Annotated in this window: 54 protein-coding genes and 2 pseudogenes (1 of these 56 running past the window's edge); 26 read left to right on the forward strand and 30 right to left on the reverse strand. The window is 69.9% G+C overall.

The genetic code is table 11. From position 1 onward, the window contains the following. Positions 1-190, forward strand: a 190-nt coding sequence (locus ACFYXF_RS16730; protein ID WP_389350286.1) for a hypothetical protein, incomplete at its 5' end; no start/stop codon positions are given. A 160-nt stretch (positions 191-350) separates the two neighbouring features. Here ACFYXF_RS16730 and ACFYXF_RS16735 read toward each other — a convergent pair. Continuing rightward, entirely contained in the window at positions 351-1,487 is a 1,137-nt protein-coding gene (locus tag ACFYXF_RS16735) for a helix-turn-helix domain-containing protein (protein ID WP_389350287.1), read from the reverse strand. Between the two features lie 622 nt (positions 1,488-2,109). On the opposite strand from ACFYXF_RS16735, the gene ACFYXF_RS16740 reads away from it, so the two are divergent. Further along, positions 2,110-2,304, forward strand: a complete 195-nt coding sequence (locus tag ACFYXF_RS16740; RefSeq protein WP_389350288.1) for a hypothetical protein — start codon at positions 2,110-2,112, stop codon at positions 2,302-2,304. Between the two features lie 440 nt (positions 2,305-2,744). Here ACFYXF_RS16740 and ACFYXF_RS16745 read toward each other — a convergent pair whose 3' ends face one another. The 6 genes from ACFYXF_RS16745 to ACFYXF_RS16770 form a co-directional block, all read right to left on the reverse strand. Beyond that, complete coding sequence (locus tag ACFYXF_RS16745; RefSeq protein WP_389350289.1) at positions 2,745-3,317, reverse strand: dihydrofolate reductase family protein; 573 nt, start codon at positions 3,315-3,317, stop codon at positions 2,745-2,747. Between the two features lie 93 nt (positions 3,318-3,410). Next, positions 3,411-3,731, reverse strand: coding sequence for an ankyrin repeat domain-containing protein (locus ACFYXF_RS16750; RefSeq protein ID WP_389350290.1), 321 nt, complete (start codon positions 3,729-3,731; stop codon positions 3,411-3,413). Positions 3,732-3,856: 125 nt separating this feature from the next. Beyond that, complete coding sequence (locus ACFYXF_RS16755) at positions 3,857-5,092, reverse strand: MFS transporter (protein ID WP_389350291.1); 1,236 nt, start codon at positions 5,090-5,092, stop codon at positions 3,857-3,859. Between the two features lie 108 nt (positions 5,093-5,200). Continuing rightward, positions 5,201-6,181, reverse strand: a complete 981-nt coding sequence (locus ACFYXF_RS16760) for an endonuclease/exonuclease/phosphatase family protein (RefSeq protein WP_389350373.1) — start codon at positions 6,179-6,181, stop codon at positions 5,201-5,203. 299 nt (positions 6,182-6,480) lie between these two features. Then, positions 6,481-7,035 (reverse strand): TetR/AcrR family transcriptional regulator, encoded by a 555-nt coding sequence (locus tag ACFYXF_RS16765; protein ID WP_389350292.1) that lies wholly within the window; start codon positions 7,033-7,035, stop codon positions 6,481-6,483. Between the two features lie 315 nt (positions 7,036-7,350). After that, positions 7,351-8,949 (reverse strand): MFS transporter, encoded by a 1,599-nt coding sequence (locus ACFYXF_RS16770; RefSeq protein ID WP_389350293.1) that lies wholly within the window; start codon positions 8,947-8,949, stop codon positions 7,351-7,353. 231 nt (positions 8,950-9,180) lie between these two features. On the opposite strand from ACFYXF_RS16770, the gene panB reads away from it, so the two are divergent. Then, on the forward strand, positions 9,181-10,047 hold the full coding sequence (gene panB, locus ACFYXF_RS16775; RefSeq protein WP_389350294.1) for a 3-methyl-2-oxobutanoate hydroxymethyltransferase: 867 nt from the start codon (positions 9,181-9,183) through the stop codon (positions 10,045-10,047). 145 nt (positions 10,048-10,192) lie between these two features. Here panB and ACFYXF_RS16780 read toward each other — a convergent pair whose 3' ends face one another. After that, complete coding sequence (locus tag ACFYXF_RS16780; protein WP_389350295.1) at positions 10,193-11,095, reverse strand: hypothetical protein; 903 nt, start codon at positions 11,093-11,095, stop codon at positions 10,193-10,195. A 155-nt stretch (positions 11,096-11,250) separates the two neighbouring features. On the opposite strand from ACFYXF_RS16780, the gene ACFYXF_RS16785 reads away from it, so the two are divergent. Next, positions 11,251-12,285 carry an ATP-binding cassette domain-containing protein gene (locus ACFYXF_RS16785; RefSeq protein WP_389350296.1) on the forward strand — a complete coding sequence of 345 codons (1,035 nt, stop codon included), beginning with the start codon at positions 11,251-11,253 and terminating at the stop codon, positions 12,283-12,285. After that, a complete protein-coding gene (locus tag ACFYXF_RS16790) occupies positions 12,282-13,127 on the forward strand; it encodes an ABC transporter permease (RefSeq protein ID WP_389350297.1) in 846 nt (281 codons plus the stop codon). Before ACFYXF_RS16785 ends, ACFYXF_RS16790 begins: the two co-directional genes overlap by 4 nt. A gap of 43 nt (positions 13,128-13,170) precedes the next feature. Here the strand turns inward: ACFYXF_RS16790 and ACFYXF_RS16795 are convergent, their stop codons facing one another. Next, positions 13,171-16,962 carry a BTAD domain-containing putative transcriptional regulator gene (locus tag ACFYXF_RS16795; RefSeq protein WP_389350298.1) on the reverse strand — a complete coding sequence of 1,264 codons (3,792 nt, stop codon included), beginning with the start codon at positions 16,960-16,962 and terminating at the stop codon, positions 13,171-13,173. Between the two features lie 212 nt (positions 16,963-17,174). On the opposite strand from ACFYXF_RS16795, the gene ACFYXF_RS16800 reads away from it, so the two are divergent. Continuing rightward, a complete protein-coding gene (locus tag ACFYXF_RS16800; RefSeq protein WP_389350299.1) occupies positions 17,175-17,987 on the forward strand; it encodes a site-2 protease family protein in 813 nt (270 codons plus the stop codon). Between the two features lie 78 nt (positions 17,988-18,065). On the opposite strand, the gene ACFYXF_RS16805 is transcribed toward ACFYXF_RS16800, so the two are convergent. The 6 genes from ACFYXF_RS16805 to ACFYXF_RS16830 all read right to left on the reverse strand — a co-directional run bounded on the left by ACFYXF_RS16805 (position 18,066) and on the right by ACFYXF_RS16830 (position 23,998). Then, positions 18,066-18,908, reverse strand: a complete 843-nt coding sequence (locus ACFYXF_RS16805; protein ID WP_389350374.1) for a geranyl diphosphate 2-C-methyltransferase — start codon at positions 18,906-18,908, stop codon at positions 18,066-18,068. Between the two features lie 57 nt (positions 18,909-18,965). Beyond that, positions 18,966-20,279: a family 2 encapsulin nanocompartment cargo protein terpene cyclase gene (locus tag ACFYXF_RS16810; RefSeq protein WP_389350301.1), complete on the reverse strand. Its 1,314-nt coding sequence runs from the start codon at positions 20,277-20,279 to the stop codon at positions 18,966-18,968. A 61-nt stretch (positions 20,280-20,340) separates the two neighbouring features. After that, positions 20,341-21,756, reverse strand: a complete 1,416-nt coding sequence (locus ACFYXF_RS16815; RefSeq protein ID WP_389350375.1) for a family 2B encapsulin nanocompartment shell protein — start codon at positions 21,754-21,756, stop codon at positions 20,341-20,343. A gap of 140 nt (positions 21,757-21,896) precedes the next feature. Continuing rightward, on the reverse strand, positions 21,897-22,142 hold the full coding sequence (locus ACFYXF_RS16820) for a hypothetical protein (protein WP_389350302.1): 246 nt from the start codon (positions 22,140-22,142) through the stop codon (positions 21,897-21,899). A 4-nt stretch (positions 22,143-22,146) separates the two neighbouring features. Then, positions 22,147-22,884, reverse strand: a complete 738-nt coding sequence (npdG, locus tag ACFYXF_RS16825; protein ID WP_389350303.1) for an NADPH-dependent F420 reductase — start codon at positions 22,882-22,884, stop codon at positions 22,147-22,149. Between the two features lie 37 nt (positions 22,885-22,921). Continuing rightward, complete coding sequence (locus ACFYXF_RS16830; RefSeq protein ID WP_389350304.1) at positions 22,922-23,998, reverse strand: exo-alpha-sialidase; 1,077 nt, start codon at positions 23,996-23,998, stop codon at positions 22,922-22,924. Between the two features lie 155 nt (positions 23,999-24,153). Between ACFYXF_RS16830 and ACFYXF_RS16835 the strand changes: the two genes are divergently transcribed. Together ACFYXF_RS16835 and ACFYXF_RS16840 are read left to right on the forward strand one after the other, a co-directional pair. Continuing rightward, complete coding sequence (locus ACFYXF_RS16835) at positions 24,154-24,723, forward strand: hypothetical protein (protein ID WP_389350305.1); 570 nt, start codon at positions 24,154-24,156, stop codon at positions 24,721-24,723. A 91-nt stretch (positions 24,724-24,814) separates the two neighbouring features. Then, on the forward strand, positions 24,815-26,113 hold the full coding sequence (locus ACFYXF_RS16840) for an MFS transporter (protein ID WP_389350306.1): 1,299 nt from the start codon (positions 24,815-24,817) through the stop codon (positions 26,111-26,113). Positions 26,114-26,185: 72 nt separating this feature from the next. On the opposite strand, the gene ACFYXF_RS16845 is transcribed toward ACFYXF_RS16840, so the two are convergent. Continuing rightward, a complete protein-coding gene (locus ACFYXF_RS16845) occupies positions 26,186-26,416 on the reverse strand; it encodes a hypothetical protein (protein WP_389350307.1) in 231 nt (76 codons plus the stop codon). Positions 26,417-26,476: 60 nt separating this feature from the next. Between ACFYXF_RS16845 and map the strand changes: the two genes are divergently transcribed. Further along, positions 26,477-27,334: a type I methionyl aminopeptidase gene (gene map, locus ACFYXF_RS16850; protein WP_369030813.1), complete on the forward strand. Its 858-nt coding sequence runs from the start codon at positions 26,477-26,479 to the stop codon at positions 27,332-27,334. A 152-nt stretch (positions 27,335-27,486) separates the two neighbouring features. Then, a complete protein-coding gene (locus tag ACFYXF_RS16855; RefSeq protein ID WP_389350308.1) occupies positions 27,487-28,140 on the forward strand; it encodes a heme oxygenase (biliverdin-producing) in 654 nt (217 codons plus the stop codon). A gap of 270 nt (positions 28,141-28,410) precedes the next feature. Here ACFYXF_RS16855 and ACFYXF_RS16860 read toward each other — a convergent pair whose 3' ends face one another. Both ACFYXF_RS16860 and ACFYXF_RS16865 read right to left on the reverse strand, forming a co-directional pair. Continuing rightward, a complete protein-coding gene (locus ACFYXF_RS16860; protein WP_389350309.1) occupies positions 28,411-29,055 on the reverse strand; it encodes a PhzF family phenazine biosynthesis protein in 645 nt (214 codons plus the stop codon). A 37-nt stretch (positions 29,056-29,092) separates the two neighbouring features. Next, positions 29,093-29,860, reverse strand: coding sequence for an HtaA domain-containing protein (locus ACFYXF_RS16865; protein ID WP_389350376.1), 768 nt, complete (start codon positions 29,858-29,860; stop codon positions 29,093-29,095). Here ACFYXF_RS16865 and ACFYXF_RS16870 point away from each other — a divergent pair. Beyond that, positions 29,835-30,104: a hypothetical protein gene (locus ACFYXF_RS16870; protein WP_389350377.1), complete on the forward strand. Its 270-nt coding sequence runs from the start codon at positions 29,835-29,837 to the stop codon at positions 30,102-30,104. The two genes, ACFYXF_RS16865 and ACFYXF_RS16870, sit on opposite strands and share 26 nt — an antisense overlap. Here the strand turns inward: ACFYXF_RS16870 and ACFYXF_RS16875 are convergent. Together ACFYXF_RS16875 and ACFYXF_RS16880 are read right to left on the reverse strand one after the other, a co-directional pair. Further along, positions 30,083-30,703: pseudogene (locus tag ACFYXF_RS16875) on the reverse strand (HtaA domain-containing protein); the annotation flags it as partial. The gene ACFYXF_RS16870 and the pseudogene ACFYXF_RS16875 overlap by 22 nt on opposite strands. Next, positions 30,684-32,138, reverse strand: a complete 1,455-nt coding sequence (locus ACFYXF_RS16880; protein WP_389350310.1) for an HtaA domain-containing protein — start codon at positions 32,136-32,138, stop codon at positions 30,684-30,686. The gene ACFYXF_RS16880 and the pseudogene ACFYXF_RS16875, both read right to left, overlap by 20 nt. Positions 32,139-32,290: 152 nt before the next feature. Here ACFYXF_RS16880 and ACFYXF_RS16885 point away from each other — a divergent pair, with 152 nt between their 5' ends. From ACFYXF_RS16885 to ACFYXF_RS16915, 7 genes are all read left to right on the forward strand, one after another. Beyond that, a complete protein-coding gene (locus ACFYXF_RS16885) occupies positions 32,291-33,331 on the forward strand; it encodes a hemin ABC transporter substrate-binding protein (protein ID WP_389350311.1) in 1,041 nt (346 codons plus the stop codon). Beyond that, positions 33,328-34,413, forward strand: coding sequence for a FecCD family ABC transporter permease (locus ACFYXF_RS16890; protein ID WP_389350312.1), 1,086 nt, complete (start codon positions 33,328-33,330; stop codon positions 34,411-34,413). The genes ACFYXF_RS16885 and ACFYXF_RS16890 overlap by 4 nt, the downstream gene beginning before the upstream one ends. A gap of 70 nt (positions 34,414-34,483) precedes the next feature. Then, positions 34,484-35,362, forward strand: a complete 879-nt coding sequence (locus ACFYXF_RS16895; RefSeq protein ID WP_389350313.1) for a heme ABC transporter ATP-binding protein — start codon at positions 34,484-34,486, stop codon at positions 35,360-35,362. Positions 35,363-35,582: 220 nt separating this feature from the next. Continuing rightward, positions 35,583-36,725, forward strand: coding sequence for an iron uptake system protein EfeO (gene efeO / locus ACFYXF_RS16900; RefSeq protein WP_389350314.1), 1,143 nt, complete (start codon positions 35,583-35,585; stop codon positions 36,723-36,725). A gap of 27 nt (positions 36,726-36,752) precedes the next feature. Continuing rightward, positions 36,753-38,018: an iron uptake transporter deferrochelatase/peroxidase subunit gene (gene efeB / locus ACFYXF_RS16905; protein WP_389350315.1), complete on the forward strand. Its 1,266-nt coding sequence runs from the start codon at positions 36,753-36,755 to the stop codon at positions 38,016-38,018. Positions 38,019-38,023: 5 nt separating this feature from the next. Next, positions 38,024-38,932, forward strand: a complete 909-nt coding sequence (efeU, locus tag ACFYXF_RS16910) for an iron uptake transporter permease EfeU (RefSeq protein ID WP_389350316.1) — start codon at positions 38,024-38,026, stop codon at positions 38,930-38,932. Continuing rightward, positions 38,856-39,896: a hypothetical protein gene (locus ACFYXF_RS16915; RefSeq protein ID WP_389350317.1), complete on the forward strand. Its 1,041-nt coding sequence runs from the start codon at positions 38,856-38,858 to the stop codon at positions 39,894-39,896. Before efeU ends, ACFYXF_RS16915 begins: the two co-directional genes overlap by 77 nt. Before the next feature lie 22 nt (positions 39,897-39,918). On the opposite strand, the gene ACFYXF_RS16920 is transcribed toward ACFYXF_RS16915, so the two are convergent. Both ACFYXF_RS16920 and ACFYXF_RS16925 read right to left on the reverse strand, forming a co-directional pair. Beyond that, the gene (locus ACFYXF_RS16920; protein WP_389350318.1) at positions 39,919-40,665 is read right to left on the reverse strand and encodes a bifunctional DNA primase/polymerase; all 747 of its coding nucleotides are present in this window, start codon (positions 40,663-40,665) and stop codon (positions 39,919-39,921) included. Positions 40,666-40,827: 162 nt separating this feature from the next. Then, positions 40,828-41,496, reverse strand: coding sequence for a TetR/AcrR family transcriptional regulator (locus ACFYXF_RS16925; protein WP_389350319.1), 669 nt, complete (start codon positions 41,494-41,496; stop codon positions 40,828-40,830). Positions 41,497-41,606: 110 nt separating this feature from the next. Here ACFYXF_RS16925 and ACFYXF_RS16930 point away from each other — a divergent pair, with 110 nt between their 5' ends. Beyond that, positions 41,607-41,810, forward strand: coding sequence for a DUF6243 family protein (locus ACFYXF_RS16930; protein ID WP_389350321.1), 204 nt, complete (start codon positions 41,607-41,609; stop codon positions 41,808-41,810). A 9-nt stretch (positions 41,811-41,819) separates the two neighbouring features. On the opposite strand, the gene ACFYXF_RS16935 is transcribed toward ACFYXF_RS16930, so the two are convergent. Further along, the gene (locus tag ACFYXF_RS16935; protein WP_389350322.1) at positions 41,820-42,917 is read right to left on the reverse strand and encodes a DUF5937 family protein; all 1,098 of its coding nucleotides are present in this window, start codon (positions 42,915-42,917) and stop codon (positions 41,820-41,822) included. Between the two features lie 9 nt (positions 42,918-42,926). Between ACFYXF_RS16935 and ACFYXF_RS16940 the strand changes: the two are divergent. From ACFYXF_RS16940 to ACFYXF_RS16950, 3 genes and pseudogenes are all read left to right on the forward strand, one after another. Continuing rightward, positions 42,927-43,487: pseudogene (locus ACFYXF_RS16940) on the forward strand (MFS transporter); the annotation flags it as partial. Beyond that, a complete protein-coding gene (locus tag ACFYXF_RS16945) occupies positions 43,484-43,903 on the forward strand; it encodes a cytidine deaminase (RefSeq protein ID WP_389350323.1) in 420 nt (139 codons plus the stop codon). The pseudogene ACFYXF_RS16940 and the gene ACFYXF_RS16945, both read left to right, overlap by 4 nt. 78 nt (positions 43,904-43,981) lie before the next feature. Beyond that, entirely contained in the window at positions 43,982-45,439 is a 1,458-nt protein-coding gene (locus ACFYXF_RS16950; RefSeq protein WP_389350324.1) for a Mucin-2, read from the forward strand. On the opposite strand, the gene ACFYXF_RS16955 is transcribed toward ACFYXF_RS16950, so the two are convergent. Genes ACFYXF_RS16955 through ACFYXF_RS16970 form a run of 4 tightly spaced genes read right to left on the reverse strand, consistent with a single transcriptional unit; the run spans position 45,427 to position 49,750 of the window. Next, complete coding sequence (locus ACFYXF_RS16955) at positions 45,427-46,104, reverse strand: hypothetical protein (protein WP_389350325.1); 678 nt, start codon at positions 46,102-46,104, stop codon at positions 45,427-45,429. The genes ACFYXF_RS16950 and ACFYXF_RS16955 overlap by 13 nt on opposite strands. An 11-nt stretch (positions 46,105-46,115) precedes the next feature. Continuing rightward, complete coding sequence (locus ACFYXF_RS16960) at positions 46,116-48,263, reverse strand: glycoside hydrolase domain-containing protein (RefSeq protein ID WP_389350326.1); 2,148 nt, start codon at positions 48,261-48,263, stop codon at positions 46,116-46,118. A 15-nt stretch (positions 48,264-48,278) separates the two neighbouring features. Beyond that, positions 48,279-48,800: a hypothetical protein gene (locus tag ACFYXF_RS16965; RefSeq protein WP_389350327.1), complete on the reverse strand. Its 522-nt coding sequence runs from the start codon at positions 48,798-48,800 to the stop codon at positions 48,279-48,281. Between the two features lie 29 nt (positions 48,801-48,829). Beyond that, positions 48,830-49,750: a hypothetical protein gene (locus ACFYXF_RS16970; RefSeq protein WP_389350328.1), complete on the reverse strand. Its 921-nt coding sequence runs from the start codon at positions 49,748-49,750 to the stop codon at positions 48,830-48,832. 234 nt (positions 49,751-49,984) lie between these two features. On the opposite strand from ACFYXF_RS16970, the gene ACFYXF_RS16975 reads away from it, so the two are divergent. Continuing rightward, the gene (locus ACFYXF_RS16975) at positions 49,985-51,016 is read left to right on the forward strand and encodes an ArsR/SmtB family transcription factor (protein ID WP_389350329.1); all 1,032 of its coding nucleotides are present in this window, start codon (positions 49,985-49,987) and stop codon (positions 51,014-51,016) included. 157 nt (positions 51,017-51,173) lie between these two features. Here the strand turns inward: ACFYXF_RS16975 and ACFYXF_RS16980 are convergent, their stop codons facing one another. After that, the gene (locus tag ACFYXF_RS16980; protein WP_389350330.1) at positions 51,174-51,620 is read right to left on the reverse strand and encodes a Scr1 family TA system antitoxin-like transcriptional regulator; all 447 of its coding nucleotides are present in this window, start codon (positions 51,618-51,620) and stop codon (positions 51,174-51,176) included. Between the two features lie 122 nt (positions 51,621-51,742). On the opposite strand from ACFYXF_RS16980, the gene ACFYXF_RS16985 reads away from it, so the two are divergent. Both ACFYXF_RS16985 and ACFYXF_RS16990 read left to right on the forward strand, forming a co-directional pair. Then, positions 51,743-52,408, forward strand: coding sequence for a DinB family protein (locus ACFYXF_RS16985; protein WP_389350331.1), 666 nt, complete (start codon positions 51,743-51,745; stop codon positions 52,406-52,408). A 260-nt stretch (positions 52,409-52,668) separates the two neighbouring features. After that, on the forward strand, positions 52,669-53,196 hold the full coding sequence (locus tag ACFYXF_RS16990; RefSeq protein ID WP_389350332.1) for a DUF1062 domain-containing protein: 528 nt from the start codon (positions 52,669-52,671) through the stop codon (positions 53,194-53,196). A 54-nt stretch (positions 53,197-53,250) separates the two neighbouring features. Here ACFYXF_RS16990 and ACFYXF_RS16995 read toward each other — a convergent pair whose 3' ends face one another. After that, entirely contained in the window at positions 53,251-53,628 is a 378-nt protein-coding gene (locus ACFYXF_RS16995) for a DUF4267 domain-containing protein (RefSeq protein WP_389350333.1), read from the reverse strand. A gap of 113 nt (positions 53,629-53,741) precedes the next feature. Here ACFYXF_RS16995 and ACFYXF_RS17000 point away from each other — a divergent pair, with 113 nt between their 5' ends. Beyond that, positions 53,742-54,323 carry a TetR/AcrR family transcriptional regulator gene (locus ACFYXF_RS17000; RefSeq protein ID WP_389350334.1) on the forward strand — a complete coding sequence of 194 codons (582 nt, stop codon included), beginning with the start codon at positions 53,742-53,744 and terminating at the stop codon, positions 54,321-54,323. A 47-nt stretch (positions 54,324-54,370) separates the two neighbouring features. Here the strand turns inward: ACFYXF_RS17000 and ACFYXF_RS17005 are convergent, their stop codons facing one another. Continuing rightward, positions 54,371-55,207, reverse strand: partial view of a small ribosomal subunit Rsm22 family protein gene (locus ACFYXF_RS17005; RefSeq protein WP_389350335.1) — the 3' portion only. Its footprint extends 162 nt past the window's final position; only the last 837 of its 999 coding nucleotides appear in the window; its start codon lies beyond the right edge, outside the window; its stop codon occupies positions 54,371-54,373.

The raw sequence follows: 55,207 nt of genomic DNA on the forward strand, positions 1-55,207 counted from the left end.
GGCAGCAGCGGAACCCGAATACCGGGCAGCACTCGACGGCCAGATCCGGCTTCTCGGTGAGCAGCACCCGGATACCCGAAGTACATCCCGCGCTCTTGGCGATCTGCTGCGTCGCATCGAATCCCAGCCAGCCACTGGAGCCGGCGACGAAAACCTGTACTGGCGGGGCTTCAGCGGGGGCGCCAGTTAGTACTGTGGTGCCCCGTCGGCCAAGGTCTGGCCCTGCTGCTCTGTCGATGCCGAGCGGCTACACCACTTTGCGGGACGCCATCTGCTCTTCCAGTATCCGCTGCCTCATAATTCGTACACGAAATCACTCCCAACCGTATAAGTGGGGGCGCTTCCCCGCTCTATGCCGCTTCGAATGCCCGCAGTTTATTTCCCGTCTCGTCGGCCAAATTCGCGAGAAACGATGGGACGCCCGACTCTCGATAGATGGCCTTCAGCGACTGGTGCACCATCCTCCGATTTCTTCCCGAGTTGATCGTATCCACTAGCGCAGAGATCTCTTCAAGCTCGGCTTCCGCGTTACGCCACGCCTTGACCGCGGCATAGCATCGCAGGAGTTCAGCCCGATAGAGCATGACGCCTCGAGGAGTCGCATATTGGAGGATCGATTGGAAATCTGAAACAGCTGCATCGGAATTGCCCAGGCTCAGAAGAGCCTGACCTGAATGACCAGTCACTTCACAGCTGTTCACCCACCACGCCCATTCAGGATCACATGCGGTGAGGGACTCCTCGAGCCCGCCTCTCGCTGCGTCGAAGTCAGAAAGCGCACGTTCGCGGTCGCCCATTTGAGCGAGAGCCCTGCCGCGCCTCACCCGCGCCAAGAGTGCGACTCGCGGCGGGGTGCGTCGCTGCGACAGGATTTCTTCAGCCACTCTCCGTGTTTCGCCAGGGCGGCAGCACTCGATATCCACCATGGCAAGCATATCGAGCGCGAACCACTCCATTTTTCGATCCCGGGCATGCCGGGCAAGCATGTGCGATTCAAGGAATGCGGCACGCGCCGAGTCAAACTTACCGGCGTCGAAGAGCAGCCATCCCGCTACTTCAGCTGCTTCTGAGACGGCCGAGAGATAGCGAATCTGGTCCTTTTCGGGGATCTCTCCTGAGTCGAGCTTTCGCTGCGCCGACTGCCATACTTGGACGGCCACGGGAGCGACGGTATCCCCTCCGTGCCGGTCGGCATGATCCAACAGACAGGCCGCGCTGGTTCTCATGCGCGCGATCTCCGAGTCCGGCCCGGGAAGGTGCTCGGGGGCGGGAGATGGCACGCCGGGTACTGCCAGTGACAGCAACTCCCCATCGGTGCCAAGTAGTTCGTCTAACGCCATGGCCAACTGTCCTGAAGGTTGCTGCCTGCCGTTGATGACACGGGACAGATAGGCCACGTCGTAGTTGAGGGAGCGTGCGGCGGCGCGCATGCTCACACCCTTGTCGGCCAGGAGCGCCCGAAGGCGGGGCCCGAACTCGGCGGCCATGAGGTCCCCTTCACGTGATCCTGGGTGTTGACCTGTGCTCCCAGAGTAACTGTCAACACTGGTCAACTCCCGAAGAACGATCAGAGGGCCAACGCTGGTCAGGTGAACGGCAAGTACCCCCGCGACGCGCGAACGTCCGGGGGCGCGGCCCACCAACTGAACTGGAGTTGATGAACATGGCCGAGCGTAGCGCTGCTGCGCTGCACTGGCTCGTGCTGGTCCTGGCCCTTTGGGTCCTCACCCGACTGCTGCCCGCGACCGGTGCGCGTCGGAAGACACTGACGACAACTCGGAGGCCCATGAACAGAACAGACGCACACGATCACGTGCGCCTGGTGGTGCGAATTCCTGCTCAGCGCAGGTCGCCGTACAGCACCGATCGAGAGCCGCTGGACGGTTCCCAGTCCCGCCTTTCCCGGCCGTACCTGCCTGCGCTCCTCGATTCGGTACCGGAGACAGACACGACTCCCCGTACGGCCCGTGTACGGCCCTACTGGACGGTCCAGGAACTCGCGATGCGGTGGAGGAGGCAGCGCATGCCAATGCCGGCGGCCTACTCCCGCCTCGACCTCGGCACCCAAAACCTCCAAACGGTCCCGGCCGGGGCCGGAGGTGGCGTCCGATGACCGGCGCGAGGGTCAGTGCAGCCGTGCGGCAGGCAGAGTTGCCCATGCTGCGCGCCTACCGCCTGTGGCACGAGCACACCCGCAAGTGCGTCGACGGCTGCAAGAGCGTGCGCAAGGCACAGGATGGCTGCGAGAGCGGGCGGGAACTCTGGGCGAGCTACCGTCATGCCTACGCCGGAGGCGACCGATGACGCAGCCGACAACGAACACAGCCCGGTGCGGGAAGGTCCGCGCTTCCCTGTTGTACGGCGCCCCGATCCTCAGCGAGGTGGGCGCATGCGTCCTCCCCCACGGGCACGACGGGGATCACCGGGACCCCTGGGGCGGCACATGGAACGTCATCCCGCTCTACCCCATGACCAACACTGGCAGAGGGATGGACGAATGACCCACGCCCCCGAGCCGGCGTGGCCTCCGGAACCCCCGTACGTGTCCAGCCTCTGCACCATCGGCACCCACGGCCAGTGCCAGGACGCGAAGCCCCGGGAGAGCGGTGTTCCTGGACTGCGTTATCTGGTGTGCACGTGCTGTTGCCACCGCCTGAGTCCGGTCCCGGTGAACGGAGCGAGTGAAAGCTGAGGACAGGTACACGCGTACGGCACTCTCACCGGGCGACAAGGCGGAGACGGCGTCAGCGGACGACGTCGAACACGTTCTTCTGCAGGCCGTTGGCGTACACCTCGGACTCGACGAGCCTCAGCTTCTGGGCATCCTTGTCCGTATCGCTGAACAGGCGCTTGCCCGCGCCGAGCAGCAGCGGGAACACCAGCAGGTGGTACCGGTCGATGAGGCCGGCGTCCGAGAGGTCGCGGGTGAGGGTGGCACTGCCGTGGATGATGATCGGGCCGCCCTCTGTCTCCTTCAGGGCGGCCACGTCGTCCAGCGAGCGCAGGATCGTGGTCTCGCCCCAGTTCGGGACCAGGTCGGCCTCGGTGAGGGTCGTGGAGACGACGTACTTCGGCATCACCTTGTAGTCCGCGAAGTCCTCCATGGCAGGCCAGACCGGGCTGAACGCCTCGTAGCTGACGCGGCCCAGCATCATCGCGGCGGCTTCCTTCTGCTCCCGGCCCTTGAGTTCGTACGCCTCCGGCAGGAACTCGATGTCCTTGAAGGTCCAGCCGGAGTTCCGGTAGCCGGGCTCGCCGCCCGGGGCCTCCACGACTCCGTCGAGCGAGACGAAGGCGGTGCTGATCAGGGTGCGCATCTCGGGTCTCCTGGGTACGTGTCGGGGGTGTCCCCGTGGCTGGTTCTCAGCTGGTTCGGTTCTACCTTGATTGACTCCGGGGCGCGGGGAAACTCATCGGCCGCCGATGTGGGCCCGCAGCAACTTCACCGCCAGGGCGTGGCCGTAGTGCTCGGCCATGTCCAGGGGGCTGCGACCGGCTGGATCGGTCAGCTTCGAATCGGCTCCGAAGGCCAGCAGGACTGCGGTCGTATGCACAGTCAGCGGCCGGCCGCTCTGCAGGGAACCGTCGCCCTCGACGTCGATCGCATGCGTCAGCAGAGTCATGTCGCCGAAGACCTCGTCCGGGTCGGAGCCGTCGGCCAGCAACCGCGCCAGGGTCTCCGCGTCCTCGTGCTCGACTGCGTGATGGGCGGGTGTCCAGTAATCGCTCACAGCGGCATCCAACCGCTTCCACGCCTCGATACGCCGGGCGAGCTCAAAATGCCGGGCGCCGTCGAGGGGTTCGACGGCGCCCGGCAGACAGACTGGAAACGGGTGGGCGGGTGGGAAAGACCCCCTCAGTGGTGCACCTTCTCCGCCCGCGAAGGCACATGCGACGCCACCAGCCGCTCCCGCCCTACCGACGGAGTCGTCCCGCGCCGGTCCACCACGTACGCCACCCCCGCCACGCCCAGCCCCAGCACAGCCAGCCCCGCACCGACCAGCGCCGGCGATGTCACCCCGAAGCCCGCCGCAAGCGCCAAGCCCCCGACCCACGCCCCGCCCGCGTTCGCCAGGTTGAACGCCGCCTGGTTCGCCGAGGAGGCCAGGGACGGGGCCGTCGAGGCCCGTTCCATGACCATCAGGTTGAGGGGTGTGCCCGTGACGAATGCCGCCGCGCCCAGCAGGACGACCGCCAGGGCCGCGGTCCACGTCGTGGTCATCAGGAGGGGGAACGCGGCCAGGACCGCGATCAGGGAGACCAGGCCGCCGAAGAGGGTGCGTCGCATCGCGTGGTCCGCCAGGCGGCCGCCGAGCAGGTTGCCTATCGTCGCGCCGACCCCGAAGAGGGCCAGCAGCACCGTCACGCTGGAGTCCTTGTAGCCCGCGGAGTCCGTCAGCATAGGCGTGATGTAGCTGTACGCCGAGAACAGTGCGCCGAAGCCCGCCACCGTCGTGCCCAGGGCCAGCCACACCGGGAGCGATCGCAGGGCGGCCAGTTCGCCGCGCAGGCCCGCCACCGGTGCTTCCGTCCGGGTCTGCGGGATCAGCAGCGCCAGTGCTGCGATCGCCGCCACGCCGATCACGCTCACGCCGAGGAAGGTCGCCCGCCAGCCCAGCTGCTGGCCCATCGCCGTCGCCACGGGGACGCCGACCACGTTCGCGACCGTCAGGCCCAGGAACATCAGGGAGACCGAGCGGGCCTTGCGTTCGGGGGCCACCATCGTCGTGGCCACCACCGCGCCCACGCCGAAGAACGCGCCGTGCGGCAGTCCGCTCAGGAAACGGGCCGCCAGCAAGTAGTCGTAGGTCGGGGCGAACGCCGACAGCGCGTTGCCTGCTACGAACAGCGCCATCAGGCCTATCAGGAGCTTGCGGCGGGACATGCGGGCCGTTGCCGCCGCCAGCAGCGGGGCGCCTATCACCACGCCCAGCGCGTACGCCGAGACCAGGTGGCCGGCGGACGGGATCGAGATACCCAGGTCGTCGGCGACGTCGGGCAGCAGGCCCATCATCACGAACTCGGTCGTACCGATGCCGAATGCGCCTACGGCGAGGGCTAGCAGGGCCAGGGTCGGCGTGCGCCGGGACATAGAGAGAGCGGCCTTTCGGGGGGTGGGGCGGGCTGAGGTCCGTACAGCTTATGTTCAAGTACGGAACAAAGGCTGCCACGCCCAGTATTCCCCGGGGGTTCCTGCTGGTTACGAGCCCGTTGCCGAATCCGGAATCTTCACCCTCGCCGCGATCGGCAGATGATCGCTCGCCGTGCGCGGCAGCGACCAGGAGCTGACCGGTTCCACGCCCTGCACCATGATCTGGTCGATCCGCGCCATCGGGAACGACGCCGGCCAGCTGAACCCGAAGCCGCTGCCCGACGCGCCCTGCGTCGAGCGCATCTGCGCCGTGACGGCGTTCAGCGCGCGGTCGTTCATCGTGCCGTTGAGGTCGCCGAGCAGGATCTTGCGGGTCAGCTTCTCGTCGGAGAGCGCCTCGCCGAGCGCGTTCGCGCTCCGGTCGCGCTGGCGGGCCGTGAAGCCGGCCTCCATCTTCACGCGTACCGACGGGAGATGGGCGACGTACACCGCGACCGGCCCCTCCGGTGTCGCCACGGTGGCGCGCATCGCACGCGTCCAGCCCAGCTTGATGTCCACGGGCCGGGAGGCGCTGATCGGGTACTTGCTCCACAGGCCGACCGTGCCCTGCACCGAGTGGTACTTGTACGTCGACGCGAGGGCCTTCTCGTACGTCGGGACCGCCGTCTCCGTCAGTTCCTCCAGGGCGACGACGTCGGCGCCGGAGCCCGCCACCTCGCGGGCCGTGCCGGACGGGTCCGGGTTCTCCGCGTTGACGTTGTGGGTGGCCACCGTCAGATTGCCGCCCGTACCGGCGTTGCTGCCGAGCAGCCCGCCGAAGAGGTTGAACCACACCGCCGTCGGCACCAGCACCGCGATCAGCGCGGTCGCCGAGCGCCGGATCAGCCCGACGATCAGCAGCAGCGGTACGAGGACGATGCCGAACCAGGGCAGGAACGTCTCGGAGAGGCTGCCCAGGTTGCCGATCCGGTTGGGGATCTGCGCGTGCAGCACCATCACGAGGGCCAGCAGCAGGGCCACCACGGCCGTGACGATGCCCCGGCGCCAGATTCTCGGATCGCCCCGCCAGCCGGCCGTCAGACGGCTCATCAGGCGCCGAAGCCGGGGTCCCCGGCGCTCGGGTCCCGAGCCTCCGTTGTCCGTCTCCGTCATGTACGCCTGCTGGGCCATACCGTCGCCTCACAACCTGCCGTGCATCCCGTCCGTCCCCGCGACTAAGACCCTAGGGGATGATCGGTTCCGTTCTCGCCGTCCCATGACGGCCGTACGGGGACGATGACGAACAAGTCGGCGCGACCAGTTCCGGTCACTGTGCCGGATAGCGCTCTCTGTGACGAAACACGCACAGTCGTCCGCCTGGCACCCCGACAGACGTACGAATTCCCCGGTTACGGGGCGGCTGGCCGCAGACCTTCCAGCAGCGTGTCGACGATCTGCTCCGCCAGGCCCTCCGGCAGGTCCGCGTCGAGGCGCAGTACGGCGCGCAGGAGCATGGGGCCGACGAAGAGGTCGTTCAGCAGGGTGACGTCGAGGTCCGCGCGCAGCTCGCCGTTGCGCTGGCCGCGGCGCAGGAGTTCGTCGCCGAGGCGGCGGCGCGGTTCGACGACCGTGGCGTGGTAGGCGGCCCAGAGCTTGGGGCTGCTCTTCATCTGGGCGTGGACGTTGTGCAGGAACGCCGAGGACCGGTTGGCCAGTCCGCGCCGACGCAGCGCCTCCAGCAGGACGACCAGGTCGTCGCGCATCGACGTGCCGGGCAGGATCGGGTCCGGGGGCTCCATGGCGCGCATGACGTCGACGAACAGCTCCTCCTTGCCCGGCCAGCGGCGGTAGATGGTGGCCTTGCCGACACCGGCGGTACGGGCCACCCGCTCGATGGAGATGTCCGCGAGCGGCACGCCCTCCTCCAGGAGCTGCATCACGCCCTCGATGATGGAGCGTTCCACGGCTTCGCTCCGGGGGCGGCCACGGGTGCCTCCGGCGGTGGGGCGGGGGGTGGTTCCGCCCGTCGGGGGGCGGCCGGCGGGGGTGCCACCCGTGGGGGGCGTACCCGTGCGGGGCCTCCCGGTGGGGAGGCTGCCCGTAGGGGCCCTCCCGGCAGGAGAGCTGCCCGCAGGGGTCCCCCCGGCAGGGGGACTGCCCGTGGGGGGTCGGTCGGCCGAGCCGTCCGCGAGGTTCACGCGCCCTCTTCCCTTCCTCGTCGTGCGTCATGCGTCGTACGTCGTACGTCCTGCGTTCGATTCTCTCCGGTGATCGGCTTCTCAGTGATCTGTGGACACCAACTGCGCCTTCTCCTCGCCCTCTTGGGGCGCAGCCGGGCGGCCCGGCAGGCACAGGGCGACGACCAGGGCGCCCAGGACGGCGACGCCCGCGCCGCACAGCGCGGTGATGTGCATCGCGTGCAGGAACGCGTCGTTGGCGGGGCCGACGAGCGCCTCGCCCTTCGGGCCGAGCTTCGCGGCGACGCCGAGGGTGGCCTCGATGGACTCGCCCGCGGTGTGCCGTACGCCGGCGGGCAGCGCGCCGAGCTTGTCCTCGATGCCGCTGCGGTAGGCCGCCGAGAGGACCGAGCCCAGTACGGCGATCCCGAGCGCGCCGCCGACCTGGCGGAACGTGTTGCTGAGCGCGGAGGCGGAGCCGGCCTTCTCGCGGGGCAGGGACTGCATGATGACGACGCTGGTCGGCGTCATGATGTGCGCCATGCCGGTGCCCATGAGGAAGAAGACGACCTCAAGGACCCAGATCGGCGTGTCGGCCTCGAAGGAGGCGAACGCGGCCAGGGTCGCGGCGATCAAGAGCATCGCGGCGGTGGTCGTGGCCCGGTTGCCGAAGCGGTCGACGGCGAGCCGGGCGCGCGGCGCGAAGATCAGCTGCGCGGCGGCCAGCGGCAGCATCAGCAGGCCGGTCTGGAGGGGCGAGTAGCCGCGCACGCTCTGGGTGTAGAAGACCGAGAAGAAGGTCACGCCCATCAGCGCGAAGAACACGAGCGCGATGACGGACATCGCGGCCGAGAAGGTCTTGTCGCGGAAGTACGTCACGTCGATCGACGGATGGTCGCTGCGCTTCTCGAACAGCACGAAGCCGACGAGTACGGCGAGACCGGCGCCGATGGTCGCCAGCACCTGCGGGTCGGTGAAGTCGGCGAGCTGGCCGCCCTTGATGATGCCGTAGACCAGGAGGACCAGACCCACGACGGACAGCACGACCCCGACGGGGTCGATCCGGCCCGGCTTCGGGTCGCGGGAGTCGGGCACCAGGACGGTCATCAGCACCAGCGCGATGATCACGATCGGTACGTTGATGAGGAAGACGGACCCCCACCAGAAGTGGTCGAGGAGTAGGCCCCCGGTGATCGGCCCGATGGCGATGGCGAGTCCGACACCGCCGGCCCAGATGCCGATGGCCTTGGGCTGTTCCTCGCGCTCGAAGACGTTCATGAGGACGGCGAGGGTGGCGGGCATCACGAAGGCCGCGCCGAGGCCCATCACGGCCCGGAAGGCGATGAGCTGGGTGGGCGAGCCGGCGAAGGCGGCGAGGGCGGAGCCGAGGCCGAAGACGGCGAGTCCGCCGAGGAGCACCTTCTTGCGGCCGAGGCGGTCGCCGAGGATGCCGGCGGAGAACAGGAGCCCCGCGAAGACGAGGGTGTAGGCGTTGATCGCCCACTCCAGCTCGCTCTGGGTGGCGCCCAGACCGGTCGGGGCGGGGGTGGAGATGGTCTTGATCGCGACGTTGAGGATGGAGTTGTCGAGGACCACGATCAACAGGCTGAGCATGAGCACGCCGAGGATGACCCAGCGTCTGCGGTGCACGGTCTCGGGAATCCGTGGGCCGAGGGCGGACGGGCCGGCAGAAGTCGTCATGGCTGCCACCCTAGGCTCATTTCGATACGAGACCGTCTCGTATCGAAAGTCTTTACCGAGACCTTAAGCATGGGGAGCGTGCGGTGCAAGGCGGGGGTGGGTGGCGCGAGATTTTCCGCACAGGGGGCCCTGTCGGCGACCACTAGCCGATCCCCGACGCGAGGTGCCACCATGGGTGGTGATCCGGGGACGCCGTCAGGGCGCCTCGAGATGATTGAAGGAGCCGTTGCCATGACGCAGCTTCAGGCTGCCCACCAGACCTCCGCCGGCAGCACCAACGCGCTGTACGGAGGCAAGGGCACACGCCGCATCACGGTCCGCGACATCAGCGCCGCCAAGGAGCGCGGCGAGAAGTGGCCCATGCTCACCGCGTACGACGCGATGACCGCGTCCGTCTTCGACGAGGCCGGGATCCCGGTCATGCTGGTCGGCGACTCGGCGGGCAACTGTCACCTCGGGTACGAGACGACCGTGCCCGTCACCCTCGACGAGATGACCATGCTGTCCGCCGCCGTCGTACGGGGCACGAGTCGGGCCCTGATCGTCGGCGACCTGCCCTTCGGGTCCTACCAGGAGGGGCCGGTGCAGGCGCTGCGCTCGGCGACCCGGCTGGTGAAGGAGGCGGGGGTCGGGGCCGTCAAGCTGGAGGGCGGCGAGCGCTCGCACCGCCAGATCGAGCTGCTGGTCGAGTCCGGGATTCCGGTGATGGCCCACATCGGGCTGACGCCCCAGTCGGTGAACTCCATGGGGTATCGGGTGCAGGGGCGTGGTGAGGAGGCGGCCCAGCAGTTGCTGCGGGACGCGAAGGCGGTCCAGGACGCGGGGGCGTTCGCGGTGGTCCTTGAGCTGGTGCCGGCGGAGTTGGCCGCGGAGGTGACGCGGACTCTGCACATCCCTACGGTCGGTATCGGGGCGGGGGCCGAGACGGACGCGCAGGTGTTGGTCTGGACGGACATGCTCGGGTTGACCGGGGGGCGGGTGCCGAAGTTCGTCAAGCAGTACGCGAATCTGCGTGAGGTGATGGGGAACGCGGCGAAGGCGTTCGCGGAGGATGTGACGGGCGGAACGTTCCCGCTGGAGGAGCACTCCGTCCACTGACCGTCCGCTGACCGACCACCGGGTTCACGGACCCACAGAGCCACTGCGGCACGAATGCAGCCCGCCGACTTCCCCCATCGGCGGGCTGCGCCTTTTGTTTCTCGCCACCTCAGAGCCGGCGGCTCGTCGTCCGGACCCCGACCGCTCAGTCATCGGTCGCGTCGGAACCGGTCACGGCGTCGCCGCTGGACGGTACGGACGACACCGAACCGCCGGTACCGGAGCTCGGGTCGGTGGTGGAAGCGGAGCTGGGGACGGGATCAGAACTGGTCTCCGGCGCCTCGCTCGCGTCCGGCGTCTCACTCGCGTCCGGCGCCTCGCTCGCGTCCGGTGCGGACGAACTGTCCGTCGCCGGTGCCGTACCGCTGGACGCGTCCGTGGTGGGTGTCCGGCTACCGGCGGGAGCGGGGGTACCGGCCGTGCCACCGCCCACCGAGGTTCCCCTGCCCGGCTCGCCCTTGACCACGGCCGCCACCGGCTTGCCCGCGATCAGCTCCACCGTGGTCACCGTGATCATCGCCAGGGCGAACACCAGGCCCGTGGCCAAGGCGTATCTCTTCCAACCGATGGAGCCGCGGAGGGAACCCCCGCGGTAGGTGGTGACCGACTCGCCTTCAGAGGGCGCGGAGACGGCCGTTGTCCCGCCGGGCCCGCCACCCGGGCTGTCGGGCCCGGAGGGCGGCATCGCGTCAGCAGCCGTGGCACTTCCCGGTGGCCCGAACGCCGCCCGGGCGTCCGCGCGCTGTGCCGCCCGCTCCTCCAGCGGCGTCCGCGGCGGCACCCGGCTACGGATCCCCTCGCCCGTCCTCCGGAAGGCGTGTGAGAAGACCGCCGCGCCGGTGGTCGCGCTGGTGCTGACCACAGCGGCGCCGATGATCGTCCCGGTCACCCCCAGCAGGGACGCGAGCACCGCGCCCACCACGGTCGCGAGAGCACTCGCCACCACCTGCACAACAGTCAGGTCGAGCACCTTGCGCTTGGGCGCCCGCCCTTCTTGTTCTCCTTCTTGTTCTCCTTCTTGTTCCCGCTCTTCTCTGCGACTCTCCATCGATCTCCCTTCGCGGTTCTGGGGCCGGTACTTCGGGACGACTGCCCAGTCGGCGGTGATTCATCTGTGCACGTGGCCGACAGCCCGGTGGCGCCACTGGGTGGCTGTCGGTGGTCTGTAGGTGGTTTGTCGGTGGGGGGTGTCAGGTTGAGGGCATGACGCGAATCGACAATCACCCCGCCGACGGGGCCGAGCATGCCGTTTCCGTGCGGGGGCTGGTCAAGCACTACGGCGAGACCAAGGCTCTGGACGGTGTCGACCTGGACGTCCGGGAGGGCACCGTGCTCGGGGTGCTCGGGCCCAACGGCGCCGGCAAGACCACCCTCGTACGCATCCTGTCCACCCTGCTGCAGCCGACCTCGGGACACGCGACCGTCGCCGGGTACGACGTCCTGCGCCAGCCCCGGCAGCTGCGGCGGGTCATCGGACTCACCGGACAGTACGCCTCCGTGGACGAGAAGCTCCCGGGCTGGGAGAACCTGTACATGATCGGGCGGCTGCTTGATCTGTCACGGAAGGACGCCCGTACCCGGGCCGACGAACTCCTGGAGCGGTTCTCGCTCACCGACGCCGCCAAGCGGCCCGCGAGCACCTACTCCGGCGGTATGCGGCGGCGGCTGGATCTGGCCGCCTCGATGATCGGTCGGCCCGTCGTCCTGTTCCTCGACGAACCCACCACCGGACTCGATCCCCGGACCCGCAACGAGGTCTGGGCCGAGGTCAAGCGCATGGTCGGCGACGGCGTGACCGTGCTGCTCACCACCCAGTACATGGAGGAGGCCGAACAGCTCGCCTCCGAACTGGCCGTCATCGACCGGGGGAAGGTCGTCGCCGGCGGTGCCATCGACGAGCTGAAGGCGAAGGTCGGCGGCCGTACCCTGCGGATCCGGCCCGCCGACCCGCTGCAACTGCGCCCGCTCGCCCGCGACCTCGACGACCTCGGCATCACCGGCCTCGCCACCACCGCCGTGGACACCGCGAGCGGCAGCGTCCTGGTGCCGATCCTGAGCGACGAGCAGCTGACCGCGGTGACCGGCGCGGTCGTCGCGCGCGGTATCACCATCTCCTCGATCAGCACCGAACTGCCCAGCCTGGACGAGGTGTTCCTGTCCCTCACCGGCCACCGTGCCACCGCCCCGCTGGACGACGACGCCACGCCCGCCGACACCCGAGAGGAGGTCGCCGTATGAGCGCCGCGACCGCGACCGTCAATGAGCATGAGATCGACATGGATTCCCGCAGCAAGGCCGACGGGCGTATTCCGCTGCGGGCCCATCTGCGGCACACCGGCGCCCTCGTCCGCCGCAATCTGCTGTGGATCCGGCAGGACCCGGAGTCCATGGCCGACGCCGTGCTGATGCCGATCATCTTCACCCTGCTGTTCGTGTTCGTCTTCGGCGGCTCGATCGGGCAGGCCCTGGGCGGCGGGCAGGACGGGTATGTGCAGTACGTGATACCCGGCATGATCGCGATGATGAGCATGACGCTGTCGCAGGGCGTCGGCACCGGGTTCTGCCAGGACTTCAACTCCGGTGTCATGGACCGCTTCCGGTCCCTGCCGATCGGGCGCGGCTCGGTGCTGTTCGCGAAGATCTCGGTCGAGCTGATCCGGATGCTGTTCGCGACCGCCGTGCTGATGATCGTGGCCGTCCTGGTCGGCTTCGACATCAACCACTGGCCGGGGCTGTTCGCGGCCGTGGCCCTGTCCACGCTGTTCGCCTCGTCGATCATGTGGGTGTTCCTCACCCTGGGCGTGGTCATGAAGAGCGCACAGTCCGTACAGGCGATGGGGTTCCTGGTGCTGTTCCCGCTGCAGTTCGGTTCGTCGATCTTCGCGCCGACGCAGTCGATGCCGGGCTGGCTCCAGGCGTTCACCGACTACAACCCGCTGTCCACGCTCGCGGACGCGGCGCGCGGACTGATGGTGGGCGGCCCGGTGGCGCACGACCTGTGGGTGACCATCGCCTGGTCGGTGGCGATCACGGCGGTGATGGCACCGGTCGCGATCCACAAGTTCCGCACGAAGAGCTGAGAGATATGAAGATACGAAGAGCTGACAGCGCCTGATACGTGCCTCAGATGAGGGCGGTCGCCTCCTCCGCGGAGAGTCGGCCGCCCTCCTCGTACGCCGCCTCGTACTCCTCGTCGGTGAGCAGGCCACGGACCGCGCGGACGGCGCGGGTGCGGACCTCGCGCTCCATGTGCCCGGGGATGTGGCCGGGCGGCAGCAGGGCGTCGGCGGCGCCCAGGCAGCGGGCGGCGTCGTGGGCGTGGCTGCCTCCGTCGAGACCCGCGAGGGCCACGGCGCCGGTGGTCAGGAAGGAGGCCTGCAGTTGGGGGGCGATGTTGCGGGACAGCGCGTCGTCGGCCCGGGCCAGCGCCTCCCTGGTCTTGGCGAGGGACTCCTCGTGCCGCCCCTCCGCCTCGTCCAGCCAGGCCTCCGAGCCGAGGATGAACGCGTCGAAGATGACGAACGAGGCGGCTCTGAACTCCAGGCGCAGCAGCCGGATCTGCTCACGCGCCTCGGGGACCCGGTCGGTGATGCCGAGATAGGCCGTGAGGAAGAGCCGGGCGGCGGGCAGGGCCTCGTTGACCATCCCCTCCGCCTCCTTGATCACCTGGCGCAGAAGCCGTTCGCCCTCGTCGGTCCGGCCGGCCTCCAGGAACACGTTGCCGAGACGGGCGGCGAGTACGGTCTTCTGGGCGCGGGCGCCGAGTTGTTCGGCCAGTTCCATCGCGTCGCCGAAGTCGGTGGCGGCGCTGTCGTACGCGGCCTTCTTCTCGTGGGCCTCGCCGCGCGCGGAGAGCGCTTCGGCGGCGCCCCAGTCGTCGCCGAGGCGGCGGAAGATCTCCAGGGCCTCGTCGGCGTCACGGGTCGCGTCGCCGGCCCAGTCGCTGCGGTTGGCGAGGACGTTGGCGCGCGTCTGGAGACAGGCGGCGAGTTCCCACTCGAAGCGGGGGGCCGCGTCGCGGCAGGTGCGCACGGACTCGTCGACGATGACCCGGATCCGGTCCATGTCGCGGGTGAGCATGACGGCGTAGAACCAGAGGAGGCCGGGGTAGCGGCACGTCTGGGGGGCGCCGGGTTCGTAGACGCGGCTGATGGCGTCCAGTTTCTGTTTGGCCTCGGGTGTCTGCCAGGCATCCAACTCGATGTCCATACAGGCGAGATGGACGAGGTGGACGCCGCGCCGGGCCTCGTCGAGCACGTCGTCGCGCCAGGGCGGTGGAGTGTCCGTGCAGCGCTCCCAGAGGGGCGGTGCCGGGCGGACCGGGAGGGCGAAGGGGTCGGGGCCGAGGTTCATGACCTCGCGGGACCAGTTGCGGGCGGCGAGCCGCAGATCGCGCATCTGCCAGTACCAGGCGATCGACAGGACGAGGCAGAGCGCCTCCTGTTCGTCGCGGGTGACGACGGCGTGCCGGAGGGCGGCACGGATGTTCTCGCTCTCCTCCTGGAACACGTCGAGGGCGGCGCGCTGGCCGGAGCCGCGCAGCAACGAGTCGGTGACGCGGGCGAGTTCGCGGTAGTACGTGAGGTGCGCGCGCTCGGCCTCGGGGCGGTCGCCGGACTCGTCGAGGCGCGTACCGGCGTACTCCGCGACGGTCTCCAGGAGCCGATACCGCATTCCGCCGCTCTCGCCCGAAGGGGCGGCCACGACAAGGGACTTGTCGACGAGCGAGCCGAGCGCTTCGAGGGCGACGGGACCGCACACGGCCTCGGCGGCGGCGAGGTCGCAGCCGCCCGCGAAGACGGACAGCCGCCGCAGGACGTCCCGTTCGTCCTCGTCGAGCAGGTCCCAGGACCAGTCGACGACGGCCCGCAGGGTCTGCTGGCGGGGCAGGACGGTACGGCTGCCGGAGATCAGCAGCCGGAAACGGTCGTCGAGCCGGTCGGCGATCTGCCGCAGCGACAGCATCCGCAGCCGGGCGGCGGCCAGTTCGATGGCGAGCGGCAGCCCGTCGAGCCGCCGACAGATCTCGGCGGCGGCCGCCGGATCGTCCTCGACGCGGAACCCTGGCCGGGCGGCGGCCCCTCGGTCGGCGAGCAGCCGTAGCGCGACGGGCTCGGGCAGCGGTTCGACGGGACGTACCAACTCCCCAGGTACGCCCAGGGGTTCACGACTGGTGGCGAGCACGGTGACTCCCGGGCAGCGCACCAGCAGCTCCGCGACGAGCCGCGCGGCGGCATCGACGACGTGCTCGCAGTTGTCGAGGAGGATCAGCATCCGCCGGTTCGCGCAGTGCTCGACGAGGCGTACGAGGGGGTCGTCGTGGCGGTCCGCGGAGGCGACGCGCAGTTCCTCGGCGCCGGCCCCGCGCAGGACGGTCTCGCGCGCGCCGACGGCGGTGAGCACGGCCTCCGGTACGGCGTCCGGGTCGACGACGGGAGCGAGTTCGGCCAGCCACACCCCGTCCGCGGCCCGATCCCGCCCACCGTCCCGCGCCGCGTCCCGCACAGCCTCGGCGGCCTCCTGCGACAGCCGCGTCTTGCCTGCCCCACCGGGCCCGAGCAGGGTCACGAGCCGAGCGGCGGCGAGGTCACCCCGGATGGCCTCGATGTCGGCCTCCCGACCGACGAAGGAGGTGAGGCGGGCGCGGAGGTTGCCCGGGGGCAAGGGGTGAGGGGTGGCGGGCCAGGGCTGCGGGGCCGACGCGGCCTGAGCCTCGACACGGTCCGCCGTGCCGGAGGCCACCACCGGCCCGGCGGCCCCGGCGGCAGTGTGGTCCGGGTGGCGCGGGGCGCCCGGTGCGGAGTCCTCTCCCTGGCGGGCCGGAGCCCCCGGTCCGGCGGAGAAAGCGTGCGCCTCCGACCCACCCGGCGCAGGGGTCGTGCCCGGGCCGAACGGGGCGGAGACCCCGTCGTCACCGATGTACACGGTGCCCCCGCCGGAGCCGCCCGGCGGGGAGCCCGCACCCGAGCCAGAGGCGTCGGATGAGGCGGAGGCCTCGCCTGTGCCGTCAGGGCCGGGGCCGGCCGAGCGATGCCCCCCGGGACCCCCCGAGCGATCCACACCGGAGCAGGCCGGGCCACGCGTACCAGCGCCGGATGGACCGCCCGCGCCACGCGAACCGTGCTTGCCAGGGCCAGCCGGGCCATGCATGCCAAGGCCAGCCGCGCCACGCGCACCGGGGCCGCGCGATATGTCGTCCGGTCTCAGCAACTCCGCGTGCAGGGACCGCAGTTCGGGGCCCGGGTCCGCGCCGAGGCGGTCTGCCAGGAGGGTGCGTACGTCCTCGTAGGCGGCCAGGGCCTGGGCGGGGCGGCCCGCGGCTCTGAGGGCGCGCAGGCGGAGGGCCTGGAGGGGCTCGTCGAGGGGGTGGCTGTCGCACAGGGCGGTCAGTTCGGGGAGGGACTGTTCCGCGGCGCCCAGGGCCAGGGCAGCGGTGAGACGGGCGCGGCGCGTGTCCAGGCGGCGGGTCTCCCAGCGGGCTGCCTCGGCGGTGCGGTCGGGGAGGTCGGCGAGGGCGGGGCCGTGCCACAGGGCGAGGGCGTCGTCGAGGACGACGGCGGCCTTGGCGGGGTCGCCGTCGGCCAGCGCGCGCTTGCCCTCGTCGGCCAGCCGCCCGAACCGGTGCAGGTCGATGTCGTCCGGCGCGGCGCACAGCCGGTAGCCGCCCTCGGCGGAGGCGATCGCGTCCGGGCCGAGCGCGCGGCGCAGCCGGCCGACCAGTGCCTGGAGCGCACCCGGCGCGTCGGCGGGCGCGTCCCCGTTCCACACCTCCTCCACCAGGACGCCCGCGGGCACGGTCCGGCCGGGCCGCAGCGCGAACACGGTCAGCAGGGCGCGCAGCCGTGCCCCGCCGACCGGGACGGAGGTGCCGTCGGGACGGAGTGCCTGGGTGGTGCCGAGGATGCGGTAGCGCACGGGTCCATTGTCTCCGGGGACGGTCCCGGAGTGCGCCCGGGTTTACGGGGCCATGAACAGGGAGAAGTCCAGGATCTCCGGGAACCTCCAGGAACCTCCGGCTCCAGCAGGAACCTCCGGCCCTCGGTGGGACGTTCCTCCCAGACCACCGGTACCGTCGTCCCGGCCGCACAAGCCGTTCCTTCCACCACGTCACCCAGGAGCCCCGCCCCATGACCACCGCCACCACCCGCAACAGCGACCGGCGGATCAGCCCGGTCTTCGTCGGGATTCTGGCCGTCACGGCGGTCACGGGCTGGGCCACCTGGACCGGGTTCGCCGAGCAGCCCGGTGTCGCCGTGTTCCTGTTCGTGACGGCCGCGTGGATCGTGTCCCTCTGTCTGCACGAGTACGCGCACGCCCGCACCGCCCTGCACAGCGGTGACATCTCGGTCGGCGAGAAGGGCTACCTCACCCTCAACCCGCTCAAGTACACACACGCCCTGCTCAGCATCGTCCTGCCGGTGATCTTCGTGATCATGGGTGGGATCGGGCTGCCCGGCGGTGCCGTCTTCATCGAGCGCGGGCGCATCCACGGCCGCTGGAAGCACAGTCTGATCTCGGCCGCCGGGCCGCTGACCAACGTCCTGTTCGCGGTGGTGTGCACGGCGCCGTTCTGGCTGGACGCGCTGGACGGGGTGCCGGCGGAGTTCCGGTTCGCGCTCGCCTTCCTGGCTCTTCTCCAGGTGACCGCCGCGATCCTGAACTTCCTTCCCGTACCCGGGCTCGACGGCTACGGGGTCATCGAGCCCTGGCTGTCGTACAAGATCAAGCGCCAGGTGGAGCCGTTCGCACCGTTCGGGCTGCTGTTCGTGTTCGCGGTGCTGTGGCTCCCCGCGGTGAACAGCGCGTTCTTCGACGTGATCGATTCGGTGCTGCGCGGTCTGGGGATCGACCAGTTCGACACGTACTGCGGTCAGTACTTGTACAACTCTGTGTTCAGCTTCCTTCGGGACAATGGCCCGAACATCGGCTGCACACCCTGACCCGCGGAAACGTCGAAGCCCCGGCCACTCCCCTCGGGGTGGACGGGGCTTCGTCCCCGGGCGTCTGCGGGTGTCCGTTCAGACGCGGTCGGCCGCGATCAGCACGTACTGGAAGGAACCGTCCCGGTAGGACTCGATGAACGCCTCCTCGATCCCGGTGACCAGCGAGGACGTGGCCCGCAGTTCCCAGTACGGCAGGGTGTCGGGAGTCAGGTCGATCACGGTCTGGGGCACGAGCCGGTTGTCGGCCATGGCCCGCAGGTACTCACGACGGGAGTGGATGTTGCACTCGAAGTGGGCGTTGATCTGCGAGACCCACTTCGACGGCTGGCCGTAACGGGGGTTCCAGCAGCCGGTGATGGTCACGTACCGGCCGCCCACCTTGAGGAAGCGGGAGTGCTCGGCGAACAGGTCGTGCAGGTCGACGTACATGGTCGACTCGTTGTTCCAGGAGGCGGTGACGGCACCCTTCTCGAAGGGCGTGTCGAGCATGTTGCACACGCGGGAGCGGACGTGGTCCTGGATACGCAGCTCCCGTGCCCGCCCGTTGCCGAACTCGGCCTGTGTGGCGGAGAGCGTGACGCCCTCGACCTTGCAGCCGAAGCGCTGGTGGGCCATGACCATGGAGCCGCCGCGACCGCACCCGGCGTCGACGAGGGTGTCGGCGGCCGTGACGGGGCCCAGGTGGTCCAGGAGGACCTCGGCCTGGGCGGACTCCAGCCGGTGCAGCTCGGCGATCAGCCTCTTCTCGTACTCACTGTCCTCCGGGTCGCCGAGCGCGGTGTGGTCGACGGCGCCGATGCCGTAGTGATGGTGGTACAGCCCGTCCACGTCACCGAGGCGCAGGTTCACCGGCCTCGCCTCGCTGTTCCAGTACCGGGCGATGTCCCCCTGATAGGGGGTCGCCGGGGCCGGGATCATCGTGGAGAGTGCGGGGGTGATATCCGTGGTCACAGAGGCTTCCGTTCGTCCGTTCGATTACCAGAAGTCGGGCAGGGTGTAGCGGTAGGTGTTGGTGCGGTGCCAGTCGTGGTTGCCGTCGACCCAGGCGGCCACGCCCTTGAGGAAGCGCGCCATGACGGGCAGGGGGCAGGCTGCGGCCAGGTCGGCCGCTGCCGCCTCGAAGGCGTGCATCAGGTCGTTGTGGACCTCGACCGCCTTGAGATACGCGTCGCGCTCGGAGAGCCGTTCGCGTTCCGCGATCACCACGGGCAGGTTCAGGTGCCGGCCGGGACTGGCCAGTTCCTTGGTGTACGAGTACAGGTCGTTGACGATGGTGGTCGCGTTCCCGGCCAGCGCGATGACCCGCTGTGTCTCCGGCTGTGCGTGCAGGTCCGCCGGGAGCTCGTAGCCTCCGACGGTGTCGGTGATGGTGGGGCAGGGGCGGAAGTTGTTGAACTGGCGCATCGCCAGGTACTCCCACACCTCCGGGACATAGTCGGTCTCGGCCCAGGCCGCCTCGGCGAGATACCCCATGTGCAGCCGGGCCATGTCGTGCCGGAAGCGGTCGGCCTGGGAGGGCGTGGCCGCGCGGACGAAGTGGTCCATCGCGCTGCGATAGGCACGCCGCGGCGGATCCGAGCCGAGCGACGTCTGCCACTCCGGCGTGTACTCCGGGGTGGTGTGGAGCGGGTCGAGCGCGGTGTGCGCGAGAAGGAGACGGCCGCCGAGACCGACGGGTGAACCGCCGTGGTCCTCGCAGTAGCAGTCGTCGACGGCGTTCTCCGCGACCATCAGCCGGGTGGCGATCATCAGATGATCCACGGTGGGTGCGTCGGGGTGGCAGCCGACCATGTACCGCCCGACGGAGAAGCCGTCGAACTCGCCTTCCCACTCCTCGGGGTAGAGCTGGACCTCGTCCTCGGCCCAGCGTTTGATCCGGCGGCTCACCTCCTCGACGCGCACCGGGTCGGGCTCCGGGACGGAGTGGTGGTACAGGCCGGGAACGGCCTTGCCCTCGGCGGGTGGAGCGGGAGCGGGGAGCACCGGGTCGGGTGTGCGGGCCAGGGACAGCGACGCCGTCCCCAGACCGGTCGGCCCGCCCAGGACCCGCCGCTCGACGACGGGTACGGGAGGTGAAGGTACGGTAGGTGAAGGTACGGGAGGTGGAGGTGCTGCCGGTGGACTCGGTGCACTGGCCAGGGACAGCGAGGCCGTTCCCAGACCGGTCGGCCCGCCGAGGAGCGGGGGGACGACGGGTTCGGGAGGCTTGGCGGGCAGGACCGGCGTGGTGGTGGACGGCCCCGGCCGCCGCTCGGGCACGGGTGGTCCGAGGGGCCCGGTGTCGGGCATCTGTTGCTCCTTGATGTGGGGGGACGAGCGGGGGCGTCGATCTGTTCGACGCGGCGCGCCGTCAGTCCCGCGTGCGGGCGATCTGCACGTTCTCCAGCACTCCGAGCGCGTCGGGCAGGAGGACCGCGGCGGAGTAGTACGTGCTGACGAGATAGGAGATGACGGCCTGCTCGTTGATGCCCATGAATCGCGCGGAGAGGCCAGGCTCGACCTCGTCCGGCAGGTCTGTCTGCCGCAGGCCGATGACGCCCTGGTTCTCCTCGCCCGTGCGCATCGCGATGATGGAGCTGGTCTGTTCCCGGCTGATCGGGATCTTGTTGCAGGGCAGGATCGGGACCCCGCGCCAGGCCGGGACCGACTGCCCGCCGAGGTCGACGTGGTCCGGGTAGAGGCCGTAGGCGTTGAAGCCGCGTCCGATCGCGGCGATCGTCCTCGGGTGGGCGAGGAAGAGCTTGGTGCCGCGGCGGCGGCAGAGCAGGTCGTCCATGTCGTCCGGGGTCGGCGGGCCGGAGTGCGTCTGGATGCGCTGCTTGAAGTCGGCGTTGTGGAGCAGCCCGAACTCGGGGTTGTTGATCAGCTCGTGCTCCTGCCGCTCACGCAACGCCTCGATGGTGAGCCGGAGTTGCTCCTCGGACTGGTTCATCGGCCCGTTGTAGAGGTCGGCGACCCGCGTGTGGATCCTCAGGACGGTCTGGGCGACGGAGAGTTCGTACTCGCGCGGCTTCAGCTCGTAGTCGACGAAGGTGGCCGGCAGGTCGACCTCGCCGGTGTGGCCGGCCGACAGGGCGATCGCGGCCTCGCCGTGTTTGTTCTGCGGCTGCCGTGCGGCGGAGCCGAACGCCTCGATGTGGGCCTGCAGGCCGGGCGCGGCCTCCCGTACGGCGGCGAAGTCGGCGCGGGAGAGCGTGAGGAGGGTGCCGGAGGTCTCGGCGGTGACCGTGCAGTCGTGGCGGGCGTCGGAGTCCAGCAGGGCGTTCTCGCCGAAGCGGTCGCCGTCCGCGAGTACCGCGATGGTGATCGCCCCACCGTACGGGCCCTCGCCGGACTGGCTGACGCGGCCGTGGGCGATCAGATGGATCCGGTCCGCCGGGCTGCCGCGCTCGACGAGGACCTCACCGGCGGCGAAGTCGCGCTGCACACAGCGTTCGGCGAGGGTGGTCAGGACGTCCACGTCGTCGAAGCCCCGCAGCAGGGCCAGTTCACCGAGTTCGCGGGGGATCACCCGGACCGTGGCGCCGTCCTGGACGAAGTCGATGCGCCCGTCGCCGACGGTGTGCCTGAGCCGCCGGTTGACCCGGTAGGCGCCGCCCTTGGTCTCGACCCAGGGGAGCATCCGCAGCAGCCAGCGGGAGGTGATCTCCTGCATCTGCGGGGCGGACTTGGTGGTGGTGGCGAGGTTGCGGGCGGCGGCGGCGCCGAGGGCCTGCTGCGGCACTGCCGGTACGGCCTGGACTTCCGGGCTGCTGTCCACGGTCATCGGGGTGCGGTACTCCTTGCCGGACACGGTGAGGATCGCGGCGATCCGTCTACCCGAAGGACGGTATGACCGGCCGACCGGCATCTCCATGGAAAGCCCGGCAGCTTCCTCCGAAGCGGTGAAACTCCTCCGGCTTCGGTTTATCCGTGGGTCTGCTTGCCGCGCCGGACGTAGTACCAGCACATGTTGGACGACAGTCCGGCCAGCAGCACCCACACGATCCCCAGCAGGTTGCCCTGGACGAAGGACACGACGGCGGCGGCCACGGCGAGCAGGCAGACGGCCAGGGCGTAGAGGGCGAGGCGGGGCATGTGGACTGCTCTCCTGTCGGGGACACCGGGCGGGGGGACACTGCCGGAAACGGAAACCCGTCCAGTGTCCCCCATCCGCTCAGATGTCGGTGACGCGCAGGCCCGCGTGGGCCTTGTAGCGGCGGTTCACCGAGATCAGGTTGGCGACCAGCGACTCGACCTGGTGGGCGTTGCGCAGCCGCCCGGAGAAGACCCCGCGCATGCCGGGGATACGGCCGGCCAGCGCCTGCACGATCTCCACGTCCGCCCGCTCCTCGCCGAGGACCATCACATCGGTGTCGATCTCCTCGATCTCCGGGTCCTGGAGCAGTACGGCCGACAGGTGGTGGAAGGCGGCCGTGACCCGGGAGTCCGGCAGCAGGGCGGCGGCCTGTTCGGCGGCGCTGCCCTCCTCCGGCTTCAGCGCGTACGCGCCCTTCTTGTCGAAGCCGAGCGGGTTCACACAGTCCACGACGAGCTTGCCGGCCAGTTCCTCGCGCAGGGATTCGAGCGTCTTGCCGTGTCCGTCCCAGGGCACGGCGACGATCACGATGTCGCTGCGGCGCGCGGTCTCGGCGTTGTCGGCGCCCTCGACCCCGTGGCCGAGTTCGTCGGCGGCGGCCTGGGCACGGTCGGCGGCGCGCGACCCGATGATCACCTTCTGGCCGGCCCTGGCGAGCCGGTAGGCGAGGCCCTTGCCCTGCGGCCCGGTCCCGCCGAGCACGCCGACGACGAGCCCGGAGACGTCGGGAAGGTCCCAGGGGTCCTTGGCCGGGGCCTTCGCCGGCGTCTGAGCGGGCTTCTCGGCAGGGGTCTGTGCACTGTCGGTAGAGGTCATGGGCCGACTTTACGTCCGTGCCCGGGCGCCCATGGGGTCAGGTGAGCTGGGTCACGGGGACCCTCCGGAAGGGGATCCTCTCGTACGGGCCGAAGTCCCCGGTCTCGAAGAGGAGTCCGACGGTGCGGGCGTCGATCCGGACGAGGTCGGAGTAGGCGGCGGGCAGGCCGTTCACGGTGTGCGCCGGGCGCCAGGTGGTGCCGCCGTCGGTGGAGACGCGGATGGTCATCAGGGCGCGGGCGGCGGGATCGGCGGGCCCGGAGAAGAGGAGCAGGTCGGGGTCGCGGAACTGGAGCACGCTGCCCTGGCAGACGGGGGCGGACAGACCGGCCTGCGGGCGGAAGGGCTTGACGAGGGTCCGGCCGCCGTCCGTGGAGTGGGCGTCGGCGCGGTTGCCGGGCGACGGGGAGTCGTTGCGGGTGTTGAAGTAGACGCGGCCGTCCGGGAGTTCGGCGGCGGTGGTCTCGTTGACGTTGATGTACCCGTTGGTGTTCTCGTCGAGGTACCCGATGGACCATGTCGCGCCGCGGTCGTCGCTGAGCAGACAGTGGCCGCTGTTGTACTTGGCCTCGTTGCCCAGGTCGTCGCCGGTGGGCGGGACCGTGTGGTTGGCGGCGACGACGACCCGGCCGCCGCTCAGCTGGATGGCGTGGCCGGGGGTGGTGGCGTACCAGCGCCAGTCCGCGTGCTTGACCTGGTCGGTGATCTCCACGGAGGAGGACCAGCTGACGCCGTCGTCGTCGCTGTGCCGGACCCAGATACGGCGGCCGTCGGCGGCCGAGACGTTGCCGAGCAGGATGTCCTTCTCGGTGACCGTGCCCGAGGCCCGGACGTACACGAGGAGGATGCGGCCGGTGTCGAGGACGACGGGGGCGGGGTTGCCGGCGAGGTTGGTGCCGTTCTTGGCGGCGACGGTGAGCGGGCCCCAGGTCCGGCCGCCGTCCGTGGACCGCTTCAGCACAATGTCGATGTCGCCGTGGTCCAGGGCGGAGGCGACCCGACCCTCGCAGAACGCGAGCACGGTGCCGGCGTGGCTGACCACGACGGCCGGAATGCGGTAACTGGCGTAGCCCTCCTGGCCGGACCAGAAGGGGATGCTCGTCTCGACGGTCATGTGCGGCTCCTCGGTGGGGCGGTGAGTCGGTAAGTAGGTGCCTACGTGGTAGATGAGTGCGTGGTCAGGGCAGTGATTCGTGTTCGTACCCAGGTTGGGCGAAAACACTGTGAATTGAGCGCCCCGAGTTGTCCGTTGCGGCAGGATGCGCGGTCATGGACGCCGTACGGGTCGCGCTGCTGCGCGAAGTGCTCGCGGGAACCGAGTGGTTGGGGGCCACGCGGAGGTTCGCGGGGGCGTTACGGGGTTCCGTGGTGTCGTACGGGGGCGGGCTGCTGCTGGTGGGCACGCCGGAGTACGAGCCGTGGCACCTGGCGGCCCATCTCGTGGACGAGGCGGCGTGGTCGGGGACGCCCGAACTGGCCCCGACGCTCGTACGGTCGGACGGGCTGGGGCGGATCGAGGCGGCGCGCCGGGGCGAGACCTTGCTGATGGTGGCGCCGGAGGGGGTGGACGGCTGCCTGCTGGAGCGGGTTCTCGACGCTCGGCGCAGTGGTGTGAAGGTGCTGGTGCTGGGGTCGGGCGAGGGGGAGCTGGTGTCGCTGGCGCATGAGTCGCTGGCGGTGCCGGAGGGCCTGGAACTGGACCTGGACACGGTGCAGCACCTGGTCAGCGCGGCGGTCGGGGAGAACTCGGTGCCCGTGGTCCGAGGACGGCGCCGGTTCCGTGACCGGCTGTCGAGACTGGCGGACGTCCTGACGGCACCGCCGCCGTCCCGCTGGTAGAGAGACGCTGGTAGAGAAACCGCTGGTAGAGAAACCCTGCCCGAATAAACCGGTTGCCCCTCCCTCCCCCCACCCCACAGCATGACCCCACGTGACCTCAGCGCTCCGTGCCCTCCTCCCCGACCTCTCCCCCTGGCGGGCCTCCCCCGACTTCCGGAAGCTCTGGCTGTCGGGGCTGATCACCAACTTCGGGAGCTTTCTGACCTTCGTCGCGCTGCCGGTGCAGATGAAGGAGCTGACCGGGTCGGCCGCCGCGGTCGGGGCGATCGGGGCCGTGGAGCTGATCCCGTTGATCGTGTTCGGGCTGTACGGCGGGGCGCTGGCCGACGCGGCGGACAAACGGAAGCTGATCCTGTGGACGGAGGCCGGCCAGGGACTGCTGTGCGCCGCGCTGCTCGTCAACGCCCTACTGCCCGACCCCCTCATCTGGCCGCTGTACGTCGTCGCGGCGCTCACCTCGGCGCTCGGTTCGGTGCAGCGGCCGGCGCTGGATTCACTCATGCCGAGGATCGTGGCCCATGAGGATCTGCCGGCCGCGGCGGCGCTCAACTCCTTCCGCTGGACGGTCGGCGGGGTCGCGGGCCCGGCGCTCGCGGGCGTGGTCGTGGCATACGCGGGGCTCGGCTGGGCGTACGCCGTCGATGTCGTGACCTTCGCCGTGTCCCTGCTGTTCGTCGTGGGGCTGGCCGCCTCCCCCGCCTCGCACGAGGCCGCGAAACCCTCCCTCCGGTCGATCGCGGAGGGCGCCCGCTACGCGTGGAACCGCAAGGAACTCCTGGGGACGTACGCCATCGACCTGGCCGCGATGTTCCTGGCGATGCCGCTCGCAGTCCTCCCGTTCCTGGCGGACGAGTTGAACGCGGAGTGGTCGCTGGGCCTGATGTACGCGGCGATCCCGGCCGGTTCCCTGCTCGTGAGCGTCACCAGCGGCTGGACGTCGCGGGTGCACCGGCACGGGCGGATGGTCGTGCTCGGGGCGGCGGGCTGGGGCCTGGCGATCGCCGTGTCCGGGACCTTCGGGAACATATGGCTGGTGCTGCTGTTCCTCCTCCTGGGCGGCTGCTTCGACATGATCAGCGGGATCTTCCGAGGCGCGATGTGGAACCAGACCATCCCGGACGAGCTGCGCGGCCGCCTCGCCGGCATCGAACTGCTCTCCTACTCGGTCGGCCCCCAGCTGGGCCAGGTCAGAGCGGGCGGCGTCGCCGCCTGGCGCGGCGTACGGACATCGATCTGGTCGGGCGGCCTGGCCTGCGCGGCGGGCGTGGGCGTACTGGCCCTGTGCCTACCGGCCCTGATGCGCTACGACGTCCGCACGAACGAACACGCGATACGCCTGCGGGAGCAACGGGAGAAGACTGGCAGTACCACCAAACAGAGGGCGATCTGACCTACTCAGGGGCGCGGGGAACTGCGCGACCAGCCACAACGCACCCGCAGCCGACAAACCGCCCCCACCAACTCAGTCCTCGTCCCCGCCGCGCGCCACCGCATCGTGCCACTTGGGATCGCTCTCCCACTGAAGATTCCGCTCACGAGCCGTCTCCATCGCGTGTTCGGCCTCCGCCCGCGTGGCATACGGGCCGAACCGGTCCTTGCCCGGACAGTCCGGCCCCTCCTCGACCTTCTTGTGCTCCAGGCAGTAGTACCACTCCCCCGGTTTACCGACCGTGCGCTTCTTGAACAGGGCCATGGCTCACGCTCCTTTCACCACGTTCATCGTCCCCCACCCGGGCTCGTTAAACTCGCTGTCATGTCTGGCCAGTCGCTGCTCGTACCAGGGGACCTGTCCCCCATCCGTTCCGTGCCCGGAAACATCCGTCGCCCCGAGTACGTCGGCAAGCCCGCGCCGACCCCGTACACCGGGGCGGAGGTGCAGACGCCCGAGACGATCGAGGCGATGCGGATCGCCGGGCGGATCGCCGCGCGGGCGATGGCGGAGGCCGCGAAGCTCATCGCGCCCGGCGTGACCACCGACGAGCTGGACCGGGTGGCGCACGACTACATGTGCGACCACGGCGCCTACCCGTCCACCCTCGGCTACCGCGGCTTCCCCAAGTCGCTGTGCACGTCCGTCAACGAGGTCATCTGCCACGGCATCCCGGACTCGACGGTGCTGCGGGACGGCGACATCGTCAACCTCGACGTGACGGCGTACATCGGCGGGGTGCACGGCGACAACAACGCGACGTACCTGGTCGGGGACGTGGACGAGGAGAGCAGACTGCTCGTCGAGCGCACCCGGGAGTCCCTGGACCGGGCGATCAAGGCGGTCAGGCCGGGCCGGCAGATCAACATCATCGGCCGGGTCATCGAGTCGTACGCCAAGCGCTTCGGCTACGGAGTCGTCCGGGACTTCACGGGCCACGGCATCAACTCCTCCTTCCACTCCGGGCTGATCGTCCCGCACTACGACAGCCCGCACGCCACGACCCTCATCCAGCCCGGAATGACCTTCACCATCGAGCCGATGCTGACGCTGGGGACGCACGACTACGACATGTGGGACGACGGCTGGACGGTCGTCACCAAGGACCGCAAGCGCACGGCCCAGTTCGAGCACACGCTCGTGGTGACCGACTCGGGCGCGGAGATCCTCACGCTGCCCTGACCCACCTACTGCCCCCCACCTGTCCACATACCGGACAAACAGCCCGCCTTCTCCTTGAGGGCGGGCTGGCCGGTTTTCTGGGTACGCTTTTGCCGACAGCCAGTCGGTAAAAGTATTGACTTAGGTTAGCCTTACCTCAGAGGATAGGCCTCATGGACTCCTTTTCGACAGTCATCCGCACCGCGTCGCACGAGCAGCACGTGGAGGCGGAGACCTCGACGTTCATGAGCGACATGCTCGGCGGCAGGCTCGGCGTGGACGCGTACGCGCGCTACACCGAGCAGTTGTGGTTCGTGTACGAGGCCCTGGAGGCGGCTGCCGGACGGCTGGCGTCCGATCCGGTGGCGGGCCCCTTCATCCAGCCCGAGCTGATGAGGCTGCCGGCGCTGGAGAAGGACCTCGCGCACCTCCGCGGCCCCGACTGGCGTGCGACGCTCACCGCACTGCCCGCGACGCGGGCGTACGCGGACCGGGTCGCCGAGTGCGCCCGGGAGTGGCCGGCCGGATACATCGCCCACCACTACACCCGCTACCTCGGAGACCTCTCCGGCGGGCAGATCATCCGCGACCGGGCCGAGAAGACGTGGGGCTTCGCCCGCAAGGGGGACGGCGTCCGCTTCTACGTCTTCGAGGAGATCACGAACCCGGCGGCGTTCAAGAGGGGGTATCGCGAGCTGCTGGACGGGGTGGGGGGCGCGGTGGACGAGCTGGAGCGACAGCGGATCGTGACGGAGTGCAAGAAGGCGTTCGCCCTGAACACGGGGGTCTTCCGGGCGTTGGGCGAGGAGTTCCCCATGTCCGCGTGACCATCACCCCTGAATGTTTTCGCCCCCGCCGCCCCTACCCATACCCATCCCTGGGGGCTGCGCCCCCAGACCCCCCTTTCGGCCTGAACGGCCTCGTCCTCAAACGCCGGACAGGCTGAAATGCCCCGGCCAGCGCTGAAGATCAAGCCTGGCCGGCACCCTCCAGCCCGTCCGGCGTTTGAGGACGAGCGCGTTCAGCGCGACAGGGGGGTCTGGGGGCGCAGCCCCCAGAAGGATGGGACGGGTAGGGGCGGCGGGGGCGAGGAAAACTCAGCGCTCCAGGAACACCCGTCCCCCGATCTCCACCCACCCCATCGGCTGGGGCGCCGTCAGTATCTGCGAGCCCTTGCCCTGGGTGATGTTCAGCGCCCGGCCCAGCTCGTGGGTCAGGAGCAGCGCCGCCGCCCCCGTCGCCTCGTCCTCCTCGATCCCGTCGTCGCGGCCGGGAAAGCCGCGGGCCCGCACCCGGCCCGCCGCCTCGTCCTCCCACGCCCACGCGTAGACCCACTCCCCCACCGGCGGCACCGCCAGCGCGTCCACCTCCGCCGCCGACCCGTACCGCCGCAACGTCCGCCCCGGCACCCACTCCGCCCGCGCCTCGATCCAGCTGAACTCCCCGTCCAGCCGCGCCCCCACCAGCCCGGCCGGCGTGACCAGTTCGGGCACGTCGAGCAGCCAGGCCGAACCGACGCAGGGGTGACCGGCGAACGGCAGGCGCAGGGTCGGGGTGTAGATGTCGATGACTCCACGCTCGGGGTCGTCGACGAACACGGTCTCGCTGAACCCGAGTTTCGCCGCGAACGCCTGCCGTTCGTCCCGCTCCGGCATGACGGAGCCCTCACGGACCACGCCCAGCTCGTTGCCGTATCCCCCGTTGGGCGAGCAGAAGACGCGGAGTACGTCGTAATCAGTCACGCGCGCATTCAAACACCCAGGTGGCAGCAGTCACCAACTACGCGTCCTGGACGTCCGTACGGCGACGCCGTACCGCCAGCACCACACCCGCGCCCGCAGCGACCGTCACCGCGGCGGCCGTGCCCAGCGCCCCGACCGGAACACCCGCACCGGTGGACGCCAGGCCGCCGCCCGTCACACCTCCGGTTGTCGAGCCCGTCGTACCGGAGGAACCGCCCGTGGAGCCGGACGAGCCAGAGGTACCGCCCGTGGAGTCCGATCCGCCGTCGCCGCCCGGGAGTTCGGCGCCCTCGGCGACCGCGACCGACAGGTCGACCGGGTCGAGTTCCGTGCCCGTCTCGTAGAAGTCGCCGAAGGCCTTCGCACCGGCAGCTGTGAGCTTCGCGGTCACGTCGGACAGGGTGATGACATCGTTCACAGCCGTGAGGTCGGTCGCGTCCGTCGTCAGGTCGGCCAGGACCACGTCGTCGGACGTCTCGCCGAGGCTCTCCACGTCGGCGGTGAGTTCGCCGGCGCCGTTGTCGATCGTCGCCCTGAGGTCGCTGAGGGTGAGGTCGAGGCCGTAAGTGCCGTTGTCCTCGTGGCCCTTGAAGTTCACGGCGCCCGCGAAGGCGGCGGAGAGGGTCTCGGCGTCGGTGTCGTACTCGCCCGAGCCATCGACGAACGTGAACACACCGTTGTCGGCGGCCTGGGTCGCGCCGTCGGAGGTCGTGATCGTGCCCTTGGCTACGCCGTCCACGACGTACGTACGGAAGGACTGCTTCACACCCCAGCCCAGCGTGCCGTCGGTGATGTCACCGCTCACCGGGGCTGCGGTGTCGGTGTCCGACGGGGACGCCGAGGGCGCGGCGGACTCCGACTCGCTCTGCGACGGCGACGGGGACGGGGACGCCGAGGTCGAGGCCGAGGCAGAGGTCGATCCCGACGGAGTCGAGGTCGGGGACGGTGACGGCGAGGTCGACGTGGTCGGGGACGTGGACGCCGACGGGCTCGGGGACTCCGGCGTCCTCTGTACGACCGTCAGCGGGTCGCCCGCCGCCCCGCTGTAGCTGGAGCTGCCGAAGACGGTCGCCGCCTCCGCCGTCAGCTTGGTCGCCATCTCGGTCATCGCCTGGGTGACCGTGACGTCGGCGAGCGGGACGTCGTCCTGGGTGGTGCCGCTCCTCGTGACGTCGGCGGTGATCTTCGCCGCCTTGCTGTCGAACTTGACGTCGGACAGGGTGAGTTCGAAGCCGTGCAGCGTGGAGGCGATCTTCAGACTGCCCTTGAAGCCGAGGTTCACGGTGTGGGCGGTGGAGTCGTACGTCCCCGTGCCCTCCGTGAAGGTGAAGGCCCCGTTGTTCGCGGCCTGCGAGGCGCCGTCCGCCGGGGTGAAGGTGCCGGCCGCCATTCCGGTCACGTAGGTGCGGTACGACTGCTTGATGCCCCAGGTCAACTCGTAGCCGCTGAGCGGGACTTCGGCGGCCGAGGCGGTGGAGGCGACCGTCGTGGCGAGCGCGGTGGCGCCGAGCGCGACCGCCGTGGCCACGGCGGCGGCGAGAGCGAGGGGGCGTCTGGAGGAGGTGGCGGACATGGTGGTGGTTCTCCTAGGTGGACGGTCCGCCAACCGGCGGACGGTGTAAGGGGGTTCAGGCCCCGTCCGGCGCATCAGCAGCGGCGGCGGTGTGGGCCTTGCGCCTGCGGGTGACGACCACGAAGGCCACGGCCGCCAGCAGCAGGGAGCCGGCCGCCAGGCCGACGGGCAGGAGCGGTGAGCCGTCGTCGGAGTCGGAGCCGGTGTCGCTCGCGGCGTTCTCCGTGTCCGGTGCGGCGGACTCGGCCGCCGCCTCCGGGGTCGCGGACGTCTCCGTCCCGGTGCCCGCGCTGCCCAGGTCGGGCAGGGCGGGGAGTTCGGCGTCGTCGGTGAGGGTGACGGCGAGCGAGACGGGGTCCATCTCCGTGCCCGCCTTGTACATCCCGCCGAAGGCCTTCGCGCCGCGCTCGGTGAGCTTCGCGGGTGCCTCGGTCAGCGCTACCAGGCCGTTCTTGGCGGCCGGCTTGGCGGCGGTGAAGGTGATAAGCGGGACGTCGGCGCCCTTGAAGTCCGGGCTCGCCACATCCGCGTACAGCGTGCCGGTGCCGTTCGCGGCGACCGTGGTCCGCAGTCCGCTCAGCGCCAGGTCGAGCCCGTTCTCGCCGGTGAAGCGCACCGCGCCCGTGAAGGTCGCGGTCAGTTTGCCGTCCTTGTACGTGCCCTTGCCGCTCGGGAAGCGGAAGAGCGCGCCGCCGTCCTGGGCGCCGGAGGACAGCGTCCACTTGCCCTTGGCGATGTCGCCGGTGACGTACTCGCGGAAGGTCCGGCGGACGCCCCAGTCGACCGCCCCGTCCTTGATCGCGCCCGAAGTCGCCTTCGGGGCCGTGGACTTGGAGGGGGTGGCGGTGGGGGCCTTGGTCGTCGGAGTCGTCGTCGGCTGCTTGGTCGCCGCCGCCTGGACATCCGCCGAGAGGCTCACCGGATCGAGTGCGGTGCCCGCCGTGTAGTACCCGGCGAAGGACTTGGCGCCCTCGGCGGTGAGGGTGGCGGGGAGGTTGTTGAGGGTGACCGCGTTGCCGCCGCCCCGCATGTCGATGCCGCCCAGGGAGAGGGCGGCGAACGGCACCTGCGAGGACGTCGTGACCGTCCCGGTGTCCTTCTCCTTGCTGGTGACGTCGACGTAGAGGGTGCCGGAGCCGCCGGAGATCCGGACGGTGGGGCGGCTGATCGTCAGGTCGAGCTGATAGGTCCCGTCGGCCTTCTTGTGGCCGACGAAGTGGACCCCGCCGGAGAAGCCCGCGCGGAAGACGCCCGTGTCGCCGTCGTACGAACCCGTGGCCGAGTGAAAGCGGAACTGGCTGCCGCCGACCGTGGCCGCGCCGCCCGTGAGGGAGAAACTCCCCTTCGCTATCGGGCCGGTGACATAGCTCTGGAAGGACGACTTGATGCCCCAGTCGAGCCTGCCGCCCTGCACGGTACGGCTCGCGGCATGCGCGGCGGCGGCCGGGAGGAAGGCCCCCAGGACGGCCGCGCACAACACGATCACCAGGGCACGTAGGCGCGCGGGCATGGGGTGTCCTCCGATATCCGACGGGATTCGACTGCCAGTAGCGAGCGAAGGTAAGGCTAACCTAAGCTTTGGCCAGCGGAAACGTAAGAGGGCCGAGAGAATCCAAGACGGTCCGAGACGATCCAAGAGAAACGGATGGCACCGTGGGACGCTTGCGCACGCGATTGGCGGGAGCACTACTGTCCGCGCTCGCCCTCACGGCGACCGGCTGCGTCGGCACCCAGGGCTCCGGGCAGGACAGTCCACAGGGCACGTCCAAGGCCGCCGCGAGTGCCGTCGCCGCGGATCGCCTGGAACCCCTCGCGAACCCTTCCGAACCTCAACTCCCCGTCACCGTACGGTCGTCAGACGGGGAGAAGGTGACCGTCGAGGCCGCCGAGCGGATCGTGCCCCTCTCCGGCAGCCTCAGCGAGATCGTGTTCACGCTCGGGCTCGGCGATCGGGTCGTCGCCCGGGACATCACCGCCACCTTCGCCCAGGCGGAGAAGCTCCCGATCGTCACCCGCAACCATGACGTCTCCGCCGAGAGCGTGCTCTCCCTGAAGCCCGATCTGGTCCTCGCCGAGACGACCACCGGCCCCGAGGAGGCGATCGGCCAGATCCGCGACGCCGGTGTCCCGGTCCTCGTCATCGACCCGGCGAAGGGCCTCGGCGATGTCGGCCCGCGCATCCAGGCGGTCGCCGACGCGCTCGGCGTACCGGCGGCCGGTGAGGAGCTGACGAAGCGTTCCGAGGACCGGATCGCCGCCGTACGCAAGGGGATTCCGCAGTCTGCGGAGGGTGCGGAGGGTGACGAAGAGCCTCGCGTCGCCTTCCTCTATCTGCGTGGCTCCGCCTCCGTCTATCTCATCGGCGGCAAGGACTCCGGGGCGACCTCGCTCCTGGAGGCCGCCGGGGCGATCGACGCGGGCGCGGACTCGGGGCTCGAGAAGGACTTCACGGCCATTACGACCGAGGCGCTCGCGCAGGCCGCGCCGGACGCGATTCTCGTCATGACCAAGGGACTTGAGTCCGTCGGCGGTATCGACGGCATGGTCGAGATCCCCGGTGTCGCGCAGACCCCGGCCGGGATGGAGCGCCGGGTCGTGTCGATCGAGGACGGTGTGCTCCTCAACTACGGGCCGCGTACGGACCAGGTGCTGAAGTCGATCGTGGCCCAGCTGTACGCCGACAGCGACGGAGAGGCCCAATGACCTTGCTGGACAAGGTGGTTGATGCCGCCGAGGAGGCCTCGCCGGTACGCCGGGTGCGTGGCGGCACCTGGCTGCTGACCGTCGGACTCGTCGGCGCGCTGCTCGTGCTCGTCCCGGTCGCCGCCGGGCTCGGGGCGTATCCGATCCCCACGGGTGATGTGCTGGGCTCGGTGCTGCACAAGGTCGGGCTCGGTGGCGCCGAGTTGGAGCGCGTCCCCGAGTCCGTTCTGTGGAACGTGCGCTTTCCGCGGATCGTGCTCGCGCTGCTCGTCGGGGCCTCGCTGGGGTGTGCGGGGGCGTTGATGCAGGGCATGTTCAGCAATCCGCTCGCCGAGCCGAGCATCATCGGCGTCTCGTCGGGCGCGGCCGTCGGTGCGGTGGGGGCGATCTCGCTCGGCCTCAACTTCCTTGGCACGGTGACGATTCCGACGGTCGCGTTCATGACGGGGCTCGCCACTGTGCTGCTGGTGTATTCGATGTCTCGCGCCGGTGGTCGTACGGAGGTCGTGACGCTGATCCTCACCGGGATCGCCGTGAACGCGTTCGCGGGGGCGTTGATCGGGCTGTTCCTGTTCTTCGCGGACACGGCGGCGGTGAACCAGATCACGTTCTGGCAGCTGGGGTCGCTTGCGCAGGCGACCTGGTCGAAGGTGGTGGCGGTGCTGCCGTTCGCGGTCGTGGGTCTGGTGATCGCGCCTCTTTATACGCGTCGGCTGGATCTTCTGGCCCTTGGTGAGCGGCCTGCGCGGCATCTGGGGGTGGATGTCGAGCGGATGCGGGTTGTGTTGATTCTGGTGATCGCGTTGTTGACGGCGGCGGCCGTCGGGGTCTCGGGGATCATCGGGTTTGTCGGGCTGGTGATTCCGCATCTGTTGCGGATGGCTGCGGGGCCTGGGCATCGGTTTCTTGTGCCGGGCAGTGCGCTTGGGGGTGCGGTGGTTCTGCTGGCGGCGGATCTGGCGGCTCGGACGGTTGCCGCGCCCGCCGAGCTTCCGCTCGGTGTACTGACTGCGCTGCTCGGCAGTCCGTTCTTCTTCTGGTTGCTTCGGAGGACTCGGCGGCGGCAAGGGGGGTGGGCTTGAGGGGTTGTTTGTCGGCCGACGGCCGGTGGGGGCTTGTCGCGCAGTTCCCCGCGCCCCTGGGTGGGGATCCATGCCGCTCGATTCCAGTTCCCCCTGCTCCACTAACCCCTCAAGGAAGCTTGCCGTGAGACTTCTTCGCCCCCGTCCGGTCCCTCCTCCCCCATCCGAGCCGGGGGACGTTCTCGCCGAAGTTGAAGGGCTGCATGTTCGCCTTGGCGTCCGTGAGGTGCTTCAAGGTGTCGATGTGGTCGCCCGGGCCGGGGAGGTGTTGGCTCTGGTTGGGCCCAATGGGGCCGGGAAGTCGACGCTGTTGGGGGCGATTGCCGGCGATCTGCCCGCCGCCGCCGGGGGTGTGCGGATTCATGGGCGGGACGCCGGTGAGTGGCAGGCCGCCGAACTCGCTCTGCGGCGGGCCGTGTTGCCGCAAGCCGCCTCGCTCTCCTTTCCGTTCAGTGTCGAAGAGGTCGTTCGGATGGGGCGGGCGCCCTGGGCCGGGACCGAGCGGGAGGACGAGGACGACGTGGCCGTGGGCGAGGCGATGGGGGCCGCCGAGGTGGCCGGGTTCGCCGGGCGGCCGTTCTCCGCGCTGAGCGGCGGTGAGCGGGCCCGGGTCGCGCTGGCCCGGGTGCTCGCCCAGCGGGCGCCGCTGCTGCTGCTCGACGAGCCGACGGCCGCGCTGGACCTGCGTCACCAGGAGCTGGTGCTACGGGTGTGCCGGGAGCGGGCGCGGGCCGGGGACGCGGTGGTGGTCGTACTGCACGATCTCGGACTCGCGGCGGCCTACGCACACCGGGTCGCGATTCTGAGCGCCGGGCGGGTGGTGGCGGACGGGACCCCCGAGGCGATCTTCGAGGAACAGCTGCTGTCGGACGTGTACCGGCAGGCCATCGAGGTGTTTCCGCATCCGCGTACCGGAGCTGTCCTGATCTCGCCGGTCCGGGATTCTTGACCTGTGCATTGCCTGTGAATGGGGCATTCTTTACGTCCCCTTTGGTGAGCGATTGAGTTGCCGTGATCGTGGCGTGGCCTTACAGCGCCTGTGAGAGCTGAATCACCGAATGTCCGGGTATCACTGAGGCAAGCCTTAGGTAAGTTAGGGCCGCCTCACCAAACTTCTGTGAGCCCGGCCACGTCGATTTCTCGCCACTCACCCTCACCCAGGAGCCCGTATGCGTGCCGTCAGACTCTCCGTCGTCACCGCAGCCGCCACCGCGGCGGCACTGGCCGCCGTCACCGGCTGCACGGAGAAGGGCAGCTCCGGGAGCGACGGCGACCGGGTCATCAGCGTCACCGCGACGGACGACAAGTGCGAGGTGTCGAAGAAGGAGTTCCCTGCCGGGCACATCGAGCTGGACATCGCGAACAAGGGCTCCAAGGTCACCGAGGTCTACGTCCTCTTCCCGGACGACCGGATCGTCACCGAGCGCGAGAACATCGGCCCCGGCACCAAGCAGAAGGTCACCGCCGAGGTGAAGGCCGGCGACTACACGATCGCCTGCAAGCCCGGAATGAAGGGCGACGGCATCCGCCAGGCCGTCAAGGCCACCGGCGGTACGGTCGCCAAGCGCGACCCCCGCCTGGACAAGGCGGTCGCCGCCTACCGCAAGTACGCGCAGGAGCAGGCGGACGCCACGGTGCCGCTCGCCGAGGTCTTCGCCAAGGCGGTCAAGGACGGCGACATCGAGGCCGCGAAGAAGGCGTACGCGCCCTCCCGCATCGGCTGGGAGCGCACCGAGCCGGTCGCCGAGTCCTTCGGGGACATCGACCCCAAGGTCGACGTCCGCGCCGACGGTCTGGAAGCCGGGCAGGAATTCACCGGCTGGCACCGGCTGGAGAAGTCCCTCTGGCAGGACAAGAAGATCACCGACGCGGACAAGACCCTCGCCGACCAGCTGATAACCGACCTCACCGACTGGCAGAAGCGGGTCGGCAAGGCGGAGATCACCCCGACCTCCATGGCCAACGGCGCCAAGGAACTCCTCGACGAGGTCGCCACCGGCAAGGTCACCGGCGAGGAGGAGCGCTACTCGCACACCGACCTCGTCGACTTCAAGGCCAACGTCGAGGGCGCCCAGGACGCGTACGAGCTGCTGAAGCCCGTCGCGAAGGAGAACGACGCGGCCCTGGTCACGGAGCTGGACAAGCAGTTCGCCGCCCTGAACACGCTGCTCGACAAGTACCGCGCGGACAAGAACTCGTACGACTTCACCTCGTACGACAAGGTCACCGACGCCCAGCGCAAGGAGCTCTCCGACGCGGTGAACGCTCTCGCCGAGCCGCTGTCCAAGCTCGCCGCCGCCGTCGTGAAGTAAGAGGGGCCCATCGAAATGGCGGACGACATGACGGAGACACCCGAAACCCCCGCGGGCAGTACCTCTCGGCGGGCGCTCATCGGCTGGGGCGGAGCCGGGCTCGCGCTCGGGGCCGCCGCTGTCGGCGGGGCCGTGGCGGCGACCCGTGGCGGCGACGACGTGCAGACGGTCGCCGCCGAGACGGGCGGCGCGATCGACTTCCACGGCGGCCACCAGGCGGGCATCGCGACACCGGTGCAGGACCGGCTGCACTTCGCCGCGTTCGACCTGGAGAGCGACGACCGCGCCGAGTTCGTCCAGATGCTCAAGGACTGGACGGCCGCCGCCCGGCGGATGACCGCCGGACAGACGGTCGGCGAGGGCGCCTACGGCGGGCTCGCAGTGGCCCCGCCGGACGACACCGGTGAGGCGCTGGGGCTGAAGCCGTCCCGGCTGACGCTGACGATCGGGTTCGGGCCCGGCCTGTTCGAGAAGTTCGGGCTGGCCCAGCGGCGGCCCGAGGCGCTCGTCGACCTGCCGCAGTTCTCCGGCGACAACCTGGACAAGAACCGCAGCGGCGGCGATGTGTGCGTGCAGGCGTGCTCGGACGATCCGCAGGTCGCCGTGCACGCGATCCGCAACCTGGCCCGGATCGGCTTCGGCAAGGTCTCGGTGCGCTGGTCGCAGCTCGGCTTCGGCAAGACCTCCTCGACGACCCCCGAGGCGCAGACCCCGCGCAATCTGCTCGGCTTCAAGGACGGCACCCGCAACATCGCGGGCACCGAGACGGCCCGGCTGAAGAAGTTCGTCTGGGTCGACGGCTCGGACACCGACGCCGACTCGGCCTGGATGGACGGGGGTTCGTATCTCGTCGCCCGGCGCATCCGGATGCACATCGAACCCTGGGACCGCACCTCCCTCCAGGAGCAGGAGGACATCATCGGGCGCGACAAGGGCGAGGGCGCCCCCGTCGGCAAGGCCAAGGAACGCGACGAGCCGTTCCTCAAGGCGATGCTGCCCGACGCCCACGTCCGCCTCGCGCACCCCGACTCCAACCACGGGGCGACGCTCCTGCGCCGCGGCTACTCCTTCACGGACGGCACCGACGGCCTCGGCCGCCTGGAGGCGGGCCTGTTCTTCCTCGCCTACATGCGCGACATCCGCAAGGGATTCATCCCGGTGCAGCGCAATCTCGCGACCGACGCGCTCAACGAGTACATCCAGCACGTGGGTTCGGCCGTCTTCGCGATCCCTCCGGGCGTCCGCGACAAGGACGACTGGTGGGGCCGCGCACTGTTCACCGAGGAGGCGTAGGCGCCGTGTTCGCGAACTATCTGATCGGTCTGCGCGAGGGGCTGGAAGCCAGTCTCGTCGTCTGCATCCTCATCGCCTATCTGGTGAAGACGGACCGCCGGGACGCCCTGAAGCCGATCTGGATCGGCATCGCCGTCGCCGTCACGCTGGCCCTCGCCTTCGGTTGCGTGCTCGAATTCGGCTCCCAGGAGCTGACGTTCGAGGCACAGGAGGCGCTCGGCGGCTCGCTGTCGATCGTCGCCGTCTGCCTGGTGACCTGGATGGTCTTCTGGATGCGGCGTACGGCCCGGCACCTGAAGTCCGACCTGCACGGCAAGCTGGACGCCGCCCTCCAGATGGGCACGGGCGCGCTGGTCGCGACCGCGTTCCTGGCGGTGGGCCGCGAGGGCCTGGAGACCGCGCTGTTCGTGTGGGCGTCGGTACGGGCGTCCGGTGACGGCACCCAAGGCCCCCTGATCGGCGTGCTGTTGGGCATCGCGACGGCGATCGTCCTCGGCTACCTCTTCTACCGGGGCGCCCTGCGCATCAACCTGTCGAAGTTCTTCACCTGGACCGGCGGCATGCTGGTCGTCGTCGCGGCGGGCGTCCTGGCGTACGGCTTCCACGACCTCCAGGAGGCCGACTGGCTGCCGGGCCTGAACAACAAGGCCTTCGACATCAGCGACACGATCCCGCCGGACAGCTGGTACGGCACCCTCCTCAAGGGCGTCCTCAACTTCCAGCCCGACCCGACCGTCCTCCAGGTCACGGTGTGGGCGCTGTACCTGATCCCGACGCTCGCGCTGTTCCTCGCCCCGGTAGGGTTCGCCTCCGGGAAGGGGAAGGTGAAGCCAGCTGATGAGCAGGTTGAGCAGGGGTCGCAGCCCTCGGACACCACGAAGGACACCACGAAGGACGCCACGAAGTCGTCTTGACCGGAGTGCCCTCCTCGCGGCCTCGGTGACCGTATTGTCGCTGGCCGCGAGCGGCTGTGTCGTGGTGCACGGCGAGCGCGAGGTGGTCCCGGCGGCGACCCGCGCGGAGGCGGCCGAGGCGCTGAAGGACTTCACGGCCGCGTACAACAAGGCGGACAAGGCGTACGACCGTTCCCTGGACGCCGACTACGTCACCGGCGCCCTCGGCGCGATCGACGCGGCCCGGCTGAACGCGGGGCGCGAGAACAACCCGGCCGGCAACCCGTCGTACGTACCGCTGGAGTTCACGGACACCAGGTTCGCGATCCCGAAGAAGGCGGGCTGGCCGCGCTGGTTCGTCGCGGACGCCGACGCCAACAAGGGCGACGAGGCGCGCTGGCTGCTGGTGTTCACGCGCAGCAATGTGGCCGAGCCGTGGGCGGTGGCGTATCTGACGCTGGTCGCCCCGAACGACGTACCGGTGTTCAAGACGGACCAGGACGGTCTCGCGGAGCCGGTGACGGCTGACTCGGCCGAACTGGCCGTCGCGCCCAAGGACTTGAGCGCGGACTACGCGACCTATCTGAAGGACGGCACCGGCGACGTCTTCGCGCCCGGGGTGCACACGAGCGGCTGGGTGGAGCAGCGCAAGAAGAGCGCCATCAAGCCCGGACTCGTCACGCAGTACATCGACGAGCCGCTCGGCAAGGACGACTTCGCCCCGCTGGGCCTGCGTACGGCGGACGGCGGCGCGCTGGTCTTCTTCGCCACGCACCACTACGAGAAGCAGACGGCCGCGCTGGGTACGTCGATCCCGGAGCCGAGCGACAGTGTGCGGGCGCTGACGACGGGCGAGATCAAGCAGTCGCTGACCCTGGAGTTCGTGTCGAACCAGGCGGTCATCGACCCGGCCAAGGGCGCCGCGAGCCAGGGTGTGGAGTTCCTGAGCCGCATCCAGGGTCTGACGGCGGCGCAGGGAGAGTAACTCCGGCTGTTCCGGCGGGGGTTCAGCCTCGGGAGGGCCAGGCCGCGGTGGCGTGGTCGGGCTCCTCGCCGGCGTACCGGGCGCAGGCGTCGGTGAGGACTTCGAGCAGGCTCAGCGGGTCGGGCAGGGCGAACTCCGGCCCGCGTACCCAGTACACGCCCTGCTCACCGGGCAACCGGGCGGGCGGTACGAGGACATAGGAGCCCCGGCAGTGCCAGCGCAGGCCCGGATGCTCGTCCGCGGTCTCGGGGTGGCAGTCCAGTTCGCAGGGCCACCACTCGTCCTCGTCCTCCGGGGTGCCACGGGTGAGGGTGAAGAACAGCAGCCGGCCGTCGTCGCTCTCGGCGACGGGACCTACCTCGATACCGGCCCCGAGGAGCCGCTCCAGCGCCTCGCGCCCCGCTTCGAGGGGCACGTCGAGGACGTCGTGGACTATGCCGGTCGCGGTGATGAAGTTGGCCTGCGGCTGATGCCGGGCCCATCGCTCGATCTGGGCGCGGTCGGTGGTGGACTGCGTCTGCCAGGCGAAGGAGATCGGGTGCCGGGCGGGCGTGGGACAGCCGACGCGGTCACAGGAACACCGGTAGGCGGAGGGGTGCGCGGCGGGCGCGAGGGGCAGTCCCGCCCGGGCGGCGGCGAGCAGCAGCTCCTCACGGCGCCCGCGCTCGGCGCCGGCGGCGGCCTCGTGGGCGTCCGTACGGCGTCCACGCAGCCACTGGGAGATCCTGCCCTGCCGGCCCGTCGTACGACCGCCGAACTCCGCGCTCATGTATCGCCTCGCCTCGCTGTTGTGCGGACAGCCTGCTCCATGGTCCCACCATCCTGCGCTGCGGGAGGCCGGAGCCGACATCCGGGGTGGGTGGGACGAGGCGTGCGGGGGGCCGGATCGGCCGTTTTTCGGTCGATTAGCAGTATTTGTCATCCACCAGTTTCAGCCGTCTTGGGCTTCCTTGTTGCCAGAAGACCTGCCGGGCGAGGCGATCCCGTGGAGGGCGTAGTCGACGAGGGTGTCCGTGTACTCGTACGAGATCGGTCCGGTGTACTGGAGCCAGCGCTGGGCGAGCGGGGAGACGAAGAGTTCGAGGGCGATACGGGGGTCGATGCCCGCCCGCACCTGCCCGGCTTCCTGGGCGGAGCGCAGGCGCTGCACGTACAGCTGGAGCGAGGGTTTGAGCAGCTTGGCGACGTATCTGCGGCCGAGTTCCTCGTTGACGAAGCCTTCGGCGGCCAGGGCGCGGGACGGCACCGCGAACACGGGGTCGAGCAGCTGGTCGACCGTGAGGCGCAGGACGGCCTTGAGGTCGGCGGCGAGATCACCGGTGTCGGGGATGACGTAGTCTCCCCCGGGCTGGGCAACCTCGGAGGCCCGCTCGCTCAGATCGACGAAGGCCTCCATGAGGACGTCCCCCTTGGAGGACCACCACCGGTAGATGGTCTGCTTCCCGACGCCGGCCCGGGCGGCGATGCCCTCGATGGTCGTCTTCTGGTACCCGACCTCACCGATGAGAGCGAGGGCGGCCTCATAGATGGCGCGGCGGGACTTCTCGCTGCGGCGGGTGGAGTCGGGGGCGGGCCTGTCGGGGGCGGGTTTCTGGACCATGTCGGCAATTTATCAGGTTGACAAGACGGAGCGTCTCGCGGAGGGTGAGAGGGTCCGGTCTGGCGAGACGATACGTATCGTCATTTATCTACGGCAGAAGGAGATGTGCGATGGCACGAGGCGGCGGAAACATGCTCGGAGTCGGCGGCACCCGCAGCAACCTGGGCAAGAACGCCCTGCGGGGCGGCGGCCGGGGCAAGCAGGTGGGCGGCGGCACGGACCCGCAGGCCCAGAAACGGGAGCTGGTGCGGAAGCTGCAGGAGAAGCGGGCCGAGGAGGAGGCACAGGACCAGGAGGAGGCGCAGGACAAGTAGGGAAGCCTCTCAGCGCAGCACGGCCGCCAGCAGGTCGGTTCCCAGTGCCGTCAGGTCGGGCAGGTTGACGGTGTGCCGGACGTAGCGGCCGTGCCGCCGGGCCGTGAGCAGGCCCGCGCGGCGCAGGACGGCGAGGTGGCGGGAGACCTCCGGCGGCGTGAGGTCCCAGACTCGGGCCAGCTCGCCGGTGGTGTGCGGGCCGCAGGCCAGGGTGCGCAGCAGCCGTAGCCGTACGGGATGGGCGAGCGCCTCCAGCCGGAGGGTGACCGTTTCCAGCGGTACCGGCTCCGCCGACGGGCTCGGCTCGGCCACCGGGTACTGCACCACCGGATGCCAGCCGGGCGCGTGGACCGCGACCAGGTGGGGGCGGCCGAAGACGCTGGGGATGAAGGTGACCCCGGCTCCGTGGGCGGCGGTCGCCTTGTCCTGGAGCTTGTCCACGACGATGCAGTCGCCGTCGGGGGCGAGGGCGACGGCGCCGGAGACCGAGTCGAGTGCGGCCCCGACGCCCTGGCGTTTCAGCAGGTCGTTCTTCAGGCGCAGATCAGTGGCGAGGCGTACCGCGACGTCCGTCCAGGCGGCGTCGAAGAACGCGTCGGCGCACTGTTCGAGGGTGTCGCGCACCCCGGCCCGTACTGCGGCCGGGTCCGCGAGGAGCCGTTCCGCGAAGGCCTCCTGGCGCGCGCCACGAGCCTGGGCGAGGTCCAGGGCCCACTCGCGCGCGGCCCTGTCGCTGAGCGGTGACGGCGCACCGAAGTGGACCCGGCTGCTGCCGCACGTGGTGACGAGCGCGGCGGTCACATACCTCTCGTCGTCGATCCGGTCCACGTCGTCCAGTTCCTCGGCGAGGGTCGACCGGGGCCGGGCGGGGATCAGGAAGTCGGCCTGCGAGGAACGCCAGAGAAAGTCCGCCTCCCGCAGCCGCTCGGCCAGCTCGGGCCGCAGCCCGGCCCAGACGTCCCCGGCCCATCCGGCGAGCTGCGGATGGTGTCCGGGTTCGGCGAGCACGTGGAGCATCGCTGTCAGTTCGGCCAGCGAGGAGGCCGCGAACCGCAGTCGCTCGGACGGCGGTCCGCCGATCCCGCTGATGTCGATGCGCAACGTCATCCGTTCATCAACGTGGTGTACGTCTTCTGCCTCAACGTCCCTGAGATCGCGCTGCCGTTGGTGCTGGTGACGCAGTTGCACGCCTCCCCGATGTGGTCGGCGGCCATCTTCGTCGCCAACACGGTGCTGGTGGTCACCCTTCAGGTCCCGGTCACCGTGCTGCTGTCCCGATACTCCCGTCGGACGGTGCTGGCAGCCTCCGGTGTGGTGCTCGCGGTGTCGTACGTCGGCTTCCTCGCGGCGACCTCGCTGGGGCACGGCTGGGCGGCTCCGGCGGTCGCCGTCGTTTCCGTGTTCTGCACGATCGGCGAGATCATCTACGCGGGCAGCGCGACCGCGCTCGTCACAGCCATGGCTCCGGCCCAGGTCATGGGTCGTACCCTCGCCCGGTTCGAACTCTCCACGGGGTTCGGCCTGGCGGTGTCCCCGGCGGTGATCACGGCTCTGGCACCGCACGGGGCGACGGCTCTGTGGGGCAGCCTGGCGGCGGCAACACTCGTGTCGTCGGCTGCCGTGGCCAAGGAGAAGGAAGCTGCTGTAGTGAAGGAAGAGGAGACGCGGAAAAGATGACCACCCACCACCCCGTGGACCACGAACTCATCGAGGCGGCGGCCCACATCGCCCGCACACGCTGCCGGGGCGACAACCACACCATGGCGGCAGCGGCCCGCGCCCGGGACGGCCGGATCATCACGGCGGTGAACGCCTACCACTTCACCGGCGGCCCCTGCGCCGAGTTGGTCGTCATCGGCACGGCGGCGGCCCAGGGCGCGTACGACCTGGACACGATCGTCGCGGTGGGCGACCGCGAGCGAGGGGTCGTCCCGCCGTGCGGCCGATGCCGCCAGGTGCTTCTGGACTACTTCCCGACGCTCAAGGTCATCGTCGGCAAGGCGGACGACCTCCGAGCGGTCCCGATCGGCGAGTTGCTCCCCGAGACGTACGTCTGGGCGGACCACCAACTGGACGCCGAGCAGGCCGAATAGGATGCCGTGGAGCCGCCGCACGGGGTGCCCGAGGTGGCCGCACGCGAACCAAGGGGAACGGGTCGGGGGAGCTGGGACATGGTCGCCTACTATTCATCCGCGCTGGACGGAGTGGCCGCCAACCCGGCCCTCCCCACACCGCTGTTGCTCCGGCTGATCTCCTTCGAGGGCGGGGACGACCGCAGACCCTTCGAATCCCTCCACCGGGCCATGATCCGGCCGGGGCTGCCCGAGTCGGCCATCGCGGCTGTCCGCGCCCACCCGATCGCGCACGTACGATCCGCGTTCGCGACGAGCGGCCAGGCGGAGCCCGAGCAGCGGGCCCTGCTCGTGGACGACCCCTCGCCCAAGGTACGGGCCGCTGTCGCGATCGGCCCTGAGTGGACCCTCGATCACCGGACGAAGGTCCGTCCGCTGCCGGACGCCGCGTGCGAGCGCCTCCTCGCGGACCCCGAACTGTCCGTACGCAAATCGGTGTTGCACTCGGACAACGTGGCGCCGTCCTTCCTCGCCTCCCTGGCCGGGCATCCCGATCCGGCCGCACGACGTGCCGCCCTGCGCGTCTGGGACGAGCTGACGGCGGACGAGCACGCGGCGCTGCTCGCCGATCCCGACCCGGAGGTACGGCGGCGGGCCGAGGTGTGCGCGTGCCCGCAGGACGCCAAGCTGACCACGGCGCTGTTCGCCGACCCCGCTTCCCTCCGCGAGGCCCTGCGCCGGGGGCGCCTCGACCGCGCGGAAGCGGAGCAACTGCTCACCAAGGGCGTCCACTTGGCCGACCTGGCCGCCAATCCGTCCCTGCCACCCGATCTGGTGGACCGGCTCGCCGTCGACCCCGACCACGACGTACGCCTCGCGGTCTCCCTCCGCCCCGAGCTGACCGAGGCCCGACGCGCCGCGATCGACGTCACCGTCGAAGCGTGGGCGCGGGTCGACGTGGACTGGGTGGGCGCCGGAACAGCCGACCAGGACGTGCTACGCAGAGCCGTGACCTCCGCCCACCCCCTCCTGCGCCGAGCGGCGGCCCGCAGCCCTCACCTCTCGCCCGATCTCCTGCGACTGCTGGCCGAGGACACGGACTTCGAGGTCCACAGACTCCTGGCCGTATGCCACCCGGACACCCCGGTGGAGGTCCTGATGGGCGTGTACGCGAAACTCGGCGGAACGTTCTCCGCCTGGATGGCGACGGGCCACCCCAACTTCCCCCGCGAGGGCCTCGCCCACTACGCCGACCACCCGGACCCGATCTACCGCCACCTGGTCGTCCGCGACCCCGCCGCCACCCCCGACCTGATCGAGCGCCTGAGCCACGACCCGGACACCTGGACCCGCCAGTCGGCAGCCCGGGACCCCCGCCTGCCACTCCCCCGCCTGATCGAGGCCCTCACCGAGCCCGAACTGGCCTACTGCGCGGGCGCGAACCCGGCGCTTCCGCCGGATGAGATGGCGGGGGTCATGGACAGGGCCGGGGTGCCGTCGGGCAAGGGTGAGGGTGAGGGCCTGGGGACGACGGGAGCCCCAGCTCAGTCGCCCTGAGCCCGTTGCAGGCGGCGTGCCATGGTTCTGCGGAACGGGGCGGCCGGGTCGGCGACCGTGCCCGCTGTCTGGGCCCGGGGCGCAGCGGACCGGCCGGGGTCCAGCCGGGCCGCGACACGGGCCAGGGCCTTGTCGCCGGGGCGGGCGGCGATGTGGAAGTGCGAGACCTTCACCGGGGTCAGGTCACCGCCCCAGACGACCGTGCCGTCGCAGTCCGCGAGGATGTCCCGCACGATCGTCTCCTGATACGGCCAGAGTCCCTCGCTTCCGTTGAGCGGATAGGCGGTGGGGTGAAGGGCGACAGCGGTCCCGGAGAGGTGGTTCGACTCGAAGTCGGCCCCCACCGTGCGCCGCGTGGTGTGGCCGGTGACACCGCCGCCCTCGCCCGTGTCGAGCGCGGCGATCTCGTAGTGCCATCGGCGCGCGACGTGCAGCAGCACCGCCCCGGCGGCACCGCGCCGCAGCCCGAGGGAGGCGGCGGACCCCTGGATGTGGTGGACCGTGACGGAGGCGGGGTCGATCCGCCAGCCGTTGGCGGACACCTCGCCGGGCCACTGCCCGGTGGACGGCTCGACGGCCGAGGCGGAGGTGATCGACGTGCCCGACACCACGGCGAGCACACCGGTGCCGGCGGCGACACGCAGCAGACCGCGTCTGGAGATCATCGGCTTCCTCCTCATTCGCCCTGGCCGACGGCGGACACACCGGGATCGCCGCCGTCGCGCCAGATGTTGTGGTCCAGGCCCCAGCCCGCCTGGAACTGGTACTCGTGGATCTGGTTGAACGACCAGTTCTCCGGCAGCGGGAAGCCGAGGTTCCCGGAGAATCCCCAGGACATCCCGGAGACGAACGACCAGCGGGCCCCGGCGTCCTTCGACACCCGGACGCACACGTTGCGGGACCCGTAGACGCCGAACGTGTAGCGGCCGCCCAGCTCGGCGAGCCCGGCCCTGACGCCGTTGAAGTACGGCACCACGTGGCTGGTGATCTCCTCGTCGGTCGCGTCGTAGTCGACCCCGAAGTAGATGCAGGTGCCGGTACCGATCCCGTGCTGCACGGCCTTCTGGTGGGCCTTCTTGCCCTGGTCGTAACCCTTGTCGTAGGTGAAGTTGCCGAGTTCCGTGCCGTTGTACTGGAAGATCGGGAAGAACCTCAGCCCGGCGTTCAGAATGGTCTGCGGCTCGCCCGGCTTGAGTGCCTTGCCGAGGTAGCCGTCGTCACCCGGGGCGAGGTGCTCGTCCAGATAGCGCCCGACGATCGAGTAGCCGTTGGCCTTGAGCAACTGCCCCCGCTGCGCGGTGATCTCCGTGATGCAGTCGCAGCCGGTGGCGTCGCGGGAGGTGTCCCCGGACGACACGAGGAGCTGCGCCCACGTCGTGTAGTCGTTGTGGCCCGTGACGGGAATCTGCGAGAACCTCTGGAAGGACTGGAGCCAGCCCAGGTGCGTGCCGGTCTGGGCATCGGTGCCGATGTCCGCCGCCAGGTAGTTCGCCTGTCCGTTCGCCGTGTACGTCGGTGAGTTGAAGTAGCACGCGGCACGGAAGAGGTACCGCAGGTCGCCCGTGAGAGCCCCCGATCCCCTTCCCTTGAGGGCGGCCTGTGTCCCGGGCCCGAAGTATCCGTTGATCGAGCCCAGGGCGATCCCGATCTCGTACTGGATGGCCATCATGAGCCCCTGCTGGACATCGCGGGAGTAGATCCCGTCGCAGGGCACCAGACTCATCGCGGGAATGCCGATGCCCGCGACATAGCGGGAGTTGAGCCGCTGCTGGATCGCCCGGACGTGGGGGTCGCCGCCGGGCACGAGGCGGAACTGGTCCATGCGCAGCAGGGATTTCAGTACGTGCGGCCACATGGCCACGCGCTGCGCGACGTTCCCGTAGTCCAGGCCCATGTCGCCGTAGAGCTGCTGAAGGGACGTCTGGGAGTCCGTGCCCCATCCGACCAGGAAGGGGGAGGCCCAGTAGCCCTTGCACCACAACGCCCCGTTGTACAGGCGCAGGAGATTCTGGCTCGGCTCCGAATCCGGCAGCAGCGCACGGTTCTTCACGGCGCTGAAGGTGCCGGGGCCGAACGTCTGGACGGTGGGAGATATGCCGAGTTCGTGCTGGAGTCCCTGGGTGAGGGCTAGGACGGTGTTCCAGCCGGTGTAGCCGGTTTCGGAGCAGATCACGTATCCGGGTGCCGTGTCGTAGGTCTCGTTCACCCACTTCTGCGTCCGGTACACGTAGATGTCGGCTACCGCCCGCCACGGCACGGACGGATCGATCGTCGACCCCTGCCGCGCGTACATGTGCAGGTTGCCGGGGCAGTCGGTGTCCCATCCGAAGGAGTGCGGGAGGATTTTGTTCCCGGTCTTGCGGTTGGCGTCGTGGCGCAGGTAGTCGATGAGCCCCCTGATCCCGCGCAACAGTGCCTCGCTCGCCACGTCCCCGGAGCGGATCATGCCCACGATCGAGTAGAAGCCCTCGTTGCGCCCCATGTTCTCGATGGGTTCGCCTTCACCGCCGTTTCCCTCTCCGCGTTCCTGTCCGCGCCCCACGTAGACGTGGCCGTGCGGGCAGACGAGGTAGTTGTAGGCGATGTCTCCTTCGAATTCGCCACCGGTCTTGTGCTCCAGATAGACCTCGGCGATCGCCTTGCGGCAGTCCTCCTCCGTAAGGAGGTCGCTGGTGCTGCCGGGGCCAAGGTAGTGCAGGAACACGCCCTTCTCGCCGGACCATTTCGGATTCTTACTGACCTCGGGATCAGCGGAGGCGTGTTGCTGCAGGTACCAGGGGGCGTACTGCCCCCAGGTGGCACGCGGGTTGATGGTGATGGCCATGATTCCCCCCTCCGGTCAGCAGGCGTAGTGCGGGTCGTGGATGTAGTCCGCGTCGTCGGTGAACCACCGGTGTCCGCTGACCGCGTTGTCCGCCCAGCCGCCGTCGAGGAATCTCTCGTAGCCCAGCGACAGATCGGCGTAGTAGTTGCCCGCCTCGATACAGAACGACGACTGGTTCGTGCTGGGGTTCACGTCACGGCGGAGCGCGACCTCGCTGAAGAGGCCGGGGAACCCGTTGTTCCACACGGACGTGGCACGGTCGTTGAAGTTGCCGCAGTCATTGCCCCACCACTCGTCGTCGCGGTCCCAACGGCACCAGGCCCCCTGGAAGTTGGGCAGGTCGTAGGCGTAGAGGTAGCCGTCGGCGCCGTCGGCCGCGGCCAGCGCGCTGAGGTCGGCGCCGGCCCGTACCGGAGTCGGGGCGCCGACCGCCGCCGCGGACGGTCGCGCGTCCGAGGCGGCCATGGCGGGTGCCGCTCCGGCGACCAGCCCGATCACCGCCGCCGTTGCCAGGACACTCCGTACGAATTGCCTCATCTCGTGCCTCTCTTCTAGGTGTTGTTCTTCTAGGTGTTGTTCTTCTGGCTGTTGTTCTTCTGGGTGTTGCGCCGCGACGGGTCTTCGTCGCGGACGATCCGCTCCGCCTTCGGCAGTGCGGCGAGCCGCATCCGCCGGGCGTTGGTCACATCGGCGCGATACCGCTCGCGCACATCGGCGAGATGCCGTTCCTCGACGTCCCCCGCGACCGCCGCCAGGCCGGAGCCCACCGCACAGGACGCCTCCGCGACGGCGTACTCGACCTCCTTGGCCGCGGGCGCCGAGTCGCCCAGCGCGGCCCGCAGGGCCCCCGGCGACTCGTGGGGCAGCCCGCGCCCGGCCACACAGTCCGACCAGCGGCGCAGCGCTTTCGTGTACGCGGGGTCCGTCTGCGCCCGGCTCATGGCCAGCGCCGTGACACCGCGGTCCACGGCGTCCGCGCCGAACCAGGTGCGGAAGTCGCCGTACAGCTCTCCGCGAGCCTCGCTGGTGCACCCCCGGGTGCTGCGCCCCGTCGTGGCGCCGCCCGGCAGGGTGACCTCGACGGTGTCCACGCCGCCGCCCTGCCAGGCGCGCAGTGCCTCGGCGCGCCGCTGCGGCGTCAGCGCGCGCAGGTAGTCCCCGACCGGGTCGTTCGCCCGCAGTCGGGCGATCTCCCCGGGAGTACGGACGCGGGAGCCGTAGCCGTGCTCGCGGGCCCACGGCACGTCGCCGAGGACGAGCGCCATCGGTGGCGGCTCGGTACCGGTCCGGGCCGGCTCGGGAGCCGTCGGCAGACGGAACCCGGCGCGGGCCATGCAACGCCGCTCCAGGATGTCCTCGGCCCGGCGCAGCGTCACCAGCTCACCGGTGGTCGCCTCCCGTGGGAACGCCGCGTCAGGTGCGGCGAGTTCGGGCGGCTCGGTCACGTCACCCGGTCCACAGGCGGTGAGCGTCGCGAGCAACAGCATTGGCATCAGCGAAAGCACGGCGGATCCGCGCACCAGGTCTCCCCCTACCCGTACGTCTACCCGTACGTCGATCGGTCGCCTTCAGGCTGTCCGGGGGGCTCTCGCGGCGCATTCACTTTCGGTCTCAGCCGAAAGACCGGGCCCACGGGACCCTTGTGAACGCGACGGTGCAACTGTTCACACCCGCGCCGCACTCTTACGGCACACAACCAGTCGCCTCGGGGGGCTCTGCCTGTGCTGAACATCTACTTCTCTGCTGAGGATCTGGGGCGGGTCCGCCTCGCCCCGGCGCCGGATCCGGCCTGGGAGACGCTGCTGAGCCTGCACGCGCTCGGCGGCTCACCGGACCACATCGTGTTCGGGCCCTGGCGGGCCACGGTCGCCGACCCGCTCGACCCGTCGATCTCCCTGCTGCGCCGGCTCGCGCCACCGCGTGGCTACTCGCCCGACTTCCTGACGCCGGGCGCGGGGTCCACCCTGGAGTCCGCCGTCGACGCCATCACGAGCGTCGACCGCACCCGGCTGCGCAGCGAACTGGCCCTGCTGCCCGCCCGGCGCCAGGCAACCCCATGGATACGTCGGCTGGCCCAGGGCGAGCCGGAGACGATGCGCGGGCTCGGCGGCGCCGTACGCCGCTACCACCAGCGGGTACTCGGCCGCCCATGGCACCGCATCCGCACGGTGATCGAGGGCGAACGGGCCCTGCGGGCGCGCGACCTCCTGGACGGCGGCGTCGAACGGCTGCTGGGCAGCATCCATCCGCTGGCCCGCTGGGAGCCGCCGGTGCTCAGGGTGGACTACCCGGTACGTCAGGATCTGGTCCTGAACGGCCGGGGACTGCTCCTGATCCCCTCGTACTTCTGCTGGGGCCGCCCCATCACGCTCCGGGACGGTGAGCTGAACCCGGTGCTGGTGTACCCCGCCAACCGGAGCCTCCAGCTGCTCACGGACGACTCCGGGACACCGCGGCCGGCCGCTCTGGGACGCCTTTTAGGACGTACGCGCGCGGCGGTCCTGGAGGAGATCGCGGCGTCCGACGGCACCACAGGAGGGGAGCTCGCCCGGCGGCTGAGCATCTCGACCGCCTCGGCGAGCGAACACACCTCGACCATGCGGGACGCGAACCTGATCATCAGCCAGCGGGTGAAGAACACCGTGTGGCACACGCTGACCCCGCTCGGCCAGGCCCTGCTGGAAGGACGCCGACCGGACGACGAGCCGCCCCGTCCCACGGCCGGTGCCCACAGCGGAACACGACCGACGTGACGACACCGCCCTGCGGCCACGGCCCGGGAATCGAAAAAGCAGCGGAGCTTTCGCCGCTGGGCGGTGTCTACGGATACGGAGCCAGTCGGTCAGACGGCGCCGAACTCGCCGCCCTTGACGCTGTACGAGGACGTGAACCAACGCGGGGATTCGGTCGTCACGGGGTGCCCTTTCGTAGCTGCTCGATCATGGCCACAGAAGCTGCCTGAGAAAGCGCTTCAGCCTGTAGCTGGTGGTAGGCCGTCAGCATGGGCAGCACGAACATGCTTTCCCGTTCCAGATGTCCCCGTTGGGCGGACTCCGCGTAGGACATGAGTGAACGGTCCGGCAGAGTCAGGTTGTAGACCGGCAAGTTGAACGGTCTACGTTCTCCCATGTCGAACGGGGTGACCTGGAGGACGGTGTTCGGCAGCTCGGCGAACCTGACCAGCCGCGCCAACTGGGCGTCCATGACGGCTGGTTCGCCCATGGGCCGACGGATGCAGCCTTCGTCCAGCACCACGAAGACCATCGGCGGGGGTGTCCGGGCGAGCGTGGCCTGCCGTTCCGCGACGAGGGCGACGCGCTCGTCCGCCTGGTCGCTCGTGATCGCGCCCCGCTTCACGGCGCCCTGCGCGAGAGTCGCCGCGTACTCCGGCGCCTGGAGCAGACCTATGTGTGCTGGGGACTTCGTAGAGCCCGGCTGTCAGTGCTGGGCTGTCAGTGCCGAGTGGAAGACTGCCCGGCATGATCGAACCGAATCCGAAAGCGGACCTCCTCCGTTACCTGCAAGACGGACGTGACGCGCTGTTGTGGAAGCTCGACGGGCTCTCGGAATACGACGTCCGCCGCCCGCTGACCCCCACGGGCACGAACCTTCTGGGGTTGGTCAAACATGTCGCCAGTATGGAACTGGGGTACTTCGGCGACACGTTCGGACGGCCGTTCTTCGGCGAGGAGCCGCCGCCCTGGTGGTACACGGAGGACCCAGAGCCCGACTCTGACATGTGGGCCGCTGCCGACGAGTCGCGCGAGGAGATCGTTGGGCTGTATCGCCAAGCGTGGGAGCACTCCAACCGCACGATCGCGACGCTGGCACTCGACGCGACCGGTCACGTCCCGTGGTGGCCGGAGGAACGCCGAGAGGTGACACTGCACCACATCCTGGTGCGCGTGATCTCCGAAACTCAACGGCACGCCGGCCACGCCGACATCGTGCGAGAGTTGATCGACGGGGCTGTCGGTTATGTGCAGGGAAACGACAACATGCCACCGGGCGACGGGGCATGGTGGGAGAGCTACCGGAGCCGACTGGAGCGCGCGGCGCGGGAGGCCTCCGGCCGAGAGGTCAGCGAAGACGGCGAAGACAGCACCGATGCGGAGTCGGACGGCTTCAACGGTGACGGTGACTGACCGGCCCTGATTCTTCTCCGGCGCCGACCACACCGCCCGCGAGGCGCTCGAAAACCAGTGGAACGGCGCCGCTGTGCGCCATTACCGTGCTGCCTGACCAGAGTCGTCTAGGCAAGGACGTCCCGTTGTACACCGTGTGAGACCCCCCGAGTGCTGATCTGTCGCGCGTCGCACATCCAGGCATGTGCGCCGTGCTGCTTTTTGCTGCGGACTTCTCACACTGAAACCGGTGTACTTCTGTGCTCGAAAACTGGGTTGTCATGCCCACCCGCCTGCCGCTCGTTCGCCGCCGTTGCCACGCGTGCGCGTCCGAAAGCTTCCGGACAAGCGGCAAATTCCGCGTCAACGCCAACCACAAGCTCCTGGACGTCTGGCTCCTCGCGCTGTGCACAACCTGCGGAGAGACCACAAAAATCACGGTCCTGGAACGCCTGAACGTACGCTCCATACACCCCGAGCTACTGGACCGACTGCACGCCAACGACCCCACCCTGGCAGCCGAGTTGCTCCAGGACCCGGCCGTACGGCGCCGCAATCGCATCGCCCTGGACTGGGACAACGCCTGGCGCCTCGACACCGGCGGACCGGATCGCGGGGACCGTGAGGTGATCGACGTATCGGTTCGGTTCGCGGCGCGGATTCCTGTCCGGCCGGTCCGACTGATCGCAGAAGGCTGCGGTCTGTCGCGAGCCGAGGTGGAGAGGCTGGTCATGGAGGGCAACGTCGTTTCGGCGGTACGACTGAGCGGCAAGCTCTCCGGCGACTTCACCTTCACGCTGAAGCGCTGAGCCCTCCTCGGTACCGCTTGCCTGTCCGGCAGGATCCGCCGGACAGGCAAGCGGTCATGCGACGAGCAGGAGCACGCTGATCGCCAGCATCACCACGGCGGTGGCCCCGTGGATGCCGTAGACGGCCGCCCTGGGCCCGTTGCTGCGCCGCACGATCAGCGCGTCGCCGACGGGGATGCCGGTGGCGGCCAGCATGAACCAGCCCAGCAAGTGGGGTGTCGCGCCGACCAACAGGATGAAGACGAAGAGCCCCGAGGCTATGTCGCGCACGCCCTTGACGGACAGCCAGGCCTGGAAGTTCCGGTCCTCGGTCGGCGTACCGGGGATGCCGAAGTCGACCGCGGCCTGCGGTGCCCAAAGAGCGCGCACGCCGATGAAGATGATGCCTGCGCCGACCAGTCCGGCGAGCACGTTGGCGACGTTGGTGAGCATGGGTTGCTTCCCCTCTCGATGACAGCGCCCGCTGCATTTCCTAGCGGCGCTAGAAGTTATGTCGACGATAGACATAGCCGCGACAGGATGTCTAGCGCTGCTAGAATGTGGTCATGTCCGCCATCACCGAACGCCGTGAACGCGAACGCGCCCACCGCCATCAACTGATCGTCACAGCCGCACGCGAACTCGCGGAGGCCGAGGGCTGGGAGGCGGTGACCACACGGCGGCTGGCCGAACGCGTCGAGTACAGCCAGCCGGTGCTGTACAGCCACTTCAACGGCAAGGACGCCATCGTGCGCGCCGTCGCACTCGACGGCTTCGGCGAACTCGCCGCCCACCTGCGCCGCGCGCGGCAGACCGCCCCCGAACAGGGGCAGGCCCTGCGCGCCGTCTGCCGCGCCTATCTGGCGTTCGCGACCGAGCGGCCCGCCCTGTACCAGGCGATGTTCGTCCTGCCCACCGACCTGAAGTTCGCGAGCACCGAGACACCGCCCCCGCTACGGGCCTGTTTCGACGAGTTCGTCAGCTGCTTCCGCCCGGACAACGAACGACGCGAACTGTTCGCCGAGGTCACCTGGAGCGCGGTGCACGGCATGGCCGTCCTGTCCGACAGCGGCCGAATCCCCCCGGACGGCCAGGAGGAGCGGCTGGATTTCCTCGTCACCCGGATCGCCGACACGTCAACGGACTGACCGCACAGCAAAGGGCAGGCGCAAGACCTAGGACCCGAGCCGAGCCACTAGCTCCCGCTCCCCTCCCCCGGCGGCCAGGCGTCCCCCCAGTCCGCATCACGCGCGGCCCGATAAAGCAGCCCATGCCGCTTCGTCACCGTGGCCCGGCGCAGCGCAGGCTCCGTCTCGCACAGGTCGAGCAGGACCTGGCCCTTCCGGATCTGGGGCTTGCGTACGATGCGGGCGGGCGCCGGGGTCACCGGGAAGCGGGCCGCGGCGACGTAGCTGAACTTCTCGTCCTCGTACGGCAGGGAGCCGCCCTTCACCTTGCGGTGCAGGGAGGAGCGGCTGACCCGGGCCGAGAAGTGGCACCAGTCCTCACCGGGGACGATCGGGCAGGCCGCGCTGTGCGGGCAGGGGGCGGCGATGTGGAAGCCGGCCTGTACGAGTCGGTCGCGGGCCTCGATGACGCGGAGGTAGCCGTCGGGGGTGCCGGGTTCGATGACGACGACGGCCTGCGCGGCGTCGGCCGCCGCTTCGACCACGGAGGTGCGGTCGGTCGCCGTCAGTTCGCCCAGGACGTAGGAGATCGTGACGAGATCAGTGCTCTCGATTCTGAGCGCCGCTCCAATACGAGAGCGCTGCCACTCCGCCCCCTTCAGCTCCGGCTTGGCGGCGGCGAGCTCCCGCCCGAGGGCGAGCGCCGGCTCGGCCCAGTCGAGGACAGTGACCGGCCGTACGCCCTTCCAGACCGCGTTCACCGCCCAGGTCGCAGCCCCCGTCCCGCCCCCTACGTCAACATGGCTGCCGGGCGCCCAGTCGGGCGCGGCCTCGGCGAAAGCGTCCAGCGCCGAGCACACCGCCCCGAAGGTCGCCGGCATCCGGTACGCGGCATACGCGGCCAC

The organism is Streptomyces sp. NPDC002680, from assembly GCF_042889145.1.
Lineage (GTDB): Bacteria > Actinomycetota > Actinomycetes > Streptomycetales > Streptomycetaceae > Streptomyces > Streptomyces adonidis.

Coding starts and splice junctions, on each gene's coding strand:
- panB (WP_389350294.1), top strand. CDS start 9,181: ATGACGCAGCTTCAGGCTGCCCACCAGACCTCCGCCGGCAGCACCAAC.
- ACFYXF_RS16800 (WP_389350299.1), top strand. CDS start 17,175: ATGACCACCGCCACCACCCGCAACAGCGACCGGCGGATCAGCCCGGTC.
- ACFYXF_RS16915 (WP_389350317.1), top strand. CDS start 38,856: ATGAGCAGGTTGAGCAGGGGTCGCAGCCCTCGGACACCACGAAGGACA.
- ACFYXF_RS16990 (WP_389350332.1), top strand. CDS start 52,669: ATGCCCACCCGCCTGCCGCTCGTTCGCCGCCGTTGCCACGCGTGCGCG.
- efeB (WP_389350315.1), top strand. CDS start 36,753: ATGACGGAGACACCCGAAACCCCCGCGGGCAGTACCTCTCGGCGGGCG.
- ACFYXF_RS16930 (WP_389350321.1), top strand. CDS start 41,607: ATGGCACGAGGCGGCGGAAACATGCTCGGAGTCGGCGGCACCCGCAGC.
- ACFYXF_RS16770 (WP_389350293.1), bottom strand. CDS start 8,949: ATGACGACTTCTGCCGGCCCGTCCGCCCTCGGCCCACGGATTCCCGAG.
- ACFYXF_RS16790 (WP_389350297.1), top strand. CDS start 12,282: ATGAGCGCCGCGACCGCGACCGTCAATGAGCATGAGATCGACATGGAT.
- ACFYXF_RS16965 (WP_389350327.1), bottom strand. CDS start 48,800: ATGAGGCAATTCGTACGGAGTGTCCTGGCAACGGCGGCGGTGATCGGG.
- ACFYXF_RS16830 (WP_389350304.1), bottom strand. CDS start 23,998: ATGACCGTCGAGACGAGCATCCCCTTCTGGTCCGGCCAGGAGGGCTAC.
- ACFYXF_RS16755 (WP_389350291.1), bottom strand. CDS start 5,092: ATGTCCCGGCGCACGCCGACCCTGGCCCTGCTAGCCCTCGCCGTAGGC.
- ACFYXF_RS16895 (WP_389350313.1), top strand. CDS start 34,484: ATGCCGCTCGATTCCAGTTCCCCCTGCTCCACTAACCCCTCAAGGAAG.
- ACFYXF_RS16740 (WP_389350288.1), top strand. CDS start 2,110: ATGACCGGCGCGAGGGTCAGTGCAGCCGTGCGGCAGGCAGAGTTGCCC.
- ACFYXF_RS16805 (WP_389350374.1), bottom strand. CDS start 18,908: ATGATCCCGGCCCCGGCGACCCCCTATCAGGGGGACATCGCCCGGTAC.
- ACFYXF_RS16955 (WP_389350325.1), bottom strand. CDS start 46,104: ATGATCTCCAGACGCGGTCTGCTGCGTGTCGCCGCCGGCACCGGTGTG.
- ACFYXF_RS16835 (WP_389350305.1), top strand. CDS start 24,154: ATGGACGCCGTACGGGTCGCGCTGCTGCGCGAAGTGCTCGCGGGAACC.
- ACFYXF_RS16820 (WP_389350302.1), bottom strand. CDS start 22,142: ATGGGGGACACTGGACGGGTTTCCGTTTCCGGCAGTGTCCCCCCGCCC.
- ACFYXF_RS16985 (WP_389350331.1), top strand. CDS start 51,743: ATGATCGAACCGAATCCGAAAGCGGACCTCCTCCGTTACCTGCAAGAC.
- ACFYXF_RS17000 (WP_389350334.1), top strand. CDS start 53,742: ATGTCCGCCATCACCGAACGCCGTGAACGCGAACGCGCCCACCGCCAT.
- ACFYXF_RS16760 (WP_389350373.1), bottom strand. CDS start 6,181: ATGAGCCGTCTGACGGCCGGCTGGCGGGGCGATCCGAGAATCTGGCGC.
- ACFYXF_RS16845 (WP_389350307.1), bottom strand. CDS start 26,416: ATGGCCCTGTTCAAGAAGCGCACGGTCGGTAAACCGGGGGAGTGGTAC.
- ACFYXF_RS16995 (WP_389350333.1), bottom strand. CDS start 53,628: ATGCTCACCAACGTCGCCAACGTGCTCGCCGGACTGGTCGGCGCAGGC.
- ACFYXF_RS16735 (WP_389350287.1), bottom strand. CDS start 1,487: ATGGCCGCCGAGTTCGGGCCCCGCCTTCGGGCGCTCCTGGCCGACAAG.
- efeO (WP_389350314.1), top strand. CDS start 35,583: ATGCGTGCCGTCAGACTCTCCGTCGTCACCGCAGCCGCCACCGCGGCG.
- ACFYXF_RS16960 (WP_389350326.1), bottom strand. CDS start 48,263: ATGGCCATCACCATCAACCCGCGTGCCACCTGGGGGCAGTACGCCCCC.
- ACFYXF_RS16745 (WP_389350289.1), bottom strand. CDS start 3,317: ATGCGCACCCTGATCAGCACCGCCTTCGTCTCGCTCGACGGAGTCGTG.
- ACFYXF_RS16780 (WP_389350295.1), bottom strand. CDS start 11,095: ATGGAGAGTCGCAGAGAAGAGCGGGAACAAGAAGGAGAACAAGAAGGA.
- ACFYXF_RS16815 (WP_389350375.1), bottom strand. CDS start 21,756: ATGACCGTGGACAGCAGCCCGGAAGTCCAGGCCGTACCGGCAGTGCCG.
- npdG (WP_389350303.1), bottom strand. CDS start 22,884: ATGACCTCTACCGACAGTGCACAGACCCCTGCCGAGAAGCCCGCTCAG.
- map (WP_369030813.1), top strand. CDS start 26,477: ATGTCTGGCCAGTCGCTGCTCGTACCAGGGGACCTGTCCCCCATCCGT.
- ACFYXF_RS16880 (WP_389350310.1), bottom strand. CDS start 32,138: ATGCCCGCGCGCCTACGTGCCCTGGTGATCGTGTTGTGCGCGGCCGTC.
- ACFYXF_RS16785 (WP_389350296.1), top strand. CDS start 11,251: ATGACGCGAATCGACAATCACCCCGCCGACGGGGCCGAGCATGCCGTT.
- ACFYXF_RS16855 (WP_389350308.1), top strand. CDS start 27,487: ATGGACTCCTTTTCGACAGTCATCCGCACCGCGTCGCACGAGCAGCAC.
- ACFYXF_RS16950 (WP_389350324.1), top strand. CDS start 43,982: ATGGTCGCCTACTATTCATCCGCGCTGGACGGAGTGGCCGCCAACCCG.
- ACFYXF_RS16925 (WP_389350319.1), bottom strand. CDS start 41,496: ATGGTCCAGAAACCCGCCCCCGACAGGCCCGCCCCCGACTCCACCCGC.
- ACFYXF_RS16890 (WP_389350312.1), top strand. CDS start 33,328: ATGACCTTGCTGGACAAGGTGGTTGATGCCGCCGAGGAGGCCTCGCCG.
- ACFYXF_RS16810 (WP_389350301.1), bottom strand. CDS start 20,279: ATGCCCGACACCGGGCCCCTCGGACCACCCGTGCCCGAGCGGCGGCCG.
- ACFYXF_RS16935 (WP_389350322.1), bottom strand. CDS start 42,917: ATGACGTTGCGCATCGACATCAGCGGGATCGGCGGACCGCCGTCCGAG.
- ACFYXF_RS16970 (WP_389350328.1), bottom strand. CDS start 49,750: ATGCTGTTGCTCGCGACGCTCACCGCCTGTGGACCGGGTGACGTGACC.
- ACFYXF_RS16945 (WP_389350323.1), top strand. CDS start 43,484: ATGACCACCCACCACCCCGTGGACCACGAACTCATCGAGGCGGCGGCC.
- ACFYXF_RS16920 (WP_389350318.1), bottom strand. CDS start 40,665: ATGAGCGCGGAGTTCGGCGGTCGTACGACGGGCCGGCAGGGCAGGATC.